Origin of the sequence: Streptomyces sp. NPDC058697, assembly GCF_042715345.1 — a bacterium.
GTDB lineage: Bacteria > Actinomycetota > Actinomycetes > Streptomycetales > Streptomycetaceae > Streptomyces > Streptomyces liliifuscus.
The window spans coordinates 1-56483 of record NZ_JBHXSU010000029.1 but is presented as its reverse complement, the minus strand read 5'-3'; the positions used below and the strand labels follow the sequence as shown (position 1 = coordinate 56483).

At 69.6% G+C, this 56483-nt stretch carries 53 protein-coding genes and 1 pseudogene (1 of these 54 running past the window's edge); 32 read left to right on the top strand and 22 right to left on the bottom strand.

Features of this window, described 5'->3' with window-relative positions; translation table 11 throughout:
* From ACFWXQ_RS40305 to ACFWXQ_RS40295, 3 genes are all read left to right on the top strand, one after another.
* A protein-coding gene (locus tag ACFWXQ_RS40305) for a hypothetical protein (protein ID WP_383935576.1) crosses the window boundary here: on the top strand, positions 1–201 show its final stretch. The gene continues 1854 nt to the left of window position 1, outside the view; only the last 201 of its 2055 coding nucleotides appear in the window; its start codon lies off the left edge, out of view; its stop codon occupies positions 199–201.
* Positions 198–2060: a glycosyltransferase family 39 protein gene (locus ACFWXQ_RS40300; RefSeq protein ID WP_383935574.1), complete on the top strand. Its 1863-nt coding sequence runs from the start codon at positions 198–200 to the stop codon at positions 2058–2060. Before ACFWXQ_RS40305 ends, ACFWXQ_RS40300 begins: the two co-directional genes overlap by 4 nt.
* A gap of 71 nt (positions 2061–2131) precedes the next feature.
* On the top strand, positions 2132–2884 hold the full coding sequence (locus ACFWXQ_RS40295) for a polyprenol monophosphomannose synthase (protein WP_200397761.1): 753 nt from the start codon (positions 2132–2134) through the stop codon (positions 2882–2884).
* A gap of 154 nt (positions 2885–3038) precedes the next feature.
* Here the strand turns inward: ACFWXQ_RS40295 and ACFWXQ_RS40290 are convergent, their stop codons facing one another.
* Complete coding sequence (locus ACFWXQ_RS40290) at positions 3039–3908, bottom strand: hypothetical protein (protein WP_383935572.1); 870 nt, start codon at positions 3906–3908, stop codon at positions 3039–3041.
* A 74-nt stretch (positions 3909–3982) separates the two neighbouring features.
* On the opposite strand from ACFWXQ_RS40290, the gene ACFWXQ_RS40285 reads away from it, so the two are divergent.
* The 4 genes from ACFWXQ_RS40285 (at position 3983) to glmM (ending at position 8071) form a co-directional block, all read left to right on the top strand.
* The gene (locus ACFWXQ_RS40285; RefSeq protein ID WP_383935570.1) at positions 3983–5224 is read left to right on the top strand and encodes a glycosyltransferase family 87 protein; all 1242 of its coding nucleotides are present in this window, start codon (positions 3983–3985) and stop codon (positions 5222–5224) included.
* Positions 5225–5432: 208 nt separating this feature from the next.
* Positions 5433–5876, top strand: coding sequence for a 50S ribosomal protein L13 (rplM, locus tag ACFWXQ_RS40280; protein ID WP_055614906.1), 444 nt, complete (start codon positions 5433–5435; stop codon positions 5874–5876).
* Between the two features lie 42 nt (positions 5877–5918).
* Complete coding sequence (rpsI, locus tag ACFWXQ_RS40275; protein ID WP_055614905.1) at positions 5919–6446, top strand: 30S ribosomal protein S9; 528 nt, start codon at positions 5919–5921, stop codon at positions 6444–6446.
* Between the two features lie 266 nt (positions 6447–6712).
* Positions 6713–8071 (top strand): phosphoglucosamine mutase, encoded by a 1359-nt coding sequence (gene glmM / locus ACFWXQ_RS40270; RefSeq protein ID WP_200397763.1) that lies wholly within the window; start codon positions 6713–6715, stop codon positions 8069–8071.
* Positions 8072–8254: 183 nt separating this feature from the next.
* On the opposite strand, the gene ACFWXQ_RS40265 is transcribed toward glmM, so the two are convergent.
* Positions 8255–9175 (bottom strand): DUF389 domain-containing protein, encoded by a 921-nt coding sequence (locus tag ACFWXQ_RS40265; RefSeq protein WP_383935568.1) that lies wholly within the window; start codon positions 9173–9175, stop codon positions 8255–8257.
* 78 nt (positions 9176–9253) lie between these two features.
* On the bottom strand, positions 9254–10243 hold the full coding sequence (gene coaA, locus ACFWXQ_RS40260) for a type I pantothenate kinase (RefSeq protein ID WP_200397765.1): 990 nt from the start codon (positions 10241–10243) through the stop codon (positions 9254–9256).
* 174 nt (positions 10244–10417) lie between these two features.
* On the opposite strand from coaA, the gene ACFWXQ_RS40255 reads away from it, so the two are divergent.
* Positions 10418–10666: a hypothetical protein gene (locus ACFWXQ_RS40255; protein ID WP_383935566.1), complete on the top strand. Its 249-nt coding sequence runs from the start codon at positions 10418–10420 to the stop codon at positions 10664–10666.
* Positions 10667–10805: 139 nt separating this feature from the next.
* A complete protein-coding gene (glmS, locus tag ACFWXQ_RS40250; RefSeq protein WP_383935564.1) occupies positions 10806–12653 on the top strand; it encodes a glutamine--fructose-6-phosphate transaminase (isomerizing) in 1848 nt (615 codons plus the stop codon).
* On the opposite strand, the gene ACFWXQ_RS40245 is transcribed toward glmS, so the two are convergent.
* Together ACFWXQ_RS40245 and ACFWXQ_RS40240 are read right to left on the bottom strand one after the other, a co-directional pair.
* Positions 12614–12826: a DUF397 domain-containing protein gene (locus ACFWXQ_RS40245; protein WP_383935562.1), complete on the bottom strand. Its 213-nt coding sequence runs from the start codon at positions 12824–12826 to the stop codon at positions 12614–12616. The two genes, glmS and ACFWXQ_RS40245, sit on opposite strands and share 40 nt — an antisense overlap.
* Positions 12827–12833: 7 nt before the next feature.
* Entirely contained in the window at positions 12834–13670 is an 837-nt protein-coding gene (locus ACFWXQ_RS40240; RefSeq protein WP_383935560.1) for a helix-turn-helix domain-containing protein, read from the bottom strand.
* 196 nt (positions 13671–13866) lie between these two features.
* Here ACFWXQ_RS40240 and ACFWXQ_RS40235 point away from each other — a divergent pair.
* The 8 genes and pseudogenes from ACFWXQ_RS40235 to tsaE all read left to right on the top strand — a co-directional run.
* Positions 13867–14058, top strand: a pseudogene (locus ACFWXQ_RS40235) (ATP-binding protein); the annotation flags it as partial.
* Between the two features lie 79 nt (positions 14059–14137).
* Entirely contained in the window at positions 14138–15055 is a 918-nt protein-coding gene (locus ACFWXQ_RS40230) for a hypothetical protein (RefSeq protein ID WP_383935558.1), read from the top strand.
* A gap of 117 nt (positions 15056–15172) precedes the next feature.
* Complete coding sequence (locus ACFWXQ_RS40225) at positions 15173–15544, top strand: holo-ACP synthase (RefSeq protein WP_383935556.1); 372 nt, start codon at positions 15173–15175, stop codon at positions 15542–15544.
* Positions 15545–16009: 465 nt separating this feature from the next.
* The gene (locus tag ACFWXQ_RS40220; protein WP_383935554.1) at positions 16010–17452 is read left to right on the top strand and encodes an NAD(P)H-hydrate dehydratase; all 1443 of its coding nucleotides are present in this window, start codon (positions 16010–16012) and stop codon (positions 17450–17452) included.
* Positions 17453–17613: 161 nt separating this feature from the next.
* Positions 17614–18525, top strand: a complete 912-nt coding sequence (locus ACFWXQ_RS40215; RefSeq protein ID WP_383935552.1) for a L,D-transpeptidase family protein — start codon at positions 17614–17616, stop codon at positions 18523–18525.
* 35 nt (positions 18526–18560) lie between these two features.
* Positions 18561–19712 (top strand): alanine racemase, encoded by a 1152-nt coding sequence (alr, locus tag ACFWXQ_RS40210; protein WP_383935550.1) that lies wholly within the window; start codon positions 18561–18563, stop codon positions 19710–19712.
* A gap of 180 nt (positions 19713–19892) precedes the next feature.
* Entirely contained in the window at positions 19893–21143 is a 1251-nt protein-coding gene (locus tag ACFWXQ_RS40205; RefSeq protein ID WP_383935546.1) for an alpha/beta fold hydrolase, read from the top strand.
* Positions 21109–21660: a tRNA (adenosine(37)-N6)-threonylcarbamoyltransferase complex ATPase subunit type 1 TsaE gene (gene tsaE, locus ACFWXQ_RS40200; RefSeq protein WP_189845053.1), complete on the top strand. Its 552-nt coding sequence runs from the start codon at positions 21109–21111 to the stop codon at positions 21658–21660. Before ACFWXQ_RS40205 ends, tsaE begins: the two co-directional genes overlap by 35 nt.
* A 146-nt stretch (positions 21661–21806) precedes the next feature.
* Here the strand turns inward: tsaE and ACFWXQ_RS40195 are convergent, their stop codons facing one another.
* Together ACFWXQ_RS40195 and ACFWXQ_RS40190 are read right to left on the bottom strand one after the other, a co-directional pair.
* Positions 21807–21944, bottom strand: a complete 138-nt coding sequence (locus ACFWXQ_RS40195) for a hypothetical protein (protein WP_383935544.1) — start codon at positions 21942–21944, stop codon at positions 21807–21809.
* 302 nt (positions 21945–22246) lie between these two features.
* A complete protein-coding gene (locus ACFWXQ_RS40190; protein ID WP_383935656.1) occupies positions 22247–22801 on the bottom strand; it encodes a hypothetical protein in 555 nt (184 codons plus the stop codon).
* 110 nt (positions 22802–22911) lie between these two features.
* Between ACFWXQ_RS40190 and tsaB the strand changes: the two genes are divergently transcribed.
* From tsaB to ACFWXQ_RS40170, 4 genes are read left to right on the top strand one after another with little or no spacing between them, the layout of a single operon-like run.
* A complete protein-coding gene (gene tsaB, locus ACFWXQ_RS40185; RefSeq protein ID WP_383935542.1) occupies positions 22912–23568 on the top strand; it encodes a tRNA (adenosine(37)-N6)-threonylcarbamoyltransferase complex dimerization subunit type 1 TsaB in 657 nt (218 codons plus the stop codon).
* A gap of 20 nt (positions 23569–23588) precedes the next feature.
* The gene (locus tag ACFWXQ_RS40180) at positions 23589–24110 is read left to right on the top strand and encodes a GNAT family N-acetyltransferase (protein WP_383935654.1); all 522 of its coding nucleotides are present in this window, start codon (positions 23589–23591) and stop codon (positions 24108–24110) included.
* Entirely contained in the window at positions 24103–25218 is a 1116-nt protein-coding gene (gene tsaD / locus ACFWXQ_RS40175; protein ID WP_383935540.1) for a tRNA (adenosine(37)-N6)-threonylcarbamoyltransferase complex transferase subunit TsaD, read from the top strand. The genes ACFWXQ_RS40180 and tsaD overlap by 8 nt, the downstream gene beginning before the upstream one ends.
* Entirely contained in the window at positions 25215–25469 is a 255-nt protein-coding gene (locus tag ACFWXQ_RS40170; RefSeq protein ID WP_383935538.1) for a hypothetical protein, read from the top strand. Before tsaD ends, ACFWXQ_RS40170 begins: the two co-directional genes overlap by 4 nt.
* A gap of 97 nt (positions 25470–25566) precedes the next feature.
* Here ACFWXQ_RS40170 and ACFWXQ_RS40165 read toward each other — a convergent pair whose 3' ends face one another.
* From ACFWXQ_RS40165 to ACFWXQ_RS40150, 4 genes are all read right to left on the bottom strand, one after another.
* Complete coding sequence (locus ACFWXQ_RS40165) at positions 25567–27876, bottom strand: glycoside hydrolase family 3 N-terminal domain-containing protein (protein ID WP_383935536.1); 2310 nt, start codon at positions 27874–27876, stop codon at positions 25567–25569.
* A gap of 249 nt (positions 27877–28125) precedes the next feature.
* A complete protein-coding gene (locus ACFWXQ_RS40160; protein WP_383935534.1) occupies positions 28126–29031 on the bottom strand; it encodes a carbohydrate ABC transporter permease in 906 nt (301 codons plus the stop codon).
* Positions 29032–29035: 4 nt separating this feature from the next.
* Positions 29036–29968: a carbohydrate ABC transporter permease gene (locus ACFWXQ_RS40155; protein ID WP_383935532.1), complete on the bottom strand. Its 933-nt coding sequence runs from the start codon at positions 29966–29968 to the stop codon at positions 29036–29038.
* Positions 29965–31293, bottom strand: a complete 1329-nt coding sequence (locus tag ACFWXQ_RS40150) for an ABC transporter substrate-binding protein (RefSeq protein WP_383935652.1) — start codon at positions 31291–31293, stop codon at positions 29965–29967. Before ACFWXQ_RS40150 ends, ACFWXQ_RS40155 begins: the two co-directional genes overlap by 4 nt.
* A gap of 212 nt (positions 31294–31505) precedes the next feature.
* Here ACFWXQ_RS40150 and ACFWXQ_RS40145 point away from each other — a divergent pair, with 212 nt between their 5' ends.
* The 5 genes from ACFWXQ_RS40145 (at position 31506) to ACFWXQ_RS40125 (ending at position 37088) form a co-directional block, all read left to right on the top strand.
* The gene (locus ACFWXQ_RS40145) at positions 31506–32561 is read left to right on the top strand and encodes a LacI family DNA-binding transcriptional regulator (protein ID WP_383935530.1); all 1056 of its coding nucleotides are present in this window, start codon (positions 31506–31508) and stop codon (positions 32559–32561) included.
* Between the two features lie 155 nt (positions 32562–32716).
* Positions 32717–33793: an LCP family protein gene (locus tag ACFWXQ_RS40140; protein WP_383935528.1), complete on the top strand. Its 1077-nt coding sequence runs from the start codon at positions 32717–32719 to the stop codon at positions 33791–33793.
* Between the two features lie 146 nt (positions 33794–33939).
* Entirely contained in the window at positions 33940–34296 is a 357-nt protein-coding gene (locus ACFWXQ_RS40135; RefSeq protein WP_055618818.1) for a YciI family protein, read from the top strand.
* Between the two features lie 40 nt (positions 34297–34336).
* Complete coding sequence (locus ACFWXQ_RS40130; RefSeq protein WP_383935526.1) at positions 34337–35656, top strand: RNA polymerase sigma factor; 1320 nt, start codon at positions 34337–34339, stop codon at positions 35654–35656.
* Between the two features lie 256 nt (positions 35657–35912).
* Positions 35913–37088, top strand: coding sequence for a dipeptidase (locus ACFWXQ_RS40125; protein ID WP_383935524.1), 1176 nt, complete (start codon positions 35913–35915; stop codon positions 37086–37088).
* A gap of 106 nt (positions 37089–37194) precedes the next feature.
* On the opposite strand, the gene ACFWXQ_RS40120 is transcribed toward ACFWXQ_RS40125, so the two are convergent.
* Positions 37195–37560: a VOC family protein gene (locus tag ACFWXQ_RS40120; RefSeq protein ID WP_383935522.1), complete on the bottom strand. Its 366-nt coding sequence runs from the start codon at positions 37558–37560 to the stop codon at positions 37195–37197.
* Between the two features lie 291 nt (positions 37561–37851).
* Here ACFWXQ_RS40120 and ACFWXQ_RS40115 point away from each other — a divergent pair, with 291 nt between their 5' ends.
* From ACFWXQ_RS40115 to ACFWXQ_RS40105, 3 genes are all read left to right on the top strand, one after another.
* Positions 37852–38277, top strand: a complete 426-nt coding sequence (locus ACFWXQ_RS40115) for a peptidase inhibitor family I36 protein (protein WP_383935519.1) — start codon at positions 37852–37854, stop codon at positions 38275–38277.
* Between the two features lie 7 nt (positions 38278–38284).
* Positions 38285–39265 carry a hypothetical protein gene (locus ACFWXQ_RS40110; protein WP_383935517.1) on the top strand — a complete coding sequence of 327 codons (981 nt, stop codon included), beginning with the start codon at positions 38285–38287 and terminating at the stop codon, positions 39263–39265.
* 86 nt (positions 39266–39351) lie between these two features.
* Complete coding sequence (locus tag ACFWXQ_RS40105) at positions 39352–39852, top strand: CGNR zinc finger domain-containing protein (RefSeq protein WP_383935515.1); 501 nt, start codon at positions 39352–39354, stop codon at positions 39850–39852.
* A 127-nt stretch (positions 39853–39979) separates the two neighbouring features.
* On the opposite strand, the gene ACFWXQ_RS40100 is transcribed toward ACFWXQ_RS40105, so the two are convergent.
* Entirely contained in the window at positions 39980–41323 is a 1344-nt protein-coding gene (locus ACFWXQ_RS40100; protein ID WP_383935513.1) for a UDP-glucose dehydrogenase family protein, read from the bottom strand.
* A gap of 225 nt (positions 41324–41548) precedes the next feature.
* On the opposite strand from ACFWXQ_RS40100, the gene ACFWXQ_RS40095 reads away from it, so the two are divergent.
* Entirely contained in the window at positions 41549–42721 is a 1173-nt protein-coding gene (locus tag ACFWXQ_RS40095) for an acyl-CoA dehydrogenase family protein (protein ID WP_383935510.1), read from the top strand.
* Positions 42722–42855: 134 nt separating this feature from the next.
* On the opposite strand, the gene ACFWXQ_RS40090 is transcribed toward ACFWXQ_RS40095, so the two are convergent.
* The 3 genes from ACFWXQ_RS40090 to ACFWXQ_RS40080 form a co-directional block, all read right to left on the bottom strand.
* On the bottom strand, positions 42856–43743 hold the full coding sequence (locus ACFWXQ_RS40090) for a hypothetical protein (RefSeq protein ID WP_383935508.1): 888 nt from the start codon (positions 43741–43743) through the stop codon (positions 42856–42858).
* A gap of 112 nt (positions 43744–43855) precedes the next feature.
* Positions 43856–44245 (bottom strand): peptidase inhibitor family I36 protein, encoded by a 390-nt coding sequence (locus ACFWXQ_RS40085; protein ID WP_383935506.1) that lies wholly within the window; start codon positions 44243–44245, stop codon positions 43856–43858.
* 276 nt (positions 44246–44521) lie between these two features.
* Complete coding sequence (locus ACFWXQ_RS40080; RefSeq protein WP_383935504.1) at positions 44522–45787, bottom strand: LCP family protein; 1266 nt, start codon at positions 45785–45787, stop codon at positions 44522–44524.
* Positions 45788–45906: 119 nt separating this feature from the next.
* Between ACFWXQ_RS40080 and ACFWXQ_RS40075 the strand changes: the two genes are divergently transcribed.
* The gene (locus ACFWXQ_RS40075) at positions 45907–46455 is read left to right on the top strand and encodes an acyl-CoA thioesterase (RefSeq protein WP_383935502.1); all 549 of its coding nucleotides are present in this window, start codon (positions 45907–45909) and stop codon (positions 46453–46455) included.
* Positions 46456–46568: 113 nt separating this feature from the next.
* Here the strand turns inward: ACFWXQ_RS40075 and ACFWXQ_RS40070 are convergent, their stop codons facing one another.
* Positions 46569–48017 (bottom strand): LCP family protein, encoded by a 1449-nt coding sequence (locus ACFWXQ_RS40070; RefSeq protein ID WP_383935500.1) that lies wholly within the window; start codon positions 48015–48017, stop codon positions 46569–46571.
* A gap of 126 nt (positions 48018–48143) precedes the next feature.
* On the opposite strand from ACFWXQ_RS40070, the gene ACFWXQ_RS40065 reads away from it, so the two are divergent.
* Positions 48144–49172, top strand: a complete 1029-nt coding sequence (locus ACFWXQ_RS40065) for a glycosyltransferase family 2 protein (RefSeq protein ID WP_383935498.1) — start codon at positions 48144–48146, stop codon at positions 49170–49172.
* 86 nt (positions 49173–49258) lie between these two features.
* Here ACFWXQ_RS40065 and ACFWXQ_RS40060 read toward each other — a convergent pair whose 3' ends face one another.
* The 5 genes from ACFWXQ_RS40060 to ACFWXQ_RS40040 all read right to left on the bottom strand — a co-directional run bounded on the left by ACFWXQ_RS40060 (position 49259) and on the right by ACFWXQ_RS40040 (position 56269).
* Complete coding sequence (locus tag ACFWXQ_RS40060; protein ID WP_383935496.1) at positions 49259–49681, bottom strand: spore-associated protein A; 423 nt, start codon at positions 49679–49681, stop codon at positions 49259–49261.
* A 60-nt stretch (positions 49682–49741) separates the two neighbouring features.
* Positions 49742–50188, bottom strand: a complete 447-nt coding sequence (locus ACFWXQ_RS40055) for a hypothetical protein (RefSeq protein ID WP_383935494.1) — start codon at positions 50186–50188, stop codon at positions 49742–49744.
* Positions 50189–50409: 221 nt separating this feature from the next.
* The gene (locus ACFWXQ_RS40050; protein ID WP_383935650.1) at positions 50410–52014 is read right to left on the bottom strand and encodes an LCP family protein; all 1605 of its coding nucleotides are present in this window, start codon (positions 52012–52014) and stop codon (positions 50410–50412) included.
* Between the two features lie 931 nt (positions 52015–52945).
* Positions 52946–54676 carry an LCP family protein gene (locus ACFWXQ_RS40045; RefSeq protein ID WP_383935492.1) on the bottom strand — a complete coding sequence of 577 codons (1731 nt, stop codon included), beginning with the start codon at positions 54674–54676 and terminating at the stop codon, positions 52946–52948.
* 258 nt (positions 54677–54934) lie between these two features.
* A complete protein-coding gene (locus ACFWXQ_RS40040; RefSeq protein ID WP_383935490.1) occupies positions 54935–56269 on the bottom strand; it encodes an LCP family protein in 1335 nt (444 codons plus the stop codon).
* Positions 56270–56483: the final 214 nt, after the last annotated feature.

Sequence of the window (56483 nt, the reverse complement as noted above, 5' to 3'; positions counted from 1 at the left end):
TACTCCGGCCCCGATGCCTACCGTGCCGCGGTCAAGGACGCCAAGTTCGACGTCATCGTGTTGCGCGGGACGGTCACGCCGGAGGTCGATACGGCCGTGACCGACGCGCTGCGCGGCAATTCCCACTACCGCCTGGCAGCCGTGTCGCGCTTCACCACCAGCAAGGGCGACGGCGCGTTCCGGATTTGGGTGAAGCGATGAGTGTCAATGCCTCTCCGCCGTACGGCGGCGGATATCCCGATGCCCAGGGAGGCCACGATCCGTACGCGGGTCAGGGCGCCTACGCCGGGCAGGGCGCGTACGCCGACGGTCAGGGCGGCGGCTACGCCGGTCCTGGTCAGGGCACCTATGCCGACCCGGCACAGGACGCGTACGCGGCCCCCGGCCAGTACGCCGACCCCGGTCAGTACACCGACCAGGGCGCCTACAGCGCGCCCGGGCAGCAGCAGGCGCAGGCCGCCGAGCCCGTCGCGCCGGCGCCGGTCGACCCGGAGCCGCCCGCGGACGAGCCCGGGGAGGAGGAGCCCGAGGAGTCGAAGGGCGGCCGGCTCGTCACTGCCGTGACGTTTCTGCTGCCCACGGCGCTCGCCCTCGCCATGATCTGGCGCGGCATCGGCGACCGGCAGCTGTGGCGGGACGAGCACGCCACCTGGTGGGCGGCCTCGCTGTCGTTCCACGACCTGAGCCTGCTGATCCGCTCGATCGACGTGGTGTTCACGCCGTACTACGTGCTCATGCACATGTGGCTCGCGGTGGCCGGGGACTCCCCGGTCGCGATGCGCATCCCGGGCGCGGTGGCCATGGCGGCCTCGGCCGGTCTGCTCGCCCTGCTCGGGCGGCGGCTGTTCACCACGCAGGCGGGCATCCTCGCGGGGCTGGCCTTCGCCGTGGTGCCGGTCACGACCCGGTTCGGGCAGGAGATCAGGCCGTACGCCTTCGCCGTGGCGGCGGTGCTGCTGTCGACGCTGCTGCTCGCGCGGGCGCTGGACAAGCCGTCGTTCAAGGTGTGGGTCGCCTACACGCTGTCGGTGCCGCTGATCGGCTGGAGCCATCTGGCCTCGATGGCGGTGCTCGGCGCACACCTCGTGATGATCGTGATCGCGCGCCGCTCGGGCGACAAGATCGTGGGCTGGGCGTACACGGCGGCCTTCACGCTGGGCATGTGCTTCGTCGTTCCGATGGCCGTCTCGGGTTCTGGCCAGAGCGGTCAGATCGCCTGGAACAACCCCGGTGTCGACGACCTGATGGACTTCCCCATGAACCTCTTCGGTTCCTGGGCGGTGGCCGTACCGGTGATGGTGCTCGGCACGGTCGGGCTGTTCTTCGCGGGCCGGATGGCCCTTCCGCTGGCCGCCTGGATCGTGCTGCCGCCGCTGGCGACCTATGTCACCGCCGCGCAGCTGCACCTCTTCCTGCCGCGCTATCTGCTGTTCACGGCGCCCGCGTGGGTGCTCCTCGCGGCCGTCGCCGTGGTCCGGATCGCCGGGCCGGTGGCCGGTGCGAAGGCCGGTACGGGGGCGGCGGCCCGGCGCGGCCTCGGCTGGGTGCTCGTGGCGGCCACGGTCGCCGGGATCGCCTTCCAGTCGCTGCCCGGCATCCGCGAGACCCGGCAGAACGCGCTGGGCGAGCCGGACTACCGGGGCGCAGCCCAGCTCATCGAGGCCGGGCAGAAGAAGGGCGACGGCATCGTCTTCAGCGGTGTGCAGACCGAGCGCCGGGCCATGGCCTACGAGCTGCGCGACGACGCGGGCCGTCCCAAGGACTGGCTGATGTACCGCACACCGCAGGAGCGGGGCTCGTTCGACGCGGCCGAGTGCCCGCATCCCGCCAAGTGCCTGGCCAAGGCCGACCGGCTCTGGCTCGTGTCGACCACGCTCGACGGGAAGCCGTTCAGCGGCATGCCGAAGACGTCGGCGACCGTGATCCAGCGGAGCTTCAAGGTCGTGAAGACCAAGAAGCTCAAATACCTCCAGCTCGTGCTCCTCGAAAGGACACGCGCGGCGACGGACGACTCGTCCGAGGAAAAGGACGACGCCGCCAAGCGCAAGGTGCATACCTGAGTTGGGTTGCCGGACGCGGGCCCAGTCCCGCGTCCGGTGGGGGGCGAACAGAGAAATGGGGAGGGAAAGAGATGTCGTACGACGTGGGGGCGGACGTGGCTGTCACCGTGGTGATGCCTACGTACAACGAAGCCGCCAATCTGCCGAGAATGGCCGAGGCTGTGCTTCAACTGCCGCTGAACGGGCTCCACTTGAAGATAGTGGACGACTCTAGTCCGGATGGTACAGGACGCATCGCCGAGGAGCTGGCGGAGAAGTACAACTGGGACGGGCAGCGCCGGATGAGCGTGCTGCACCGCACCGAGAAGGACGGCCTGGGGCGGGCGTACGTCGCCGGCATGAGCGCCGCCGTCGACGAGGGCGCGCAGTACGTCGTCCAGATGGACGCCGACGGCAGCCACCCCGTGGAAGCGGTCCCACGCATGCTCGGCACCGCCGTGGCCTCGGGCGTCGGCCTGGTCATCGGCAGCCGGTACGTCGAGGGGGGCCAGCTCGACGACGACTGGGGCGCGCACCGGGTGCTGCTGTCCCGCTTCGCCAACCGCTACGCGCGTACGGTGCTCGGCACGAAGATCCGCGACATCACCGCGGGCTTCAACCTGTGGTCGGCCCAGACCCTGCGCGACGTCGACCTGCACTCCCTGGACAGCGCCGGCTACAGCTTCCAGGTCGAGCTCAAGTTCAAGGCCGTACGGGCCGGTCACGCGGCCGTGGAGATCCCGATCCGCTTCGAGGAGCGGACCGAGGGCGTCTCGAAGATGACCCTGCGGACGCAGCTGGAGTCGGCCGTGGTGCCGGTGAAGCTGCGGCTCAAGCACAAGTAGGCATGCGCGACGCGACCAGGCATGCGCAAGTGCGAGCAGTAGTGGGCGAGTAGATACGGGACGGCGGCCTGCCGGGGGGCGGGCCGCCGTTCTGTTCTCCGGCGGCCGTTCCGTCGGTCGAACGAGGTCTGCCGGCGCGGTCTGCCGGCGAGGTCTACTGGTTCGCGGCCGCCGACGCCTGGGCCTCGCCGCGGCGGTGGATCTGCCGGAAGGTGAACTCGGCCAGGTCGTCGCCGGTGGTGAAGACCTTGGAGTCCTTCTGGGTCACGTCCTTGCCGTTGGTGAAACCGGCGACCGTGAAGTACGTGTAGCGGCCGTACGAGTTGGTGGTCGAGCGGCAGATCGCCGAGCGGCAGAAGGTGGGGACGCCCTCGCCGGACAGGGACTGGACGACGCTCTTGGCGTCGGCGTCGTTCTTCGCCTTGAGGGCCTGGCCCTCGGCGTCGAAGACGGCCACGCCCACCGTCACGGCGATCCCGTCCTTCGTGTACGTGACGCGCATGAACCGGGTGCAGTCGCTCTTGGTGAGAACCGGGCCGAGCGTGCCCTGGGCGGCCGACGCGCAGTTCTTCGTGGACGCCATTGCGCCCTTCTTGTAGACGGTCTCGCCCATCGTCAGCTGCGTACCCGGGAAGAGAAGGTCCGGGGCGAGCGGCGCGGTGTCCTTCTTCACGTTGCCTATGAAGTCCTTCGGATCCAGCGGCGGCGGCGCCGAGGTCTCCGCGAAGGACGGGCCGGTGCCCGTGGTGTCCGACGGGATGGCCGCGGACGTGGGCAGCTCGGAGGCAGGCCTGTTGGAGGCCTGTTCGTTGCCGTCCGCCGAGACCACGGCCATGGCGACGGCCGTGCCGACCGCGACCGTGGCGAGCGCGCCTCCGCCGATCAGCAGCCATCTGCGGCGCCGGTTGCGCGTTTCGGACGCCTCGGCCAGCGCCGCCCAGTCGGGTGACTGACCGCCCCACTGCGGCGGTTGAGAACCTGATCCCCCGGAACCCCACGAGGGTCCCCCCTGCCCAAAGCTCATGGGGCGCATCTTAGACGGGACATGGGGTGTGCTGGTCCGTCTCCGGCACCACCGGAACCCCTAGCGTGTCAAGCGTGAATGAGGCCAAAGGGGGCATCTCAGGGTGGTTGGTACGAGCCGCGTCCTGGCACGCGTGGGCCGTTCTGGGGGTCGCGCTCTGTGCGGGCGCGGCCGAGACGTCCCTGCGTACACGGGACGGGGGTATGGACAACGCCATCGTCGTACGGGCCGCGAAGGCCTGGCTCGACGGTGGATCCCCGTATGACGATCCGCACTTTCTTTATTTGCCGGGAGCCGTGCTCGCCGCCGTCCCGCAGGCCCTTTTGCCCTGGGGTGTACTGCGGCTCCTCGTCCCGCTCGCCGTCACCGGCGGGCTCGTCGCCGGCTGGGCGTGCGCGCTGCGGCTGTACGGGATCCCGTGGCGCAGCCGGTTCGCCGTGCTCGGCCTGACCGGGCTCGCCCTCGGATTCGCGCCCTTCGGGCATCTCGTACGGCTCGGGAACTGGACCGTCGTCGCGGTCGTGGCCCTGCCGTTCGCCCTGCTCCTCGCGAGCCGTGGGAGATGGGGTGCGGCGGGGGTCGTGATCGGTGCCGCGATCGCCGTGAAGCCGCTGCTGGTGCCTCTGGTGCTGCTCTTCGTCTTCGCGCGGCGGTGGCGGGGGCTGGGGGCGGTGGTTCTCGTGCCCGCGGTGGTGTCCGGGGGTGCGGCGCTCTTGATGCCGGATCCCGCGGGGTTCCTCACGCGGACCCTGCCGTTTCTGCTGCGGGGGGACGACACGTTCGTACGGCTCTATGAGGCGTCGCCCGCGGCTGTGCTGCCGCGGGTGGGGGTGCCGGAGGGGGGTGCGGTGCTGTTGGCCTTCGGGGGCGCCGGGGTCGGGGTGTGGTGTGCGTATCGGTGTTGGCGGCGGGAGGGGGCGGTCGTGGACACGGGGGTGATGCTGATGCTGTCGGCGTTTCTGGTGTCCCGGCCCTCGTACGACCACTATCTGCTGGTGGTGCTGCCGTTGCTGCTGGCCGGGGTGCTGGAGGTGGGGAGTGTGGCTCGGGGGGCGTGGTTCTGGGTGGCACTGGTGCCGCAGGTTCCGGGGCTTGCCCTGCCGTACCTGGAGCCTGTGACCCGGCGGGCTTTTCGGGACTCGCTCACTCTGTGTCTGCTCGCGGGTGCGGTTGCCCTTCGGTTGCTTTCACGGGCGCCCGGGGCCTGGGGCTGTGCCCACCCGTCCCGCCCTGCGGGACGCCTGCCCACAGCCAAAGGGGCGGGGCGTGGGCGCCGGGCCGGGCGTGTGGAGGACGGGCGGAGTCACTCGTTTTGACCCTTCCGGGGCGGCGCGAGTACTCTTGCGGTTTGTTATGCGTATCGGCTTGGTCGTTCTCACGCGAGAGGCCCTTACGTAGGTTCCCTGGAGCAGTTACCAGTGGGCGGCATACGGGCATCGGTCCCGGCACTGTCGTCCCCAGCTGCACGATCGCTTCAGTGATGCCATGTGTCAGCACCCATCCACTGAAGAAGAAGGCTGCGAAGTGCGTACGTTCAGCCCCAAGCCCGGCGACATCACTCGCCAGTGGTATGTCATCGACGCCCAGGATGTCGTCCTGGGTCGTCTGGCCACCACCGCCGCGAACATCCTCCGGGGCAAGCACAAGCCGATTTACGCCCCCCACGTCGACGCCGGTGACTTCGTCATCATCATCAACGCCGACAAGGTGCACCTCTCCGGCAACAAGAAGACCCAGAAGCTGGCGTACCGCCACTCCGGTTACCCGGGTGGTCTGCGCTCCGTCCGTTACGACGAGCTGCTGGCGAAGAACCCCGAGAAGGCCGTCGAGAAGGCCATCAAGGGCATGATCCCCAAGAACACCCTGGGCCGTCAGGTGCTCTCGAAGCTGAAGGTCTACTCGGGCGACCAGCACCCGCACGCTGCACAGCAGCCGGTGCCGTTCGAGATCACCCAGGTCGCGCAGTAGTTCCGGCCACCCCCTAAGACGAAAAGAAATCTGAGGAGAATCGTGGCCGAGACCACCGTTGAGCAGCCGGTCGAAGAGACTGAGACCGAGCTCGTCGACGTCGAGCAGTACACCACCGAGTCCGAGGTGCCCGTCGAGGGCGAGTACACCTCGGAGTCCCTCGCCGGCCGCTTCGGCGACCCGCAGCCGGCCGCCGGCCTGGGCCGTCGCAAGAACGCCATCGCCCGCGTCCGGATCGTCCCGGGCTCCGGCAAGTGGAAGATCAACGGTCGCACCCTTGAGGACTACTTCCCCAACAAGGTGCACCAGCAGGAAGTCAACGAGCCCTTCAAGGTGCTCGAGCTCGACGACCGCTACGACGTTGTCGCCCGCATCTCGGGTGGCGGCGTGTCCGGTCAGGCCGGTGCCCTGCGCCTCGGCGTGGCCCGCGCGCTGAACGAGGCGGACGTGGACAACAACCGCGGCGCCCTGAAGAAGGCCGGATTCCTCAAGCGTGACGACCGTGCGGTCGAGCGCAAGAAGGCCGGTCTCAAGAAGGCCCGTAAGGCCCCGCAGTACAGCAAGCGCTAAATCTCGCTCAGCTGTTTGCACGAAACGCCCCGGCGGCACGTTCTGTGCCGCCGGGGCGTTCGTTTACCACAACCTTGGACCAGGTCCGGAAGTCTGCCTTGAGACAGGCCTGCAAGGCGGCAGCCTTGCGACGCACCTGGGAGATATACAGGTCCGGGGGATATACCTGACAGGGGTCGTAGCCGGACCCTGACAAGGGCCGCAGCCGGACCCCTGGCCTGAGCCGCACGTTTCTGAGTAAGCCTGAGCAAGTTCGGAGGACACCAGTGGGACGACTCTTCGGGACGGACGGCGTACGCGGTGTCGCCAACGCGGATCTGACGGCCGAGCTCACGCTCGGCCTCTCCGTGGCGGCGGCGCACGTACTGGCCGAAGCGGGAACCTTCGAAGGCCACCGGCCGACGGCGGTGGTCGGACGGGACCCGCGCGCGTCCGGGGAGTTCCTGGAGGCCGCCGTGGTCGCCGGCCTCGCCAGCGCGGGCGTGGACGTCCTGCGCGTCGGCGTCCTGCCGACCCCCGCGGTGGCGTATCTCACCGGTGCGCTCGGCGCGGACCTCGGTGTGATGCTCTCCGCCAGCCACAACGCCATGCCGGACAACGGCATCAAGTTCTTCGCCCGCGGCGGACACAAGCTCGCCGACGAGCTGGAGGACCGGATCGAGGCCGTCTACGAGGAGCACCGCACCGGCGCTCCCTGGGACCGGCCCACCGGCTCGGGCGTCGGCCGCGTCCGCTCGTACGAGGAGGGCTTCGACCAGTACGTCGCCCATCTCCTCACGGCCGTTCCGAACCGTCTGGACGGTCTGAAGGTCGTCCTCGACGAGGCGCACGGCGCGGCCGCCCGTGTCTCGCCCGAGGCCTTCACCCGCGCGGGCGCCGAGATCGTCACGATCGGCGCCGAGCCGGACGGGCTCAACATCAACGACGGGTGCGGCTCGACCCACCTCGGTCTGCTGAAGGCCGCCGTCATCGAGCACGGTGCCGCTCTCGGCATCGCGCACGACGGTGACGCCGACCGGTGCCTGGCCGTGGACCACACGGGTGCCGAGGTCGACGGCGACCAGATCCTCGCCGTGCTCGCGCTCGCGATGCGGGAACGTTCCGAGCTGCGGTCCGACACCGTGGTCGCGACGGTCATGTCGAACCTCGGGTTCAAGCTGGCCATGGAGCGGGAGGGGCTGTCCCTCGTGCAGACCGCGGTCGGGGACCGGTATGTGCTGGAGGAGATGAAGGAGCACGGGTTCGCGCTCGGCGGCGAGCAGTCCGGGCACGTGATCATTCTTGACCACGCGACGACGGGCGACGGGACGCTGACCGGGCTGCTGCTCGCGGCGCGGGTCGCTCAGACCGGTCGTACGCTTCGGGAACTCGCGTCCGTGATGGAGCGGTTGCCGCAGGTTCTCATCAATGTGCCTGATGTCGACCGGTCGCGGGTGGGGACGTCCGCGGAGCTGGCTGCGGCGGTGGGTGAGGCCGAGCGGGAACTCGGGGCCACCGGGCGGGTGTTGTTGCGGCCTTCCGGGACCGAGCCGTTGGTTCGGGTGATGGTCGAGGCGGCGGATATTGATCAGGCTCGGTCTGTGGCGGGGCGGTTGGCTGATGCGGTGAAGTCTGCGCTTGGCTGATTCTTGGGCCGGGTTGGGGGTGGGGGGTGCGGGTTCGTTGCGGGGTGCGGGTTCGTTGTGGCTGGTCGCGCAGTTCCCCGCGCCCCTAAAAGATTGCGCAGTTCCCCGCGCCCCTAAAGGCCAAAGACTGCGCCGTTCCCCGCGCCCCTGAAAGCCAAAAGATTGCGCCGTTCCCCGCGCCCCTTAGCGGTGCCTTGACCAGAGCCATTTCTGGACCAGGAGGGTCAGTGTTCCCGCCAGGACGATGCCCAGGAGGTTCAGTAGGAGTTGGTTGGTGGAGCCGATGGTCTGGTTCGTGTCGCCGTAGCTGAGGGCGACGGCTGCGTTGGCGGCGGCCGGGACCGTGGTGACGGAGATGGCGACGCCGACCAGGAGGCCCGACTTGGCGGAGGTCAGGGAGAGGGTGCCGGCGATGCCCGCGAGGACCGCCACGACGAACGAGAAGGCGTCGGGGGCGTAGACGAAGGCCGTGTTCGGGCGGTCGGCCGCCAACTGGGCCTTGCTGAACAGGCCGAGGGCGTCCATGAAGAGGCTGAAGCCGACCGTCACCGCCATGGCCACCGCGAAGCCCACCAGCAGCGCGACCAGGGAGCGCAGGGCCAGGCGCGGCTGACGCCGGACCACCGCCGTGCTGAAGCCGGCCAGCGGGCCGAACTCCGGGCCCACCGCCATCGCGCCCACGATCAGGATCGCGTTGTCGAGGACGACACCGCAGGCCGCGATCATCGTGGCGAGCGTGATGAAGGCGATGTACGTGACCGAGAGCGTCGACTCCTCGTGCGTCGCGTCCGCCAGGTGCTCCCACAGGACCGCGTCCGCGCCCTCGCCGGGCGCGTCGTCCGCCGCCTTGTCGGCGCGCTCCGACAGCGACAGGTCGATGTTCTCGACGGCGATCGAGCCGTGCGTGTCGATCTCCAACTCGCGCAGCCCGCCGATGAGTTCGTCGCCGGCCTCGCGCGCCACGTCGACCATCACGATGTCGCCGGCGGGGTTGCGGGCGGCACCCGGCACGACCGCCAGGTGGGTGGTGCCGACCGTGTTCTCGATCAGGTCGACCACGGCGTCGGTTCTGTCGGCCGGGGTGATCAGGCGGAGATGCAGCATGCCCCGCAGAGTAGCCGCGGGGGGTGACGGCCCGGGGCATCGCCCTCGCAGCTCGTCCGCGGCTGGTCCAGAGCTCGTCTACAGCTTGCGCAGGCTCAGCTTCTGCACCTTGTGGTCGGGGCCCTTGCGGATGATCAGGGTGGCGCGGCCGCGGGTGGGGGCCACGTTCTCCAGGAGGTTGACCTTGTTGATGGTCCGCCAGGTCGTCCGGGCGTAGTCGAGGGCCTCGTCCTCGGAGACCTGCGTGTACTTGCGGAAGTACGAGGACGGGTTCTGGAAGGCGGTGGCGCGCAGCTTGCGGAAGCGGTTGAGGTACCAGGCCTCGATGTCCTCGGCGCGGGCGTCCACGTACACGCTGAAGTCGAAGTAGTCGGCGAGGCCGACGCGGGTGCGGCCGTCCTTGCCGGGCAGGGCGGGCTGCAGGACGTTCAGGCCCTCGACGATCAGGATGTCGGGGCGGCGGACGGTGAGCCGCCTGCCGGGGACGATGTCGTAGATGAGGTGCGAGTAGACGGGGGCCGTCACCTCGTCCTTGCCCGCCTTGATGTCCGCGACGAAACGGGTGAGCGCCCGGCGGTCGTACGACTCCGGGAAGCCCTTCCTCGACATCAGGCCGCGGGCCTGGAGCTCCTTGGTGGGCAGCAGGAAGCCGTCCGTGGTGACCAGCTCCACGCGCGGGTGCTCCGGCCAGCGGGACAGCAGGGCCTGGAGCAGGCGCGCGACGGTGGACTTTCCGACGGCGACCGAGCCCGCGACGCCTATCACGAACGGCGTACCGGACTGGGAGCCCTTCTCGCCGAGGAACGTGTTCAGGGCGCCGCGCAGGCCGTCGGTGGCGCCCACGTAGAGGTTGAGGAGCCGGGAGAGCGGCAGATAGATGTCCCGCACCTCGTCGAGGTCGATGACATCGCCCAGGCCGCGCAGCTTCTCCACCTCCTCGGCGGTCAGCGGCAGCGGCGTCTTCTCACGCAGCGCGCTCCACTCCGAGCGGGTGAGGTCGAGATAGGGAGTCGCCTCCGGCCTGGGCCGGTGGGCGCTCCGCGGCAACGAGGAGACCGGTGAGATCACAGTTCATTGTTACGGGAGTTTGAACAGGGTGGCGGGTGGAGTCCGTCACGTCGGTGCGTTCTACACGCGTCCAGGAGCGTCCGGAGGTATGGACCGCCGGGTCGTACGGGGATAGCGTCCGCCCATCCGGGAGCGAGCCGCCTTCCGGTGTTCTGGGGGGTTGGGGTGGTCGTCATGGCCGTGCGTTTCCGTGTGCGTGGATTCGGCAGACGCAGACCGGGGCCGGTCACCGGGGTTCCGCCGGTGGAGCTGGAGGGCCGGGTCCGCAGCGAACTGGCCGTCGACCTGCCGGACGAGGACCTTGGGGAGTACCTCTACGACTGCATCGACCTGTACGAGATGGGCAGCAAGCCGCGCTGCGAGGAGGTCGAGTACCTGGGGATGGTCCAGGAGGCGATCGACCGGATCGAGCGGGGCGAGTAGGGAAGCGGGGGCGCAGGGGGTTCCGGGGGTTCCGGGGTCCCGGAGGCTCTGGGGGCTCTGGGGGCTCCGGGGGCTGCAATTTCCGATATCGGGCACGCGGTGCCGGGGCGGGGCGGGCGTCGGCATCTAGGCTGCCGCCATGTGCGGAATCGTGGGATACGTGGGGTCGCAGTCGGCACTTGATGTGGTGGTGGCCGGGCTGAAGCGGCTGGAGTACCGGGGTTACGACTCGGCGGGCATCGCGGTGCTCGCGGACGGCGGGATGGCCGCCGCGAAGAAGGCCGGGAAGCTCGCCAACCTGGAGAAGGAGCTGGTCGAGCGGCCGCTGCCGACCGGGTCGACGGGCATCGGACACACGAGGTGGGCCACTCATGGAGGGCCGACCGACGCGAACGCGCACCCGCATCTCGACAACGCGGGACGGGTCGCCGTCGTCCACAACGGCATCATCGAGAACTTCGCCGCCCTGCGCGCCGAGTTGGCGGAGCGGGGGCACGAGCTGACCTCCGAGACCGACACCGAGGTCGTCGCGCATCTGCTCGCCGAGGAGTTCTCCGCGTGCGCCGACCTCGCCGAGGCCATGCGGCTGGTGTGCCGGCGGCTGGAGGGCGCCTTCACGCTGGTCGCCGCGCACGCCGACGAGCCGGACGTGGTCGTGGGGGCGCGGCGCAACTCGCCGCTCGTGGTCGGGGTCGGGGAGGGCGAGGCCTTCCTCGCCTCCGATGTCGCGGCGTTCATCGCGCACACTCGGTCCGCCATCGAACTCGGACAGGACCAGGTGGTCGAGCTGCGGCGGGACGCGGTGAGTGTCACCGGATTCGACGGACGGCCCGCCGAGGTGCGCCCGTACCACGTCGACTGGGACGTGTCCGCCGCCGAGAAGGGCGGCTACGACTACTTCATGCTCAAGGAGATCGCCGAGCAGCCGAAGGCCGTCGCCGACACGCTGCTCGGGCGCATCGACGCGAGCGGGTCGCTCTCGCTCGACGAGGTCCGGATCTCCCCGAGCGAGCTGCGGGAGGTCGACAAGGTCGTGGTGGTGGCGTGCGGAACCGCCTTCCACGCCGGGCTGATCGCCAAGTACGCCATCGAGCACTGGACGCGGATCCCGTGCGAGGTCGAACTCGCGAGCGAGTTCCGCTACCGGGATCCGATCCTGGACGCGCGGACGCTGGTGATCGCCATCTCGCAGTCCGGCGAGACCATGGACACGCTGATGGCGCTGCGGCACGCCCGGGAGCAGGGGGCCAGGGTGCTGGCCGTCTGCAACACGAACGGGTCGACGATTCCGCGGGAGTCGGACGCGGTGCTCTACACACACGCGGGCCCTGAGGTCGCGGTCGCCTCGACCAAGGCGTTCCTGACCCAGCTCGTGGCCTGCTATCTGGTGGCCCTGTACCTGGGCCAGGTGCGCGGGACCAAGTGGGGCGACGAGATCCAGGCCGTGGTGCGTGACCTGTCCCGGATCTCGTGCGAGGTCGAGCGGGTGCTGGAGACGATGGAGCCGGTGCGGGAGCTTGCGCGGTCCCTCGCCGGGAAGAACACCGTGCTGTTCCTGGGCCGGCACGTGGGCTATCCGGTCGCTCTGGAGGGCGCGCTCAAGCTCAAGGAACTCGCCTACATGCACGCCGAGGGCTTTGCGGCGGGGGAGCTGAAGCACGGGCCGATCGCTCTGATCGAGGAGGATCTGCCGGTGGTTGTTGTCGTACCGTCGCCTCGGGGGCGGTCCGTGTTGCACGACAAGATCGTGTCGAACATCCAGGAGATCCGGGCCCGGGGAGCACGGACGATCGTGATCGCGGAGGAGGGGGACGAGGCGGTCGTCCCGTACGCGGATCACCTGATCCGCATCCCTGCGACACCGACGTTGCTTCAGCCGCTGGTGGCGACTGTGCCGTTGCAGGTGTTCGCTTGCGAGCTGGCCACTGCCCGGGGCAACGAGGTGGATCAGCCGCGGAATCTGGCGAAGTCGGTGACGGTGGAGTAGGGCGACTTCAGCGCCTCTACGAAGGGGGTGAAGGCTCCGGCCGGGAAGGTGAGGGTTGCCCTGGCCGGGGTCTTTGAGTCGCGGACGGCGACCTGGGTGGGGGAGTTTGCTATTTCTACGCAGGCGTTCCCGTCGCCTTCGCCCGAGTGGGACGACTTCCGCCAGTTGTCCACAGGTGCCTCACAGCTCTCTCGCCAGCTCGTGGATAAAGTCGCGCGATCGTACGGGGTCGATTGATACGGCTTCCACCATACGGAAGCGCGTTCGATAGATGTTGAGCTGGGCTTCGGCATCGAGAAGGATTGAGCCATGGGGTGCGTCCCGCACCACTGTGTCCAGCTTGGGCAAGGGGCCGCCCGCGTACGTCATCGTGCTCGACGCCCTGGCGAAGTCGTCCAGGTCGAATGGAATGACCCGCACGGTGATGTGGTCCGCTTCGGAGAGTTCGAGGAGCCGGGCGAGTTGGGACTTCGAGGTGGCACGGTCGCTGACCCTGATCCGAAGCGCCGCCTCATGGATGACCGCTTCGTAGGGGATCGTGTTCTCCTGGCGTGCCTTTCGGTGCCGGATGCGCAACTCAAGCTCTTGGCGGGTGAGTTCGGGCAGCCTGGCCGAGAAGAGGGCACGTGCGTAGTCCTCCGTCTGAAGCAGGCCCGGTACGAACAGCATGTCCACGCTGCGTAGAAAACGGGCGTGGTGCTCCAGCTCGGACAGGTCCAGGAAAGGCTTGGGCAACAGGTCCTGGTACTCCTCCCACCAGCCACGGGTTCGGTCGGTGGCCATCGCGGCCAAGGCGTCGACGAACTCCTTGTCCGTGCAGGCGTAGTGGGATGCGAAGCGGAGTACTCGCTCCTTGCTCACGCCCACGAGTCCGGATTCGATCTGGCTCATCTGGACGCGATTCACCCCGAGTAGTGCTGCTGCTTCGGTGGTGGTGAGTCCTGCCGTCTGGCGGAGCCTGCGCAGTTCGATCGCCAGGCGCATCTGACGTGCGGTTGGTTCGCGCCTCTGGGGCATCAACGGCTCCTCGTTCGGGGTCGAATCAGGCGATCGGCTTGCTCGGCGTTACATGTTACGCCTACCTTCAGTGACGCGACGCGCACTCTGCGGAACACCGGGACCCCGGAAGCGCACCGCCCCGTCCTGCCATGACGGCTGCGGCATGCCACTGCCCGTTTCTCCGTAGCCCCCCACCACTCGAACGGAGTTCACGCGGATCGGGGCGTGGGACGCCGATCCGGAGCCGCCCGAACCGCCGGGGAAGCTGGAGCGGCTCGGTGACGCGGAGGATGGGCGAGGGCTCGCGTTGGTCCGGGCGTGCTCGGACTTGTGGGGCTGGCAGCCGCTGTCCAGATTCGGCAACCGCGGCAAGTACGTGTGGTGCGAGCTGAGTTCGACGGCGTGAACGTTTCCCCGCCGCTCGAATGGGTGAACGCATCCCGATCGCCCGGACACCCATCCCTTGATCTTCTTAGGTTGCGCACATGGTCACATCTGCTCACGAGGGCATGCACCGGATCTTCCAGGAGCGGCCCGAGATCCTGACTCCCGTGTTCGGGGTGCTGGACGTTCCGTTACCCGCCAAGGTGACGGTGGACGCTGTCACGACTGACGTGACGGAGACCCGGCCGCTGGAGCGACGCGTGGACACGGTGCTGCGCGTTGGTCCGTCCGACGGCGAGGACTTCCTGCTCGCCATCGAGGCGCAGTCGAAGAAGGTCCCGGGCAAGGAGGCCAGTTGGGGGTACTACATCGCGTACCTCCAGGCGAAGTACGGCCTGCCTGTGCTGCTTCTGGTGGTGTGTCAGGACAGGGCCACGGCCAAGTGGGCCGCCGGTCCCTTCGACTGCGGTGCGCGTGGCTGGACTGCTCAGCGGACCTATCCGCTGGTCGCCGGGCCTGACAACCTGCCAGTGATCACCGACGTCAGGACCGTGGCGAAGAACCTCGCACTGGCCGCGCTGTCGGCCCTGGCGCACGCCCGCAGCGCACAGTGCGGCGCCATACTGGAGGCAATCGGCAGCGCCCTCCAAGAACTCCAGGAAACGGACCCGGAGACCGCCGGGTACTTCTTCGATTTCCTGGAAATCAATCTGGGGAACACCCCAGCCGGAGAGAAATGGAAGGGAATCATGTCGTTCGTCAGCTACTTCCCCGGTCGGGGGACGGTCCGTGAGACGGCCTACCTGGAAGGCAAAGCCGAAGAGCGTGGCTCGATGGTCCTGAGCGTCCTGGAGAAGCGAGGCATCCTCGTTCCCGAGGACGCACGGGAGCGCATTACGTCGTGCACTGATCTCGACACCCTCGCCCTCTGGGCCGACCGCTCCTGGACAGCCACCGCGGCCGAGGACCTGTTCGCCGAGGACCCGGAGGTTCCGGGGGCCAGTCCTGGGCGGACCTGAGCGTTGACAGACCTGCAAGACAGAATGGCCTTTGGGCTCCAGCCCCCCGGAACGGTCGAGCGAGCGGAGGACCTGTTCCGGGCGGGTGCGGAGCTTGACCCGGAATAGGGTGCCCTGATGAGCATCATCGGGGTCGGAATCGACGTAGCTGAGATCGACCGGTTCGCGGCGTCGCTGAAGCGGACGCCTGGGATGGCCGAACGGCTGTTTGTGGAGAGCGAGTTGCTGCTTCGCAGCGGGGAGCGGCGGGGTGTTGCCTCCCTTGCCGCCCGCTTCGCGGCGAAGGAGGCGCTGGCCAAGGCGTTGGGTGCGCCTGGGGGGCTGCGCTGGACCGATGCCGAGGTTTACGTCGAGGACAGCGGGCAGCCGCGGCTGCGGGTTACGGGGACCGTTGCCGCGCGGGCGGCTGAGCTGGGGGTTCGGTCGTGGCATGTGTCGTTGAGCCATGACGCGGGGGTGGCTTCTGCGGTGGTGATTGCGGAGGGGTAGGGGTGGCTGGGGTGAGTGTTTGTCTGCGGGCTCGTTGTGGCTGGTCGCGCAGTTCCCCGCGCCCCTAAAAGATTGCGCAGTTCCCCGCGCCCCTAAAGAAACCGGTGGCCGAGGTCTGTTCAGTACGTGCCGGACCGTCTGCGTTGATCGCGCCGTTCCCCGCGCCCCTTGCGGGGCACGGGCCGGAGGGGACGTGGCGGGATGTGTGGCCGCAGCTTACGAGGACAGCAGGTTGCGGTCACCGTGTCGCAACTGTGGTTCACGGCGGCCGCTGCGGGCGGACATTCCGACGCGGCCCCGCACCCAGGAGACGAGCCGAAACCCCCACCCACCCAGGGGCGCGGGGAACTGCGCGAGCAACCACGACGGTCCGCGGCCGACGAATCACCCCGACCGCCGCCCACCCGCACCCGCACTCGACATACCGGCTCGGCGCGCCGCCGCCGAATGCGGGAAACTCGGGGCATGCGTACTGCGTACAGCGTGGAGACGGTCAGGGCCGCCGAGCGGGAGTTGATGGCGCGGCTGCCGGACGGGGCCCTGATGCAGCGGGCGGCGGCCGGACTGGCCGCGGCCTGCGCCGAGTTGCTGGGGCGGGTGTACGGCAGCCGCGTCGTCCTGCTGGTCGGCAGCGGCGACAACGGCGGCGACGCCCTGTACGCCGGGGCCCGGCTGAGCCGGCGTGGCGCGGGTGTCACGGCCGTGCTGCTCGCACCCGACCGTACCCACACCGGCGGACTCGACGCCCTCCGACGGGCGGGCGGCACGATCGTGCGAGGGGCGGACGCGGACGCCGCGGCGGAGCCGATCCGTCGTGCCGACCTCGTCGTCGACGGGATCGTGGGCATCGGAGGGAAGGGCGGCCTGCGGCCCGACGCCGCACCCCTCGCGGACCTGGCCCGCGCATCCCGCGCCGCCGTCGTGGCCGTGGACCTGCCCAGCGGCGTCGAGGCCGACAGCGGGGAAGTGCGGGGCGCCGCCGTGCGGGCCGATCTGACCGTGACCTTCGGGACGCACAAGCCCGGGCTCCTCGTCGACCCCGCGAAGGAGTACGCCGGGTCCGTGCGGCTCGTCGACATCGGGCTCTCGTTGCCCGGTGAGGCCGAGCTGGAGGCCCTGCAGCACGCCGACGTGGCCGCGCTGCTGCCCGTGCCCGGGGCCGAGAGCGACAAGTACCGGCGCGGGGTCGTGGGCATCGTGGCCGGATCCGCCCGGTATCCCGGCGCCGCCGTACTGGCCGTCGCCGGGGCCCTGCGGGGCGGGGCCGGAGCCGTACGGTACGTCGGGCCCGCGGGGGACGCGGTGATCGCACGGTTCCCGGAGACGTTGGTGTCGGACGGTTCGCCCGAACGGGCCGGGCGGGTGCAGGCCTGGGTCGTCGGGCCCGGGGTCGGCGAGGACGGCGACGCCGTGGCGGCCGTGCTCAAGAGCGGTGTGCCGGTTCTTGTGGATGCGGACGGGCTTCGGCTCGCGGAACGCGGCGTCGTACGGGCCCGGACCGCTCCCACCTTGCTGACGCCGCACGCCGGTGAGGCCGCCGCGCTGCTCGGTGTCTCGCGGGACGAGGTCGAGGGGGCCCGGCTGGCCTCCGTACGGGAACTGGCGGCCGCGTACGGGGCGACCGTGCTGCTCAAGGGGTCCACCACCTTGGTTGCGGAGCCCGGTGGTGGGGCTGTGCGGGTGAATTCCACCGGTACCGCCTGGCTCGCCACCGCCGGGAGCGGGGACGTGCTGTCGGGGCTGACCGGGTCGCTGCTCGCCGCCGGGCTCGGGGCGCGGGACGCCGGCAGCGTGGGGGCGTATCTCCACGGGCTGGCGGGGCGGTTCGCGGCGGACGGGGCGCCCGTGGGGGCGTACGAGGTGGCCGACGCGGTACGGGAGGCCTGGCGGGACGTCATGGAGGGCTGAGCCGCTCCCGCCCTCATCTGTCCCACAGGACCGCTCTCCTGCCGCACGCCACCCCCTGCCCCGCCGCCCGGCACCCGTCGTACCCCGTCCGCGTGCGCACAACGGGCGACCCTTCCGCGCGGCTGAACCCCGTACGCCGTCCCGGGGGTTTCGCTGGGGGCATGGTCCGTCAGAGAACCGTTGCCGTGTTGGTCGCCGTCATCACGGCGCTGTCCGTGCCGGGGGCCGTCGCGGAGCCTCCGCCCGCCCCCGGCGTCCTCGGCGCCCCCGGGGTTCCCGCGCCGCTGAGCGAGCTGGTGCCCGGGGTGCCTCCGGGGCCGTCCCAGCCCTGGCACTTGGACACTCCCGACCAGACGCTGACCCCGAAGGTCTACACGCCGAGCGCCGAGGAGGACGCCTCCGAGCCGGCCGACGCCGACGCGGAGAGCGACGAGCTGATCGAGTACGTACCGCTGAGTGACGCCGTGGAGCGGCAGTCGGGGGTCGTGGCATGCAGCAAGCAGACCGGGCCGTACCAGCGGCAGGTCGAGCGGTGGCTGCGGCTCAGGGTGGACGGGAAGCAGTCGGCGAACGACTGCCGGGCCATCCGGGCCTTTCAGATCAGATACGGGATTCGGCCCGACAGCGGCTTCGCCGGGCCCGTGACCTGGGCGAAGATGCAGTTCCTGTCGGCCGCGAAGAACCCGAACGCGGCCGGGAAATGTCCCGTACGGACCTACCGGGTCGCCTGTGTCGACCTCACCCGGCAGTTGACCTGGGTGCAGAAGGGCACGAAGGTGCTGTTCGGGCCGGTGCCGATCCGCAGCGGGAAGGCCGGTTACCGGACCAGGTCCGGCTGGCACCGCGTCTACTGGAAGCACAAGAACCACTGGTCGACGCTCTACAACACCCCCATGCCGTACAGCCAGTTCTTCAGCGGCGGGCAGGCCTTCCACGGCATCTACGGCAGCGTCTACAACCCGCCCGGCTCGATGGGCTGCGTGAACATGCGGATCGCCGACGCCCGCACGCTGTGGGGCGTGCTCCACAAGGGCGACAGCGTGTACGTGTGGGGCCGCAGGCCCGGTACCTGAGGGCTGTGTCCGACCCCTCTGAGACACTGGGCGCGATGACTGAAACTGCACCCGCGCGGGCCCGCGCCGAGATCGACCTGGCCGCACTGCAGGCCAATGTGCGGGCTCTGCGTGCCCAGGCGCCGACCGCCGCCCTCATGGCGGTGGTCAAGTCCGACGCGTACGGACACGGGGCGCTCCCGTGCGCCCGCGCGGCCCTGGACGCGGGCGCGACCTGGCTGGGCACCGCCACGCCCGAGGAGGCCCTGGCCCTGCGCGCGGCCGGACTGCCTGGCCGGATCATGTGCTGGCTGTGGACCCCGGGCGGGCCCTGGCGGGCGGCCGTCGAGGCCGATCTGGACCTGGGGATCAGCGGGGTGTGGTCGCTGCGGGAGGCCGCGGAGGCTGCGCGGGCGTCCGGGCTAACCGCCCGCGTCCAGCTCAAGGCCGACACCGGGCTCGGGCGGAACGGCTGCCAGCCCGCCGACTGGCCCGAGCTCGTCGGCGAGGCCCTGCGCGCCGAGGCCGAGGGGCTCGTCCGGGTCACCGGTCTGTGGTCCCACTTCGCCTGCGCCGACGAGCCCGGCCATCCCTCCATCCAGGCCCAGCTCGGCTGCTTCCGCGAGATGCTGGCGTACGCGGAGGGGCAGGGCGTCCGCCCCGAGGTCCGGCACATCGCCAACTCGCCCGCCACGCTCACGCTCCCCGAGAGCCACTTCGACCTCGTACGGACGGGGATCGCGGTGTACGGCGTCTCGCCCGGCCCCGAGCTGGGCACCCCGGCCGACCTCGGGCTGCGCCCGGTGATGACCCTGTCGGCGTCGCTCGCGCTGGTGAAGCACGTACCGGCGGGGCACGGCGTCAGTTACGGACACCACTACGTGACGGCGGGCGACACGACCCTCGGCCTGGTGCCCGTCGGGTACGCGGACGGCATCCCGCGCCACGCCTCCGGCACCGGGCCCGTCCTGGTCGCCGGCAAGTGGCGGACGGTCGCGGGACGGGTCGCGATGGACCAGTTCGCGGTCGACCTCGGCGGGGACGAGCCACCGGTCGGCGAGAGAGTCGTCCTCTTCGGCCCCGGCGACCACGGTGAGCCCACCGCCGAGGACTGGGCCCAGGCGGCCGGCACGATCGCGTACGAAATCGTCACCCGGATCGGAACCCGGGTGCCGCGCGTTTACGTGAATACCGAACAAGCGGGGTAACCGCATAGATGCCGGGCACGGCACAGCGGGAACCGGCGGCAACAGCATGACCAGCAGTATCAGCACGACCAGTACGAACAGCAGTAACAGCACGACCGGCAGCAACGGCACGACCGGTAGTAACGGCAACAGCGACAGCGACAGCGGACATGGGCAGCAGCCCGGCGAAGAGGAGCGGTAGTGAGCGAGAGCAGTGCGGAGGCCGCCGTGGAAGCGGCCACGGCCGCAGCCTCGGCCGTCTCCGCAGCGGGGGGCGCGACCTGGCGCCGGGCCGGGATCGCCGGCGCCGCGATAGGCGTGGTCGCCGCGGGCGCCGCCGCCGGAGTCGCCATAGAGCGGCTCACGGTCGGCCGGGGCATGCGCAGGAAGGCCCGGCTCGCCCTCGACTCGGCCGGTCCGTACGGGTCGTTGCGCGGCATGCCGGGCAAGGCCGTCGCGGACGACGGCACGGAGCTGTACTACGAGGTCGACGAGGTGGAGCCCGACTCCACCCTCGCCCCGCGCCGCCGCCGGCTCTTCGGCCGCAAGGCCCCCGCCCCCGTCACCGTCGTCTTCAGCCACGGCTACTGCCTCAGCCAGGACTCCTGGCACTTCCAGCGGGCCGCGCTGCGCGGTGTCGTGCGCACCGTCCACTGGGACCAGCGCAGCCACGGCCGCTCCGCGCGGGGCGTGGCCCAGGTCCAGGACGACATGCCGGTCACCATCGACCAGCTCGGCCGCGACCTGAAGGCCGTCATCGACGCGGCCGCGCCCGAGGGACCGATCGTCCTCGTCGGCCACTCGATGGGCGGCATGACGGTGATGGCCCTGGCCGACCAGTACCCCTCCCTGATCCGCGAGCGGGTCGTCGGTGTCGCCTTCGTCGGTACGTCGTCGGGGAAGCTCGGCGAGGTCAACTTCGGGCTGCCCGTCGCGGGCGTCAACGCGGTGCGGCGGGTGCTGCCCGGAGTGCTGAAGGCCCTGGGGCAGCAGGCCGCGCTGGTGGAGCGCGGGCGGCGGGCCACGGCCGACCTGTTCGCCGGGATCATCAAGCGGTACTCGTTCGCGTCCAGGGACGTCGACCCGGCGGTCGCGCGGTTCGCGGAGCGGCTGATCGAGGGCACGCCCATCGACGTGGTCGCGGAGTTCTATCCGGCCTTCACCGACCACGACAAGACGGAGGCGCTCGTGCATTTCGCCGAGATGCCCGTGCTCGTGCTGGCCGGGGTCAAGGATCTGGTCACGCCGAGCGAGCACAGCGAGGCCATCGCCGACCTGCTGCCGGACGCCGAGCTGGTGCTCGTGCCGGACGCCGGGCACCTGGTGATCCTGGAGCACCCCGAGGTCGTCATAGACCGGCTCGCCGACCTCCTCACCCGCGCGGGAGCCGTCCCGGCAGGGGCTACCGTGGGTGGTTATGGAAGCACCAGCAGCACCGCGCAACCCGGCTGAGTCCTCGGGACCCTCGGAGCCTTCCGTGGCCGGCGTCACCACTGAGATCACCGTCAACTCACCCGAACAGATGCGGGAGTTGGGCCGTCGGCTCGCCAAGCTGTTGCGCGCCGGGGACCTAGTGATGCTCACGGGTGAACTCGGCGCGGGCAAGACGACGATGACCCGCGGGCTCGGTGAGGGCCTTGGAGTTCGGGGTGCGGTCACCTCGCCGACCTTCGTGATCGCACGCGTGCACCCGCCCCTCGGGGACGGTCCGCCGCTGGTCCACGTGGACGCGTACCGCCTGGGCGGCGGGCTCGACGAGATGGAGGACCTCGACCTCGACGTCTCGCTGTCCGACTCCGTGATCGTCGTGGAGTGGGGCGAGGGCAAGGTCGAGGAGCTGGCCGACGACCGGCTGCACGTCCTCATCCACCGGGCCGTCGGAGACACCACCGACGAGGTGCGGCACGTCACGCTGACCGGGGTCGGGGAGCGGTGGGCGACGGTCGGGCTCGGCGTGCTCTCCGCCTGATCCGGACCGGTCCGCCCTGGTCCTCGTAGGTTCGCCTCAACATTCCGACAAGGCGTCGGGAAGATGTTGCGTCGGGCGGCTTCGGCGTGTTCACATGGACAGAGGAGTTGGTTAGGTCTACCTAACCACGTCTGCTCCCGGAGAGCCTAGGAGGCCGCGATGGCGACGTCTGAACGTGATGTGACGCGTCCGTCGGTGCCGGTGGAGTCGACTTCGTCGGGGGTGGCTGGGGTGTCCATGCGGGAGTTGCTTTTGGCGGGGGTGTTGGCGCGGGTCGTTTCCACGCCGCCGGCTCCACCGGCTGCGCCGGTTCGTGAGTCGCGGCCTCGGGCCGCCTGAGCGTTCCGCTGGGTGCGCCGTTTGGGTCTGCGGGTGCGTTGTGGCTGGTCGCGCAGTTCCCCGCGCCCCTAAAAGATTGCGCAGTTCCCCGCGCCCCTGAAAGTAAAAGACTGCGCCGTTCCCCGCGCCCCTGAAGACGAAAGACTGCGCTGTTCCCCGCGCCCCTAAGAAGCGCGCCGTTCCTCGTGCCCCTGAAGGCAAAAGATTGCGCCGTTCCCCGCGCCCCTTTTGGGGTGCTGGTGTTCGTCTACTTGATCACTGTGACCCTTGTGCCGATTGTGGCGAATTCCCACATGGCTGTGCCGTCTTCGCGGGATTCTCGGATGCCGCCCAGCTTCTTTGAGGAGGCGGGGGCGGTGGTTGTGCCGTTGAGGGCGGCGCTGAAGCCGATTGGTACGCCGGAGACGTTCGTGAAGCGGACCACGTGTTCCACGGCGATGCCGTCCGAGCCGGTGATCTTGCCGGAGCGGGAGGTGACGGCGTAGGCGGCGGGCGTGGGATCCACCGTTCCGGGGGTCACCTTGAACGTGCGCTTGACCCGGTCACCCGCCCTGACGAGCCATACGCGGTCGTCGTCCACCGAGTAGACGACCCGTCGTCCCGTGCCCGACGCGGAGGGCAGTGCCGTCGGGTGCTGCTTGTCCCGGGGGGCCTTGGCGGCCGCCGTCTTCGCGGAGTCGCCGGGCCGGGAGGAGCCCAGGCCGCCCGGCACGTCCGCCGACGCCTGGTAGGCGAGGAAGCCGATCGCGGCGAGCGCCGCCGCGGTGAGCCCGGCCACGATTCCCGAGCTGCTCCGAACCACCTTGGGTGCCCACCTCTCGTACGGCATTTGTGATTTCTGTGACGTTAGCAGCAGGTCTGGGAGGGATTGGGGCGGCCATGCTCCGAGCCCGGGCGCCGTAGGCTGTTCGCGTGCTCTTGCTCGCTCTGGATACCGCCACCCCCGCCGTCACCGTCGCGCTGCACGACGGGACGTCCGTCATCGCCGCCTCCAGTCAGGTGGACGCGCGCCGGCACGGGGAGTTGCTCCTGCCGGCCGTCGACCGGGTGCTCGCCGAGGCCGGGCTGCGGCTCGACGCGGTCACCGGCATCGTTGTCGGCGTGGGCCCCGGCCCGTACACCGGGCTGCGCGTCGGCCTGATGACCGCCGACACCTTCGGGCTCGCGCTCGGCATCCCCGTACACGGACTGTGCACGCTCGACGGTCTCGCGTACGCGGCCGACGGCTCCATCGCCGACGGACCCTTCGTCGTGGCCACCGACGCCCGGCGCAAAGAGGTCTACTGGGCTCGGTACGACGATTCGCGCACCCGGGTCACCGAGCCCGCCGTCGACCGGCCGGGTGACCTGGACATCGGCGGTCTGCCCGCCGTCGGCGCGGGTGCGCTGCTCTACCCCGACACGTTCCCGGACGCGCGCGAACCCGAGCACGTATCGGCTGCCGCGCTCGCGTCCCTCGCGGCGGAACGGCTGGCCGCGGGCGAGGAACTGGAGGCGCCCAGGCCCCTCTATCTGCGCCGGCCGGACGCCCAGGTGCCCAAGAACTACAAGGTGGTCACCCCCAAGTGACGACCGCGGTGCTGCGCGAGATGCGCTGGTGGGACATCGAGCCCGTGCTGGAGCTGGAGAAGGACCTCTTCCCCGAGGACGCCTGGTCGCGGGGCATGTTCTGGTCGGACCTGGCCCATGCGCGGGGGCCCGGGGCGACTCGTCGGTACGTCGTGGCCGAGATCCCGTCCGAGATCCCGTCCGGGGCCGGGTCTGAGTCCGGAGGCCGTGCGCGGATCGTCGGATACGGCGGGCTCGCCGCCGCCGGGGACGTCGGGGATGTGCAGACCATCGCCGTCGCCCGCGAGCACTGGGGTACCGGCCTCGGCGCGCAGATACTGACCGAGCTGCTGCGGGCCGCGACCGCGTTCGAGTGCGGCGAGGTGATGCTCGAATGCCGCGTCGACAACATCCGCGCCCAGAAGCTGTACGAGCGCTTCGGCTTCGAGGCGATCGGTTTCCGGCGTGGCTACTACCAGCCGGGGAACGTGGACGCGCTCGTCATGCGACTCAACGACCCTTCGACATCCGTATCCGTACAAGGAACCGAGATCAATGGCTGACGAACCGCTCGTCCTCGGCATCGAGACCTCCTGCGACGAGACCGGCGTCGGCATCGTCTGCGGCACGACCCTGCTCGCGGACGCGATCGCGTCCAGCGTCGACGAGCACGCGCGCTTCGGGGGCGTGGTGCCCGAAGTCGCCTCCCGTGCGCACCTGGAGGCGATGGTGCCCACCATCGAGCGGGCGCTGAAGGAGGCGGGCGTCAGCGCGAGGGACCTGGACGGGATCGCCGTCACCGCGGGTCCGGGGCTCGCGGGCGCGCTGCTCGTCGGGGTGTCGGCGGCGAAGGCGTACGCGTACGCGCTGGGCAAGCCGTTGTACGGGGTCAACCATCTCGCCTCGCATATTTGCGTGGATCAGCTCGAACATGGGGCTCTGCCCGAGCCGACGATGGCTCTGCTCGTCTCCGGGGGGCACTCGTCACTGCTGCTGTCCTCCGACATCACCAGTGATGTGCGGCCGATGGGCGCGACCATCGACGACGCGGCCGGTGAGGCCTTCGACAAGATCGCGCGGGTGCTGAACCTCGGCTTCCCCGGCGGGCCGGTCATCGACCGGTACGCGAAGGAGGGGGACCCGGGTGCGATCGCGTTCCCGCGCGGGCTCACCGGGCCGCGGGATGCTGCGTACGACTTCTCGTTCTCCGGGCTGAAGACCGCCGTGGCGCGGTGGATCGAGGCCAAGCGGGCGGCCGGGGAGGATGTGCCGGTGCGGGATGTGGCCGCGTCCTTCCAGGAGGCCGTCGTCGACGTGCTGACGCGCAAGGCCGTACGGGCCTGTCGTGACGAGGGTGTCGACCACCTGATGATCGGTGGGGGAGTCGCCGCGAATTCGCGGCTGCGGGTGCTTGCGCGGGAGCGGTGTGAGGCCGCGGGGATTCGGTTGCGGGTGCCGCGGCCGAAGTTGTGTACGGACAATGGGGCGATGGTTGCCGCGTTGGGGGCGGAGATGGTTGCGCGGGGGCGGGCCGCGTCCGATTGGGATCTGTCCGCGGATTCTTCTTTGCCGGTTACTGACACGCATGTGCCGGGGCAGTCGCATTCACATTCGCATTCCCATGGTCATGATCATGTGCATGAGGTCAATAAGGGCAATCTGTACTCATGACTGTTGCGTTGATGTGGGAGGCGCGGGCCGTTGAGGGGCGGGGGGAGGAACTGCTCGCCTGGGTGAGGGGGCAGGACCTCCCGGCGCGGCCCCTGCGTCGGGAGGTCCTGCGGGCTCCGGGGGATCGGGTGCTCGTCATTACGTGGTGGGATGCCGCGTATGAGTCTGAGCTGCCTGAATTTCCGGAGCCGGCTGGGGAGTTGGTTGCGCGGGCGGTTCATCGGTGGCGGTTCGAGGTTGTGGAGGGGTAGGGGGTGGGGGTTGTTTGTCCGGTGCGGGTCGGCTGTGGCTGGTCGCGCAGTTCCCCGCGCCCCTGAAAGACAAAAGATTGCGCAGTTCCCCGCGCCCCTAAATTGCCTCCGTCTGCCTTGATTCGCACCGCAGTTGGCGGTCCGGGCCCAAATGGCGTTCCGGGCCCGTCAAGGTGATGTGGGTCGTGTGGCGTGTGTCTGTGCTGGATTTGGACAGGCGGAGTTCCAAAGCGCCTGGTTCCACGATGCGTTGGCCTCTTCCGTCCGTGAAGGACGACAGGTCCGGGTGGAAGGTGAAAGTGACGCGGCGGGCCTTGCCTGGGGGCAGGGTGAGGCGGTGGTAGGCGATCAGGCGGATGTCGGGGCGGGTTACGCGGGCCACCGGGTCGTGGAGGTAGAGCTGGACGACCTCCGTGCCCTCTCGGGGGCCCGTGTTGCGGATCGTGACCGAGACCTCGTACGAGTCGTCCGTGCCGATCTCCGTCCCCTCCCGGTCCTCCATGTCCTCCCAGGTGAAATCCGTGTAGCCGAGGCCGTGGCCGAAGGGGTGTAGGGGGGTCGGGTCCAGGTTGCTCACCGTGCCGGCCAGGCCCAGTGGGGGCTGGAGGTAGGTCCACGGCTGGCCGCCAGGTTCCTGCGGGACGCTCACGGGGAGCCTGCCCGAGGGGTTCACGCGGCCCGACAGCACTCCTGCAACTGCCGGGCCGCCCTCCTCCCCCGGGAAGAACGCCTGGACGGAGGCGGCCAGTTGGCCGTGCCAGCGGCCGAGCGCGTACGGGCGGCCGGTGAGCAGGACCAGGACGACCGGGGTGCCGGTGGCCGTCAGGGTGTCCAGCAACTTGGCCTGTACGCCCGGGAGTTGCAGGTCCCCCACGTCGCAGCCCTCGCCCGATGTGCCCCTGCCGAACAGGCCCGCCCGGTCGCCCAGTACCGCCACGCAGACGTCCGCCTCGGCGGAGCGTGCCACCGCCTCCGCGAAGCCCGAGGTGTCCGGGTCCGTGGTGTCGCAGCCCTCGGTGAACGTGACCTTGGCGTCGGGGAGTTCCGTGCGCAGGGACTCCAGGAGCGTGGGGATCTCGATGCCCATCGGCCGGTCGGGGTGGTTGACGCCCACGTGCGAGGGGAACGAGTAGCAGCCCAGCATGGCCAGGGCGTCGGCCGCCCGCGGGCCGACCACCGCGATCCGGGTGTCGGGGGCGAGCGGGAGCAGGCCGTCCGGGTTGGAGAGCAGGACGACGGACTCCTCGGCGAGGCGGCGGGCCAGCACCCGGTTCGCGGTCGAGTCCAGGTCGATCGGGCCCGTCGGCTCGGGGGTCCAGTCCTCGTCCAGCAGGCCCAGTTCGCACTTCTGGCGCAGGACCCGGGCCGCCGCCCGGTCCACCAGGGACTCCCGGATCGCGCCCGTCCTCACCGCCTCGGTCAGCGGGTCGCCGTAGCAGCGGAGCGTGGGGAGTTCGACGTCGATACCGGCCGCCAGGGCCGCGTGGGCGGCCTCCGCCTTCGTGCCCGCGACCCGGTGCAGGGTCTCCAGGAAGCCGACGCCGAAGTAGTCGGACACGACCGTGCCCGTGAACTGCCATTGATCTCGGAGGAGTTCGGACAGAAGGTACGGGTCCGAGGACGCCGGGACGCCGTCCGTGTCCGTGTACGCGGCCATCACCGAGCGGGCCCCGCCCTCGCGCAGCGCGAACTCGAACGGCGGCAGGGTGATGTCGGCGAACTCGCGCACACCCGCGCGTACGGGCGCGAGGTTGCGGGCGCCCGCGGAGGACGCGTACCCCGCGAAGTGCTTGAGTGTGGCGACGACTCCGGCGGACTCCAGGCCGCGGACGTAGGCCGCGCCGATCGTGCCGACCAGGTAGGGGTCCTCGCCGATGGTCTCCTCGACGCGGCCCCAGCGCGGGTCCCGTACGACGTCCAGGACGGGGGCCAGGCCCTGGTGGACGCCGACCGAGGCGAGGTCCTGGCCGATCCGGTGGGCCATCTCCTCGACGAGGTCCGGGTCGAACGTGGCGCCCCAGGCCAGGGGGACCGGGTAGGCGGTGGCGCCCCAGGCCGTGAAGCCCGCCAGGCACTCCTCGTGGGCTACGGCCGGGATGCCGAAGCGGCCGGCCTCGGCGATGCGGCGCTGGGCGCGGGCCAGTGCCTGTGCGCCGAGTGCCGGGTCCACCGGGGCCGAGCCGAAGGAGCGGGTCAGCTGGCCGAGGCCGTGGGTGATCAGCTCGTCCCAGTCGTAGTCCGAGGTCATCTCCAGCTGGTTCGGGGCGACTCCGTCGCCGTCCGTGACGGCTCCCACCCACACGCCGTACAGCTGGGCGGTCTTCTCCTCCAGAGTCATCCGGGCGAGCAGGTCGTCGACCCGGGCCTCGGCGGGCAGGGCGGGATCACGCCAGGGGGCGGTGGTCATGAAACTCCTGTCGGGGTCGAGGGCCTGTCCGGCGGATCATGCCGGAGGGAGGCTGCGGTGCCTGATAAGCACGGGTGAGCGGGGTCTGGTGCGTGCAGCTGCAAGGCGGAGGAGGGAGGCGACGCGATGGGGGTCCCCCCGCGCGAGCGAAGCCGAGCGTGGGGGAGTCGTCGACTGACGACAACGCTGCAGATGTGCGTGCCAGACCCCGCGTCTCCGGCATGATCCGCCGGACAGGCCCTCGGGGGTTCATTTGCCGCCGACTCCCATCAGGCCGCCCACCAGGGCTCGGCGGGCCACCAGGTACACGGCGAAGATGGGGATGCCGGAGAGGACTACCGAGGCGAGCAGGGCGGGGATGTTCACGCCGAACTGGCTGACGTAGTTGAAGAGTCCGAGGGTCAGGACGCGCGGGCCGTCGGACTGGGTGAAGATCAGCGGGAAGAGGAAGCCGTTCCAGGCCTGGAGCGCCGCGAAGATGACGACCGTGCTGATGCCGCCCTTGGCCAGCGGGATGGCCAGTTGGAACAGCATGCGTTGAGGGGATGCTCCGTCCAGGGCCATCGCCTCGTACAGGTCCTCCGAGACGTCACGCAGGGTGCCGACGAGGACCAGTACCGAGACCGGCATCGCGAAGGCCGCCGTCGGCAGGATGACCGCCAACAGGCTGTCGTACAGATTGAGTTGGGCTATGAGGAGGTAGAGGGGGACCACTACCGCCTGGGCCGGGATCGCCACGCCGAGGAGGAACAGCCGGAAGGCGAGGCCCGACCAGCGGTCGCGGGTGCGGACGGCGACGTACGCGATCGGGACGGACAGGCCGAGGACGATGGCCACGACCGCGACGGCCACGATCGCGGTGTTGCTGAGCAGATGACCGAAGCCGCTGTTCAGCACGGTGTTGTAGTTGTCGAGCGTCGGACTCGTGGGCGGGTTCAGCGGGTTGCCGGTGAGTGCCTTGTCCTGGCTGGTGAGCGAGGCCGACAGCATCGCGTAGATCGGGACGACGACGATCGCGAGCCAGATGACCGAGCCGAGGCCCGAGACGGGGTTGCCGCGCTTCGTCCAGTGCTTGCGGCGGCGTTGCGGGGGCGGTGGCGTGGGACGCTCCTCGGTCTTCGCGGGACGCGGGCGCGGCAACGTATCGTGTGACACTCCGTCACATCCCTTCGCGGGTGCTGCGCATGCTGCCGAAGCCGGTCAGCCGCACGAGGATCAGGGACAGCCCCGTGGCGGCCACCACCAGGAAGGACGCGATGGCGCTCGCGTAGCCGAAGTCGTAGCTCTTGAAGCCCGCCTCGTACATCAGGTACGGCAGGATCGCCGTGTCGGTGCCCGGGCCGCCCTTGGTGAGGATCAGCACGGTCTCGAAGTACGTGAGCGAGCCGACGACCAGCAGCACGGTGGACGTCGTGACGGTGTGGCGCAGCTGAGGAAGCGTGATCGAGAAGAACTGGCGGTAGCGGCCCGCCCCGTCGATCGCCGCCGCCTGGTAGAGCACCTCGGGTATCTGACGGGCCCCGCCCTGGTAGATCAGGGTGTGGAAGGGGATGAACTGCCAGCCGCCGACGAAGACGATCGCCAGGAACGCGCCGCTGGAGGAGCCCAGGATGTTCTCCTGGATGATGCCGAAGTTCGGGTCGAGCAGGGCGTAGAAGAGCAGCGCGATCGCCGTCGAGGAGAGCAGGAACGGGACGAAGAAGATCGCGGAGAGGAGCGCCCGGTTGCGCTGGCGGCCCGCCGCCCAGACGCCGAGCAGCAGCGCGACCACCGTCTGGAAGACCCAGCTCGCCGCCGTCAGCAGGACCGTGAGCCACAGGGACTGGACCATCCGGTCGTCGTCGATCAGCTTCCGCCAGTTGTCCAGGCCGACCGGCTGCGGGTCGCCCAGGCCGTCCCAGCTGGTGAAGGAGAGATAGAAGGCCAGGACCATCGGGACCACGGCGAAGAACGCGAAGAACAGGACGCCTGGCAGGGCCCACGCGGCATGCGGGCGGCCGACGGCGGAGGACTTGGACGACTTCGTGGGCGGGGTGGACGTGGTGGCTGTCGGTTCCGTGGGGCGGGCCTTCGGCGGGCTCGGTGCGCTCACTTCAGCTCCTTGAGCGCCGACACGAACTGGCTCGGCGAGGACTTCCCGACGAACAGCTTGTTGATCTCGGTGAGCATCGGGGTCGCGATGTCCGCGCCCAGCGCCTGGTCCCAGGAGAGCGTGAAGGCGGGCGCCTTCTCGACCATCTCGTACTGGAAGGTGGCGAACTCCGGATTGGGCGAGGCCTCCAGCAGCTTGGCCGCGTTGGCCGTCGTAGGGATGTCGCCGTTGGCCACCAGCGCCTTCGCGTACGCCTCCGAGGCGCAGTCCTTCAGGAAGGCGATCGCGGCGTCCTTGTTCTGCGTACGGGTGTTGACGGACCAGTAGTTGGTGGGGTTGCCGACGACGTTGCGGATGTCGCCCGTGCCGCCCTCGACCGTGGGGAACGCGCACCAGCCCAGGTTGTTCTTCGCGAAGGACGGGAACTTGCCGAGCTGCGTCGAGTACTCCCACGAACCCATCAGGTGCATCGCCGCCTTGCCCTTGGCGAAGACGGCCGGGGCGCCGCCGTTGACGTACGACACCGAGCTGAACTTCGAGCCGAACGCGCCGTCGTCGATGAGTTCCTTGACGGTCTCGGCGGCCTTGAGGACGGCCGGGTCGCCCCAGGCGGACGCGTCGCCGCCCTGGATCTTTGCGAAGACCTCGGGGCCGCCGATGCGGTCGACGAGGTACTCCAGCCACATCAGTTCGGTCCAGGTGTCGGCGCCGCCGAGCGCGAACGGGGTGATCTTCGCGGCCTTCAGCTTGGCGTTGATGTCCTGCAACTCGGCCCAGGTGGTGGGTGGTTGGAGCTTGTGCTCGGCGAAGACGGTCTTGTTGTAGAAGAGGATGACCGGCTGCATGCCGCGCATCGGTATGCCGTAGTTGCGGCCGCCGAGTCCGCCGGCCGCGAGCACGGAGGGCAGGAAGCCCGACTTCAGGACCGGGTCGCCCTCGATGGTGTCGGTCAGGTCGACGAGCTGATTCGCCTCCTGGTACGCCTTGATGGAGCCGCCGCCCCAGTTGAAGAAGACGTCCGGGGCGCTCGGGGAGCCCATCGCCGTGCGCAGCTTGGCCGAGTAGTCCGAGCCCGGGACCTTCTCCAGTTTCACCTTGCCCTTGGCCGACTTGCTGGCGGCGGACCTGTTGAAACGGTCGACGGCCGCCGTCTGGACCTTCACCGCGTCGTCCCCGTACACCATGGCGGTGATCGTGTTGCCGCCCCCGCCGGAACCGTCGCCGGAGCCGCAGGCGGTCAGACCAGTGGTGAGCAGGGTGGTGGCACCGGCGCCGAGGACCCAGCGCCTGCTGAACGTCCTGCTGCCGAACGTCCCGCTGCCCAGGCTCCCGGGGTTGCCGGGGCTGTCCGGGCTCGCGCCCGTGGGCTGCCCGCCCGTGGGCCGTCCGCCGTTGGACCGCCCGCTGATCGACTCCATGACAGCACCTCTTTTTGGACTCGCGACACGAATGTTTCGGTATGCACTTCGAATGTTCCGGGAACGTATGGCTGCCGAAGGGCTTCGTCAAGAGGTTGCGCAGGGATACGATCCGGTCCATGACTCGCCCGAATCCCGCTGTAGCCCAGTCGGCGACACTCGCCGAGATCGCCCGCGAGGCGGGAGTCTCCGCTCCGACTGTTTCGAAGGTGCTCAACGGCCGTGCCGATGTGGCCCCCTCGACCCGCACCAGGGTCGAGGAACTGCTGCGCAACCACGGCTATCGGCGCCGCCGGGCCGAGGCGTCCCGGTCGCCGCTGATCGACCTCGTCTTCCACGAACTGGAGAGCGCGTGGGCGATGGAGGTCATCCGGGGCGTGGAGAACGTGGCGCGGGACGAGGGGCTGAGCGTGGTCCTCTCCGAGAGCGCGGGCCGCCTCACGCCCGGGCGCACCTGGGCCGACCAGGTCGCCGCCCGCCGCCCGCACGGCGTCGTCCTCGTCCTGAACGGGCTCGACGAGTCCCAGCGGGCGCTGCTCACCAGCCGCTCGATCCCGTTCGTGGTGGTCGACCCGGCGGGCGACCCGGGCGACGACGTGCCGTCCGTGGGCGCCACCAACTGGCAGGGCGGCCTCGCGGCCACCCGTCATCTCGCCGACCTCGGCCACCGCCGCATCGGCGTGATCAGCGGACCCTCGCGGATGATGTGCAGCCGGGCCCGGCTCGACGGCTACCGCGCGGCGCTCGACACGGCCGGGCTGCCGGCCGACCCGGCGCTCGTGCGCACCGGCGACTTCCACCACGAGAGCGGCTACCGGGAGGGCCTTGCGCTGCTGAAGCTCCCCGACCGCCCGACCGCCGTCTTCGCCGGCAACGACCTCCAGGCGCTCGGCCTGTACGAGGCCGCCCGCGAACTGGGTCTGCGCGTACCGGAGGACCTCAGCATCGTCGGCTTCGACGATCTGCCGGTGGCCCGCTGGGTCGGCCCGCCGCTGACCACGGTCCGTCAGCCGCTCACCGAGATGGCCGAGGCCGCGGCCCGGCTCGTCCTCGACCTGGGCCGCGGCGAGCGCCCCTCGGCGGCGACCCGGGTGGAGCTCGCCACGAGCCTGGTGGTGCGCAGCAGCACTGCGGCGCCGGCGGGGGAGGGGCGGGCGGCGTACTTCGGGGCGTAGTGATCGAAGCGGGACGTCGAAACTTTCGAATGCTTTCGTCGGGTGCCGGCCATCCCTGGTTCCCGGCTGAGAAGACTCAACGAAATATGAGAGTTTGACTAGGAAAACCGGGAAGTGGTTCCTCCTTGTAATAATTCGGACTTACGTTCCTGTCTGTGAGCGGAGAAGACGAACACGGGGGCGGGGGCGCCGAGACACCCGGCGCGGGGCGGCAACGATCCAGACGGGCACGGCTGTTGAGGGCCGCGGGAATCGCGCTCGGCTGCGCCCTGGTCGTCTCGCTGGCCGGCGCGGCATGGGCGTACTGGCATCTGAACCAGAACATCAAGAGCGTCGACATCGACAGCGCGCTGGGCGACGACCGCCCGGCGAGGGCGATGTCGACGCCGAGTCCCTACGGCGCGGCCTCCCCCTCACCGCTCCCGAGCGGCGCGCTCAACATCCTGGTCCTCGGCTCCGATTCGCGGGACGGCGAGCGGAACAAGGAACTTGGCGGCGGCAGCAGCGGCGGGGCCCGTTCCGACACCGCGATGGTCATCCACCTCGACGAGGGCCGGACGAAGGCGACCGTCGTGAGCATCCCGCGCGACACCCTCGTCACGCGCCCCTCCTGCCCGCGGGAGTCCGGCGGTTCGACATCGGTGTCGTACGGCGCGATGTTCAACACCGCGTACTCGGTCGGCGGGCCCGTCTGCGCGGTCAAGACCGTGGAGTCCATGACCAACGTCCGCATGGACCACTACATCGAGATCGACTTCGCGGGTTTCGCCGATCTGGTGGACGCGCTGGGCGGGGTCACGGTGACGACGGACGAGGACATCTCCGACGAGGACAGCCACCTCGAACTGGAGGCGGGCACCCACCATCTCGACGGTACGAAGGCCCTGGCCCTCGCGCGCACCCGGCACGGCATAGGCGACCAGAGCGACCTCGGCCGCATCGGCCTTCAGCAGCAACTGGTGAAGGCCCTCCTCGACCAGGTCGACTCCACGAACCTCCTCACCAGCCCCACCCGCCTCTACCGCGTCGCCGACGCCCTCACCGACAGCCTCACCACGGACACCGGCCTCAACTCCCTCACCGAGCTGATGAGTCTCGGCCAGAGCCTGAACTCCCTCTCCTCCGCCACGACGGAGACGGTGATGATGCCGGTGGTCCCGGCCCCGTCCGACCGCAACCGGGTGGTCGCGAACGAGCCGGAGGCGAGCGAGCTGTGGGAGTCGCTGCGGTGAGGATCGGCGTCTGCCGAAGGAATCTCGAAGGAATCTCGAAGAAATCCGGCTGAGCGTGTCGATCCGGGCCTGCCCCGATCGACGCACGGGTGAGAGGGAAGGTGGGACAAGCCCCGCCCCCGTACCGAGAGATTCAGGGAGTCACCATGCCCCGCTACCTGTCGATGATCCGGATCGATGAGCAGAACGCGCCCGCCGAGGGGCCGAGCGACGAGCTCATGGCGCGGATGGGGGAGCTGATCGAGGAGATGACGAAGGCCGGGGTGCTGCTGGACACCTCCGGGCTGAAGCCGACCGCGGAGGGGACGCGGGTGCGGTGGGAGGGCGGCGAGATGTCCGTCACCGACGGGCCGTTCACCGAGGCCAAGGAGGTCGTCGGCGGCTACGCGATGCTGCAGGCCAAGGACAAGGCCGAGGCCGTCGAGTGGACCAAGCGGTTCCTCCAGATCCACGAGGCCCACTGGACGGTGACCTGCGAGGTACGGGAAATCGTCGAAGGCTGATCCTTGGCCGTACGGGGCCGGGGGTGTCTGATGGTGGAGCGTGACACCAGAGTCAGAGCCAGAGGCAGAGCTTGAGACCGGGGCGGCAGGCAGTCCCGCCTCGGCAGGCACCCCCGCCCACGCCATCGAGACCGTCTTCCGTATCGAGTCGCCCCGCATCATCGCCGGGGTCGCGCGCATCGTGCGGGACGTCGGGATCGCGGAGGAGCTGGCGCAGGACGCGCTGGTCGCCGCGTTGGAGCAGTGGCCCCGGGAAGGGGTGCCCGGCAATCCCGGGGCCTGGCTCATGGCCACGGCCAAGCACCGGGCCATCGATCTCGTACGGCGGCGCGAGCGGTACGCGCGCAAGCTCGTGGAGATGGGGCGCGACCTGGAGGCGTCCGCGCCGCACGGGCACGTCGACGAACCGGCCGATCCCGACGACATCGACGACGACCTGCTGCGGCTCGTCTTCACCGCGTGCCATCCCGTGCTGTCCGCCGAGGCCCGTATCGCCCTCACCCTGCGGCTGCTCGGCGGGCTGACCACCGTCGAGATCGCCCGCGCCTACCTCGTCCCGGAGGCGACCGTCGCCCAGCGCATCGTGCGCGCCAAGCGGACGCTCGCCGCGAAGGCCGTCGCCTTCGAGGTGCCGTACGGGCCCGAGCGCGAGGCCCGGCTCGGGTCCGTGCTCGAAGTCATCTACCTGATCTTCAACGAGGGGTACGCGGCCACCGCGGGCGACGACCTGCTGCGCCCCGCGCTCTGCGAGGACGCCCTCCGACTCGCGCGTGTGCTGGCCGAGTTGATGCCCAAGGAACCCGAAGTACACGGGCTGGCCGCCCTGTTGGAGATCCAGACATCCCGGTCGGCCGCGCGCACCGGGCCGTCGGGCGAGCCCGTACTCCTCAAGGACCAGCAGCGCTCCCGGTGGAACCGGCTCCTCATCCGCCGTGGGTTCGCCGCCCTCGCCCGTGCGGAGGCCGTGTCCACGGGGGGTGGGCCCGGGCCGTATGTGCTGCAGGCCGCCATCGCCGCGTGCCACGCCCACGCCTATTCGTACGAGGAGACCGACTGGGGGCGGATCGCCACGCTGTACGGGCTGCTCGCGGCCCGGGCTCCTTCTCCGGTGGTCGAGCTGAACCGGGCCGTTGCCGTGTCCATGGCCGAGGGGGCAGAGGCCGGGCTCGTCATCGTGGACGCGCTCGTCGACGAACCGGCGTTGCGGGGCTATTACTTGCTGCCCAGTGTGCGGGGGGATCTGCTGGTGCGGCTCGGGAGGGTGCGGGAGGCGCGGGGGGAGTTCGAGAGGGCGGCTTCCTTGACGCGGAACGAGCGGGAGCGGGGGCTTTTGTTGGGGCGGGCGGAGGAGTGTGGGTAGCTCCGCCGGATGGCTCCGCCGGTTCGCTTTGAGGGCGGGTGGTTTGGAGTCTGCGGGTGGGTGGGGGCTGGGCGCGCAGTTCCCCGCGCCCCTTGCGGGGCGATGGTTGCCGGAGCCAGTCAGGGGACTCACGGTGCCGCGCCCCTTTCGGGGCGCCCCGGGGTGTCGCTCGAACGGCTCATCCACCGCGAGGCTCTCCGGCTGTCGTGGCACGGTGGGGATACCAGTCGCCACCACCGGACCCGGGAGCGTCGTCATGGCAGATCTGCAGGACGAACTGCACGCAACCACCGAGGTCGGCGAGCTGGATCGCCCCGATGTCGAGGGGGAGTTCGAGCCGGATGTTCTTGAGCTCCAGGACGAGCGGGGGCTCGCAGGCGATGCCGGACCCGAGGGACCCGAGGGACCCGAGGAGGTCGCGGCCGACGATCCCCTCGTGCGCGCGCACGCCCTGCTCGCCGCCCACCCCGTCGCCGACGGCTACAGCGGTCTGCCGTGGGCGCTGCGGCACCTGCCCTGGTACGACCTGGAGCTCGGCGAGAGCACGATAGACACGGACGTGCCCAGGCTGAGGGAAGGGCACGTGGCGGCGTTGTTCTGGTCGCTGCATCTGTCCGAGGGCCTCGTCGGCGAGCGGGCGGTCGGGGCCACGCTGGAGCAGCTCGACCTGGTGAGGACCGTGGTGGAGGCCCATCCCGAGGGCCTGCGGATGGCCCACAGCGCGGCGCAGGTCACGGACGCCAGGAACTGCGGGCGGGTCGCCGTGCTGCTCGGTCCCGCGGCCGCCGCCGCGCTGGACGACTCGCTGGGCATCCTGCGCGCGCTGCACGCCCTCGGCCTGCGCGTCCTCACCCTCTCCGGCGCGTCCTGGGCCGGCAAGAACGGGCTGACCAGGTTCGGCGAGGAGGTCGTACGCGAGACGAACCGCATCGGCGTGCTCGTCGACCTGTCCGGCGCCTCCGAAGCGACCGTCCACCGCGCCCTCACCATCTCCAAGTCCCCGGTCGTCTTCACCCGTTCCGCCGCCCGCGCCCTGCGCCCCCACCCGGCGAACCTCCCCGACGACGTGCTCGTCGAGCTCGGCATCACCAAGGGCCTGTGCCTGGTGCCGCTGACCGCCGAGCAGACGGGCCCGTCGGTACGGGACGTCGCGGACCACCTCGACCACGTACGCGCGCTCGCGGGACCGGAGTGCGTGGGCCTGTCGGGGACGTACGACTCCGGGGCCGCGCATCCCCAGGACCTGTCCGACGCCTCGGGGTATCCGCGCCTCGTCGCCGAACTCCTCGGCCGCGGCTGGTCCGAGTCCGACCTGGCGCTGCTCACCTGGGGCAACGTCCAACGCGTCCTGCGCAGCGCGGACTTCACGGCTCGCGCCGCGCGCAGCCGGCGGGAGCCGTCGACGGCGAAGATCGCCGAGTTGGACGGGTAGCCCGGCCCAGCCCCCCGGGGGTTGTTCTTCGGCTGCGGGTGGGTGGGGGCTGGGTGCGCAGTTCCCCGCGCCCCTTAAAAGCACCGGCCTCAGCCCCCGTTCTGCCTCAGCAGGCGCAGAGGCAGAACGGGTGGCCGGCCGGGTCCGCGTACACCCGCCAGCCCCGCTCCCGGTCCTCCGCCTCAAGGACCTTCGCGCCCAGCGCCAGGACCTCCTTCTCCGCCGCGTCCAGGTCCTCGACCGTCAGGTCCAGATGGAACTGCTGGGAGCCGTCGGGCGCGGGCCACCTCGGCGGTACGTGGCCGGGGGCGGCCTGGAACGCCAGGGTCTGTCCGCCGGGCAGCCGCACGTCGACCCAGTCGGCCTCCCCCTCGGTCTCGACGGTGCCACCCAGCACCTCGGCGTAGAACGAAGCGAGCGCGCGGGGGTCGGGACAGTCCAGAACGACGGTGCCCAGTTCGGCGACAGCCATGACTTCCTCCTCGGTCGTTGCCTCTTGTTGCCTGTTGCTACCTGTGCGACCTGTTGTTACCTCTGGATCCGGTCAACCAGTAACCGTTACCGCATGCTGCCCCAATGAAGGTAACGGCGCAAGGGGGTGGGAGTGGGGCGGAAGCGCGGTGAGTGTTTCGAACGTGACAATCTCGATGGACGTGACATGTACCCCTCGGGTAACTTTCCGGCGGGGGTTTGATCACTGATGCCCCCTCAGCTTTCACTGATCCTTCGTTTTCCTTCGTATCTCGTCTCAGGGGGACTGTTCATGATGAAGTCGCGGCTCGGCGCGCTGGCGATGACGGGTGCTGCCACCGTCGCCATGATGGGGCTCTCCACCGGTACGGCCCAGGCGGGCATCGCGGGGTACAACCTCTGCGCCCAGGCCACGGGTTCCGTCTACAACTCGCTGTGCCTGTACTACAACTCCAACCAGGAGGGCTCGTTCGCCGCGTTCACGCGCAACGTCGCCGACCTGGAGCCGTGGATCTTCGGCCACATCGGTACGCCCAACAGCGCCGGCCAGGGCCAGGGCGTCAAGAACAACGCGGCCAGCGCCGCCAACCCGGGCAGCAACTGCTGGCGCGTGTACTTCAACAGCAACTACGCCGGTGCCAGCGACTACATCGGCGACAGCGGATACCGGCAGCTCACCTCCACGTACAACGAGAACGCCTCCGTGAAGGCGTGCTGACGACCCGATGAGACGACCACTCCCGCGGGCCACGTACTCCGTGGTGCTGATCTCCGCCCTCGCCGCGGGACTGCTCAGCGGCTGCTCGAACAGCTCGAACAGTGGGACGCCGGGCGACTCGGAGCCCTCCGGCTCCGCCGAGGCGCGGGCCCAGGCCCCGGCCTCGGCCGAGTCGCTCGGCTTCACCCCGCGACGCCTCGATCTCCCCGTGTACGACTACCAGTTGAGCCCGTCGCAGTACGCGAAGGTCGCCGAGGCGAAGCAGGTCCTCGTCACCGCGTGCATGAAGCGGTACGGATTCTCCTGGAGCACCCCGGCCCCCACGATTCCCCGCCAGGACCGCAGGTACGGGGTCATCGATCTCCGCGCCGCGCAGCGGTACGGCTATCACCTGCTCCCCACGGACAGCTCGGCGGCGGCGCCCGGAGCCCCCACCCCCTCCAAGGAGGAGATGGCGGCCCTCACCGCGGGACAGCTGCTCGACGGCGACACCGGTGCGTCCCGCCTCGCCGCCGGGTACGACGCCCCGGTGAAGCGGGTCCGCGGCAAGGCGGTGCCGCCGGGCGGCTGCGCGCAGGAGGCCGAGCGGAAACTGCTGGGCCGGGACGACCTGCGGTCCGAGGCCGGGGTCGTGAGCCGGATCAACACCGAGTCGTTCAGCTCGTCCATGAGGACCCCGGCCGTGAAGGCGGTCTTCGCCAAGTGGTCCTCGTGCATGAAGAAGGCGGGGTACGACTTCACCGACCCGCTCAAGAGCATCGGGTCCGCCGATCTGAACGTACCCGCCGCGCCCAGGGCCGAGACCGAGCTCGCGACCGCGGACGTGAAGTGCAAGGAGTCGGTGGACCTCGTCGCCGTCTGGAGTCGCGCGGAGACCTCCATCCAGCGCACGATGATCAAGAAGAAGGCGTCGGCGACGGCGGCCCAGCGCGCCGACAACGCGACGCGACTGCGCAACGCGGCGGAGGTCGTCGAGAAGTCCGGGTGACGGCAGACGCTGCCGGCGGCTGTACGTGGGGCGGTCCGGGGCGGCGGCGGTTACCGCATGGCCGCCGCCGGAGGTAACGTCGCGGTATGAATGACCGCGCGCCCGCACCCGATGGGCTGGCCCTGCTCCAGTCCCTGGTGAACACCCTGGACATCGAGTCGGGTGCCGACTCCCTGGACACGGTGGAGGGGCGCGCGGGGCTGGGCCTGGCGGAGGCCGACGTGGAAGCCGCGCGGGAACTGCGTGAGTCGCTGCGGGCCGTCTGTCTCGCGCACGCCGGCCATCCGGCGCACCGGGAGGTACGCCCCCTCGACGAGCTGCTCGCTTCCGCCTCGCTCGTCGTCACGGTCTCCGCCGCGGACGGCTCGGCGGCCCTCCGCCCGGCGGACCCGGCCGCCCTCACCTCCCGGGTCGCCGCGGCCGTCGCCGAGTCCCTCACCGCCGGCACCTGGCTCCGCCTCAAGGCCTGCGAGGCGCCGGACTGCCACTGGGCGTACTACGACCGCAGTCCGGCGGGGCGGGGCCGCTGGTGCTCGATGTCCGTCTGCGGGGCACGGGCGAAGATGCGCCGCTACCGAGCGAAGTAGCCTCCGGCTACGGAGTGGCCCGGCCCTTCCTCGCCGCCGAGCGCGAACCCACCAGCAGCAGGCACAGGAGTGCAGGGCTGTGCCCGGCGAACAGCAAGCCGTCAAGCCGTCAGGCCGTTGTGGCGGCTCAGGCGGACGGTCGGCCCATCGCCCGGTACGTCCAGCCCGCGGCCCGCCACACGGCGGGGTCGAGCGCGTTGCGGCCGTCGAGCACGACGCGGTCCGTCACGGTCTCGCCGAGCGCGGCCGGGTCCAGCTCACGGAACTCGCGCCACTCGGTGAGGTGCAGGACGGCATGGGCGCCGCGTACGGCCTCCGCGGCCGTCTCCGCGTACGCCAGCGTCGGAAAGAGGCGCCGGGCGTTGTTCATGCCCTTGGGGTCGTAGACCGTGACCTGGCCGCCCTGCAGATGGATCTGCCCGGCGACATTCAGCGCGGGCGAATCCCGGACGTCGTCCGAATCCGGCTTGAAGGTCGCGCCGAGCACCGCGATCCGCTTCCCGAGGAACGATCCGCCGCCCAGGGCCTCACGGGTCATTTCCACCATCTGACCGCGGCGCCGCATATTGATGGAGTCGATCTCGCGCAGGAAGGTGAGCGCCTGGTCGGCGCCCAGTTCACCGGCGCGTGCCATGAACGCGCGAATGTCCTTGGGGAGGCATCCGCCGCCGAAGCCGATGCCCGCGCGCAGGAACTTCTTGCCGATCCGGTCGTCGTGGCCGATCGCCTCGGCGAGCTTCACGACGTCGCCGCCGCCGGCCTCGCAGACCTCGGCCATCGCGTTGATGAACGAGATCTTGGTGGCGAGGAAGGAGTTCGCGGCGGTCTTCACCAGCTCGGCGGTCGGGAAGTCGGTCACCACGAAGGGCGTGCCCTCGGCCAGCGGCGTCGCGTACACCTCGCGCAGCAGCTTCTCGGCGCGCTCACTGCGGACCCCGGCCACGATGCGGTCGGGGTGCAGCGTGTCCTGGACGGCGAGGCCCTCGCGCAGGAACTCGGGGTTCCAGGCCAGCTCCACCTCCTCGCCGGCGGGGGCGAGCTCGACGAGCGTGCGGCCCAGCCGCTCGGCCGACCCCACGGGCACGGTGGACTTGCCGACGACGAGGGCGGGGCCCGTCAGATGGGGCGCGAGCGAGGCGAAGGCGGCGTCGACGTACGACATGTCGCACGCGTACTCACCGTGCTTCTGCGGGGTGTTCACGCACACGAAGTGGATGTCGCCGAACTCCGCGACCTCGGCCCAGTCCATGGTGAACCGCAGCCGCCCGCTGGACCCCTCGATACCGGCGACGTGCTTGGCCAGCAGCTCTTCGAGACCCGGCTCGTACATCGGGACCTCGCCCCGCTGGAGCATCTCGATCTTCTCGGGTACGACGTCGAGTCCCAGCACCTCGAACCCGAGCTCGGCCATGGCCGCGGCGTGCGTGGCGCCGAGGTAGCCGGTGCCGATCACGGTGATCTTGAGGGCCATGGATGCTCCAGGTAGGTGTCCGTCAGGTATCCGTCAGGGGTGCGCCTGCAGTGCGCCTTCGAGTGCGCTGACCGAGCATAGTCGGGGCTTGTTCGAGTGCTTCACCGGGCAGTTTCCCCCTTGTCGCCAAGCTCACGTATCACTCCCGTGGGCGGGCCCCTAAAATTTGAGTTACTTAACGGTAATTAGCGTCAGCATCACAGCGTCTTTGGAGCGTGAGAGACCTTGGCCGGATCGGCTGATTTCGACCTGTACCGCCCGTCCGAGGAGCACGACATGCTCCGCGACGCGATCCGCTCACTGGCCGAGGCGAAGATCGCGCCGTACGCCGCGGTGGTGGACGAGGAAGCCCGTTTCCCCCAGGAGGCCCTGGATGCCCTGGTCTCCTCCGACCTGCACGCCGTGCACGTGCCGGAGTCGTACGGCGGTGCGGGCGCGGACGCGCTGGCCACGGTCATCGTGATCGAGGAGGTGGCGCGGGTCTGTGCCAGCTCCTCCCTGATCCCCGCGGTGAACAAGCTGGGCTCGCTCCCGGTGATCCTCGCCGGCTCCGAGGACCTGAAGAAGAAGTACCTGGGCCCGCTGGCCAAGGGCGACGCGATGTTCTCGTACGCCCTCTCCGAGCCGGACGCGGGCTCGGACGCGGCGGGCATGAAGACGAAGGCGGTCCGCGACGGCGACTTCTACGTCCTGAACGGCGTGAAGCGCTGGATCACCAACGCGGGCGAGTCGGAGTACTACACGGTGATGGCCGTGACCGACCCCACGAAGCGCTCCAAGGGCATCTCGGCCTTCGTCGTCGAGAAGTCGGACGAGGGGGTCTCCTTCGGCGCCCCGGAGAAGAAGCTCGGCATCAAGGGCAGCCCGACCCGCGAGGTCTACCTCGACAACGTTCGCATCCCGGCCGACCGCATGATCGGCGAGGAGGGCACGGGCTTCGCCACCGCGATGAAGACCCTGGACCACACCCGCATCACGATCGCCGCCCAGGCCCTCGGCATCGCCCAGGGCGCCCTCGACTACGCCAAGGGCTACGTCCAGGAGCGCAAGCAGTTCGGCAAGGCGATCGCCGACTTCCAGGGCATCCAGTTCATGCTCGCCGACATGGCCATGAAGATCGAGGCCGCCCGCGCCCTCACTTACCAGGCCGCGGCGAAGTCGGAGCGCGTCTCCGCCGGAGGCGGCGAAGGGGACCTCACCTTCCAGGGCGCCGCCGCCAAGTGCTTCGCCTCCGACGTCGCCATGGAGGTCACCACGGACGCGGTCCAGCTCCTCGGCGGCTACGGCTACACCCGCGACTACCCGGTCGAGCGCATGATGCGCGACGCCAAGATCACCCAGATCTACGAGGGCACGAACCAGGTCCAGCGCATCGTGATGGCACGAAACCTGCCGTAGGGCCCGCCGGCGGCCCGCATTCCGTAGCCCTGCGCCCCTCGGCGGAGGGCTACGGCCGTGTCCGGCCCCTCGGAAGCGGTGCCCTCGGAAGCGGTAGGCGCCGGCGCGCGGCCCGCCGGTCGCTCATCGGCCGCTCATCCGCCCCGGGCGACGATCTTGTCTGCCTTCGCCAGGATCCGGGCCTTCTGCGCGTTCGCCTTCTCCAGGGCCGACAGCTGCTTGGCTATTTCCTTGTCCTGGATCCTGGTCTCGGCTTCCTGCCAAGTACGGATCAGACGGGTGGATTCCTTGCAGGCGTAGTCGGCGGCCGCGGTGCGCAGTTCCTTCGCGCTGGGCTTCGCAGAACTCAGATCGGCCTTCGAGAGCGCCTGCAGAGGGTCCGTGAACGAATAGCCCTTCTTGGCCATGCACTCCGACCAGTCCGCGGTGACCGCCTTCACCTTGGGATCCTTCAGGGACTCCGCGAAGCTTTTGCCGCTGATCTGCCGGGCGGCGGGGGAATCCATGGAGTGGTCGCCGGTGAGTTCTTTCTGGGATTCGGCCAGGCAGCCCGACGGACCACTCATGGCGGCCTCCTGCCGGGCCGAAGTCTTCGGAGGCGCGGTGGTGTCACCTAGCCAGGTGGGAGCGAGGTGATAGCCGTAGGTCAGGACGTCGGCCTTTACGATCGGCCCATAGCGTCGCGCGACCTGATAGGGGTCGGGATCGCTTCGACGACCTGCCTTGCCCGTCGTCTCCTTTATCGGCGGTACGTTCCGCTTCTGCAGGCACGTATTGAGCAGAATGATGGTGGCGGGCTTGATCGCCGATATCTCGGCCGGCACCAGAAGATACTTCTGCACGGGCAGTGGGAGCGGATTGGCGTCGACGTCGGGGGACGGCTCCGCGCGCTGCGTGGTCCCGGTGGGCGCCGACGCCCGGGAGGCCCGGTCGGGGCGGTCCCCGGCAGCGGAACAGGAGGAGAGCCCCAGCAGGGTGGCTGCGGCGCAGGCCGCGGTGACGATGTTCCTGACGTGTCTCATGATCTATCGATTCTTCGATCGCTCGACAGTCCGTAGCGAACCGCGGGCTGCTCTACAAGGCATCCCGGCCCTGACCGCGGAATCGGTCAGGGCCGGATCATGGCTTACCGGATTACGGGCAACCGGCCTTCAGAGAAGCGTTCTCGTTGTACGTGTACCAGAGCTGCCCGTAGGAGTTTCCGGCCAGCCAGTCGACATTTCCGCCGTAGTTGCTGCTGTAGTAGACCCACATGGAACAGTTGAGGCCGTTGATCTCCGCCGACGCCGCGTTGTTCTTCACCGACTGTCCCGCACCGGAACCAGAAGAGTCGAAGTAGTAGTTGGCGAGATTCGGTATCGCGGCCGTCACGTTGGCGTTGTTCTTGTCATAGGCGACGCTGAACTTCGCCCCGGTCTGGCCGGAGTTGAAGTAGAGGCATACGTGACTCGAGGCGCACCGGCCGGTGCTCCCCTTCGTGTCGGACGAGTTGTGCGTGTCGGCGAACGCAGTACCCTGCGCCACCCCCAGGAGAGTCGCCAGAAGTGCAGCGCTTCCGACGAATGCTCTCTTTGCCTTCACTGCAGACCTCCGTTGTCATGTACGCGCAAATGCGCTCACAAGATCGTAAACTATCGATTGTGATGATCGACGTCAACGGATTAGAAGTGTGCTGACGCATTTCTGGCCGATCTTGACCGAGTCCGGCCGCCGCAGCTCTGGCCCGTGGACCCGGGGCATGACTGAGGGCACCCCCTCGGGGGTGCCCTCAGTTCTGGATCGGTGCCCGGTCGCGCGGGGTCAGTTCCCCGACACCGTCACCTTCTCGTCGTTCTTCAGCTCGTTCACCAGGGTCTTGACCTTGGCGGTGTCCCACTGGAGGTTGCCGTTGGCCGAGTTGCCGGAGATGGGCATGTTCATCGACTTGCCGTCGCCGCCGGTGATGCCCTTCATGGCCCAGAACATCGAGGCGAGGTCCCAGAGGGACATGTCCTTGTCGACGGTGAGGGTGTCGAGGCCGGCGCCCATGGTCGGGTAGAGCTTGAAGGGGTTGAGGACCGTGGACGGTGTCGCCGTCTGGCTGGCCAGGGCCGCGAGGAACTTCTGCTGGTTCTTCGTGCGGTCCAGGTCGCTGTTGGCGAACGCGTACCGCGTACGGACGAAGGCGAGCGCCTCCTCGCCGTTCAGGGTCTGCTTGCCCGCCTGGAAGTCGGCGCCGGACTTCTTGTCCTTGAACGCCTTGGGGATGTCCAGCTCCACACCGCCCACCGCGTCGACGATCTTGGCGAAGCCGGCGAAGCCGATCTCCGCGTAGTGGTCGATCCGCAGTCCGGTGTTGGCCTCGACGGTCCGCACGAGCAGCTCGGGCCCGTCCTCCGCGTACGCCGCGTTGAGCTTCACCTGACGGCCGGTGCCCGGGAAGGTCTTGCCGGACTCGGAGCCCACGAACGTGGGGATCGTCACGTTCGAGTCGCGCGGCAGCGAGATCATCGTGTTCCCGTTGTCGCCGACGTGCAGGATCATCATCGAGTCCGTGCGCTTGCCCTCGGCGGAGCCCGTGCGGAGCTTCTTCTTCTCCTCGGCGGACAGGCCCTCGCGGCTGTCGGAGCCGACGATCAGGTAGTTCGTGCCCTCGCCCGCGTCGGGCCGGTCGATCACCTTCGACAGGTCGACCTCGCGCTTGAGCTTCGAGTCGGCCCAGAAGTACGTACCCACGGAGACCACGACCAGCACGGTGACCACCGTGATCGCGGTCCACTTGATCCGCTTGCGCCAGTTCGGCGCGGGCCGCGGACCCCGTCCACGGCCTCCGGGCGGCTCATGCGGGCCGCCTCCGCCCGGCGAGCCGTACACCTGTCCGGTGTTGTAGCCGTCGTAGGCGTCCTCGCCGTAGCCGTCCGTGTACGTCGGCTGGGGCGGGATTCCGCGCGACGGCGCCGAGGGGCGTGGACCGGCCCCCGAGCCGCGCTGCACCTGCCGCATCACACGGGCGCCCTCGGGCTCGGCGCCTGTGCTGCCGCGGCCGTGCCGGTCGCCGCCGTTGTATCCCTGGGGCCAATCGCTCATGGGCCCAGTGTGCAGGTTCCCACTGTGTGCCATACAAGAGTCTTCGGAAAATCGCACCAGGGCTGTTGCAGAGCTGATGCAAAGCAACCCTTGCGAGTGCCCGGCATAAGGTGGGCGGCATGACAGACCAGGCCCGTACCCCGGAATCCGATATTCCGGGCAAGCCGACTTCGGCGTCCCGAACCACCCTCAGTCACATCATGAGCCACAACGACACCAACCTCCTGGGCACGGTGCACGGTGGTGTGATCATGAAACTGGTCGACGACGCGGCCGGCGCGGTGGCCGGGCGGCACTCCGGCGGGCCCGCCGTGACCGCCTCCATGGACGAGATGGCGTTCCTGGAACCCGTACGCGTAGGCGACCTCGTGCATGTGAAGGCACAGGTCAACTGGACGGGTCGTACGTCGATGGAGGTCGGCGTCCGCGTTCTCGCCGAGCGTTGGAACGAGTCGACGCCGCCTCAGCAGGTCGGCTCGGCCTACCTGGTCTTCGCCGCGGTGGATGCCGATGGGAAGCCTCGGCGGGTACCTCCGGTGGTGCCGGAGAGTGAGCGGGACCGGCGCCGGCATCAGGAGGCGCAGATTCGTCGTACGCATCGGCTTGCGCGGCGGCGGGCGATCATGGAGTTGCGGGAGAAGCGGGCGTCTGAGGGGCTTGACGACTAGGGCGGTTTGTTGTCTGCGGGTTCGTTGTGGCTGGTCGCGCAGTTCCCCGCGCCCCTGACGGGGCGCGGCCCGACACCAAGTATTCGGCGCGAGCCCCTCTTTGGATTGGGTGGTTACGGGCAGACCACCTGGTCGCCCGTTACCGTTTTGAATTCGCCCTGGGTGGGGTCCTCCGCGCGGACCGTGTGGACCTGCTTGAAGTCCGGGCCGGCGATGACCTTCATGAGGGGGCCCTGGCCGTTCACGGGGCGTAGTTCGCTGCCGGGCAGGGCTGTGGCGAGGGACTTCGCGGAGCGGTCCCAGCGGGGGTCGTACTGGACGATCGTGCGCGGGACCGAGCGGTCGGGGGCGTTCACGGGGGCCCGGGTCGTGCGGAAACCGGTGGCCGCCAGGCCGCTGTCGACGCGGCGGCCGAGGCCGGCGGTCATGGTGCCGTTCTCGACCTGGACCCGGATCTGCTGCGGGGCGACATCGACGCGCAGGGCCTTGGAGCGGACCCGGTGCGGGGTGAGCGGCTTGTCGTCGCGCAGGGTGCGGAAGAGCCGGTCCGCCTTCTGCTCGTCCCACTTCAGGGTCGAGCCGATGCCCTTCACGGCGTACCCCATCTTGCCGATCGGGACCGTCGTGAACTCCGAGGAGGACGGCGAGAAGGTCCGCATCGCCCGCCCCAGGTCGACGAGTTCGTCGGATCCCAGGCCCTTGTCGGCGCGCACCGAGCCGAGCACGGCCCCGGTCACGTCCCGGAACCTGATCGGGTTGAGCAGCACCCCCGACGAGGTGGCCCGCTCGATCAGCGCGGCCAGGAAGCGCTGCTGGCGCTGCATCCGGCCGAGGTCCGAGGCCCCGTCGATGTGCCGCGAGCGCACGTACTGCAGCGCCTGCCCGCCGTTCAGATCGTGCACTCCGGTCGGCAGATCGAGCCCGGTGTAGGTGTCCTTGAGCGGCTTCACCGTGCAGATCCGGACCCCGCCGAGAACGTCCACGGTCTTGATGAAGCTGGTGAAGTCGACCTCCAGATAGTGGTCGATCTTGACGCGGGTCATGTTCTCGACGGTCCGCACGGTCAGCTGCGGCCCGCCCTCCGCGTACGCGGCGTTCAGCTTGACCGGGTGCGGCTGGTGCCGTCGGCCGGTGGTGCGGTCGATGTGGGCGGGCGTCTCGGCGTACGAGTCGCGCGGCAGGCTCACGATGCTGGCCCGCCTCCGGTCCTCGGAGAGGTGCACGATCATGATCGTGTCGGTGCAGTGGCAGGGGGCGCCGCCGAGCCGGTACTTCTCCTTCTCCTCCGGGGTGATCCGGTCGCGGCCGTCGGTGCCGACGAGCAGGACGTTCATGCCGTGGCCGTGCGCGGGCCGGTTCTTCATGTCCTTGAAGGGGTCGATCCGGTCGATGTCGGAGCCGAGACCGGTGAGCAGCGCGTGCCCGATGCCGGCCGCCGCGAGGACCGTCACGGACACCGAGGTCGTCACCCTCATGGCCCAGCGCGGCCGCCTGCGCCGTACGGGCGGCCGCGCGGGGCGCTGCCGCTGCGGGCGGGCGGGGGAGCGGGGCGGCGTGGGCAAGGCGGACACCTCCGCGTCGGCCGGGTGTGGGGGTCCGTGAGCACCGTAGGCCCATACGATCTGCGGCCCGCGCAGGGACCGGGCGGCGCGCGTCCGTGTCCCCCATTCGCGGTAACGTAATCCGCGATGAACGCCAAGCCCGACGTGCAGCTCCCCGCCGTCTCCGTGATCATGCCCGTCCTCAACGAGGAACGGCACCTGCGCGGAGCCGTCCAAGCGATCCTCGCCCAGGAGTACGGGGGCGAGATGGAGGTCGTGATCGCCATCGGTCCCTCGACGGACCGTACGGACGAGATCGCCGCCGAGCTCGTACGAGAAGACTCCCGTGTGCACACGGTGCCGAACCCGACCGGCCGTACCCCCGCCGCGCTGAACGCCGCGATCAAGGCCTCGCGCCACCCGATCGTGGTACGCGTCGACGGGCACGGCATGCTCTCGCCGAACTACATCGCGACCGCCGTGCGCCTCCTGGAGGAGACCGGCGCGCAGAACGTCGGCGGCATCATGCACGCCGAGGGCGAGAACGACTGGGAGCACGCGGTCGCCGCGGCGATGACGTCGAAGATCGGCGTGGGCAACGCGGCCTTCCACACGGGCGGCGAGGCCGCGCCGGCCGAGACCGTGTACCTCGGTGTCTTCCGCCGTGAGGCACTGGAGCAACAGGGCGGATACAACGAGGAGTTCATCCGCGCCCAGGACTGGGAACTGAACTTCCGGATCCGTGAGGCGGGCGGCCTGATCTGGTTCTCGCCCGAGCTGCGGGTCTCGTACCGCCCGCGTCCCTCGGGGCTGGCCCTGGCCAGGCAGTACAAGGACTACGGGCGTTGGCGTCATGTCGTCGCCCGCTACCACTCGGGTTCGATCAACCTGCGCTACCTGGCCCCGCCGGCCGCGGTCTGCGCGATCGTCCTCGGGCTCGTGGTGGGTGCGGCGGTGACCCCCTGGGGCTTCGTGGTCCCGGGCGCCTACCTCGCGGCGATCGCCCTCGGCTCCCTCCCCGCGGGCAGGGGGCTGCCGCCGAAGGCACGGCTGTGGATTCCCGTCGCCCTCGCCACCATGCACATGTCGTGGGGCATCGGCTTTCTGACCAGCCCGAAGTCGCTGGCGAAGAGGGTCATCGCGTCGCGCCGGCCCGCGGTGCCGAGCGAGAACTGACTGCCTCCGCGGCAGACACGGCTGCTGCGGCAGACATGACGAAGGCCCCTTCCGGACAGGGAAAGGGGCCTTCGCCGTTCGCGGGATCAGCCGCAGTGGACCTTGTAGTTGACCTGGATGTAGCTCGCGTTGCCCGCGGTGCCGCCGTAGTCGATGCAGGTGTCCACGGCCTTCACGTAGACGGGCCCCGCGTAGTAGCTGAAGTTGCCCGAGTCCACCTCGCTGGCCTTCCACACGGTGTCGGTCCGGTGGATGCGCAGCCGGGCGTCCAGGTACATCGACGAGCCCGGGGTGTCGCTGACGGTGACGACGCAGTTGTAGCCGTTGGAGCTGTTGTACGTGATAAAGGCGTTGCCGTCGCCGACGTCCTTGGAGCCGATCACGCTGTAGCCGGACCCGCAGCCGCCGTTGTAGGAGGCGGCCGAGGCGGTGCCGGTGGCGGCGACCGTGCCGGCGACGGTCAGGCCGAGGACGGCTGCCACCGAACCAAGTCGCTTGGTGTTGAACATGCTTGAGTTCCCATCAGGTCGGTTCACAACGGAACGCGCGTGTTTCGCGGGCGGCGGAGGTCAGCCGCAGTGGAAGTAGCCGCTCGGCGGGACGTGGTCCTGGATGATGTTGTTGCCGCTGAGGTTCCACATGTCGGTCTCGACCGCGATACAGCGGTCCTTCCCGTAGAACTTGAAGCTCGCGTAGTAGAGGTACTGGCCGTCGTCCCCCGGCGAGACGTAGCCGTCCTTGTTCGTCCAGGCGTCCACCGCGATACGGGACTTGACGCCGTAGTACGAACCGCGCTTCACGGCCGCGACGCAGTTGTAGGTGCCGTCCCAGAACAGGTAGGTCGTGGCGTACGTGGTGCCGTTGTACGTGTTGTTCCAGCTGTCGATCTGGGAACCGTTGCAGCCGTACGTGGCGGCGCTGGCGGCGGGCGCGGTGACGAGCGAGTAGCCGGCGATGCCCGACAGCATGAGGGCCATGGAGGTGGCGTAGCGGGCGACTTTGCTCCTGGACTTCACGTTGCTCTCCTGAGAGGTTCGACGGGGAAGGAAGATCATCGAGGGTGATCTCATCATCGAACTGCTCTTCGACAGCTGGCGTGATGTGTACATGTCCATTTATTGCCATGGAATGACTGATTCCGTGCGCTTGGAGTCCGCTCGACCCCGCGCGTCCGGAGCCCGCCCGATTCCGCTGTACCTACGGCGGGGCAGCCGCCAGAGACTGCCCCACCGGACGGCTACCAGCGGTAGGGCTCGTACACGGTCATGCACTGACTCTTGTCCGACCCGTTGATGGCGTCGGCGTTGCCGGGGATGTCCCCGGCCTTCGGGGCCGACTTCTTCGGGTAGGCCGTGCCCGTACGCCAGTCGGCGCCCACGATGAGGGTGACCCCGGAGACGTCGGTGCTCCGCTTCACCGAACTCGTCGGAATCCCCAGTGACTTGGCGACTTGCTGGGCGTCGCCCTCCAGGTCCGCACTCGGGTAGCGGACGACCGTCTTTTCCTCGCTGAGCGCCGACGAGCGGTCCGCCACCGCCTGGGTGAAACCCTTGCCGACGAGCTGGTCCGCGATCGCGCTCGCCCGCAGGGGCGCCGCCGCCTCCGTGCTCGTCCGCGTGCCGTTCTGTACCTGTACGGCGATCTGGCCGTCGGCCGCGGCCGGGTCCTTGGAGGTCTTCTCGGCCTTCTCGGCGGCCTTCTTCTTCGCGTCCGTGTCCGAGCCGTTCTTGTCGAAGGGCACGTCGTCGCGGAGCATCGACCACAGCTTCTCGGCGTCGGCACCGGCCGGCACCACGTGGTTGGCGTCCAGCGGGTCCGGGACGTTCGGCATCGTCGTCATGGTGATCCGGTTCGTCGGCACCGTCTTGAGCTGCATGCCCAGGTCGTACAGCTTCTTGACCGTGCCGATCTCCTCGGAGACCTTCAGCGACTTCGTGGCCGATTCGGCCAGGCCCATCAGCCGGCCCGTGTCGGTGAAGACGTTCTGGTCCTTCATCCCGCGGATCATCGAGTTCATGTACATGTGCTGGGCCCTGGCCCGCATGAGGTCACTGCCCCAGGCGTGGCGCGTGCGCAGCCACTGGAGCGCCTGCTTGCCCTGGACCTTCTTCGTACCGGCCTTCATCTTCAGGCCGGAGCCGCCGGGCACACCGGGCAGCGGGCCGTCCTTCACGTTCTGTCTCACACAGACCTCGACCCCGCCGATCGCGTCCGCCATGCTCACGACGCCCGCGAAGTCGATCGTCATCCAGTGGTCGATGTAGACGCCGGTGAGGTTCTGCCAGGTGGCCAGCGTGCAGCCGGCTCCGCCGCGGGACAGCGACGTGTTGATGATGTCGTTGGTCGCCTGATAGGTCTTGCCGTCCTCCGGGTCCGTGCACTTGGGGATGTCGACCCGGGTGTCACGCGGGATGGTCACCACCGCGGCACTCTTGCGGTCTGCGGACAGGTGGATGAGCATCTGCACGTCGCCCAGCGGCGGGTTGCCGCGGTTGTCCCTGCTGCCGCCCAGGGCCACGTTCGCGTCGGAGGCACGACTGTCGGAGCCGACCAGCAGGATGTTCAGCGGAGTCTGCCCGGCGGCGTTGGGCGCCGTCTTCGGCGCCTTCGAGTCGCCGCTGCTGCGCTCGCCCTTCTCGATGTTGCCGTTCAGGTGCCGGTAGTACAGGTATCCCGTACCGGCGGTCCCGAGTATCACCACCGACAGGACCGTCGCCGACCAGCGGAGCACCCGCCGTCTGCGACGGGACCGGTCGGTTCCCTGACCTCCTGGCCGCCGCTTGTTCCCGCCGTGCCTGCCCGGTCCGGCCGCCGTGTCCTTGCCCTGCGGTGCGAGGGACATCGTGTCCTCGACCGCGGGCACCTCCCCCTGCACACTGCTCCGACTCAACTCCCTGCCCCTTCCCCACCCCTGTTGCCCGACAACGCCGCGCCCGCGTCCGGCCCTCCCTGGCCGGTGCGGAGCGAACCCTGTCAGGCCACCCTGTCCGACACTGGTCCGCCACCTGTCAGACCCCTGTGGGCCCGAACGCGGTTGGCTACGCATCGGCAAAATCAGCGACTGGCACGGCCGCGTGCTGTCGGCCCGACGTGCGGCCGACGTCGGACAGACGTGCATTCGACACAGCGGTGCCCCACGTCAGACCAACGTGGACCCCACACGGTTGTGTTCCAAGCCGGACAACTCCGAGCCGGATACCGACCGACCTGCACCTGGCACCGGCCGACCTGCACCTGGCACGGCCAACTCCGCACCTGGCACCGACCGGCCTGCACCTGACGCGGGCCGGCCTGCGCCTGACGCGGGCCAACCCCACACTTGGCACCGGCCGACCAGCACCTTACGAGGGCCGACCCCGCACTTGGCACCGGCCGAACCCGCCCCGGCACCAGGCAGATCCGCCCCGGTATCGAGCAAGCCCGTCCCCGGCGCCAGGCAGACCCGCCTCCGGCACCGAGCAGATCCGCCCCGGCACTGAGCAAGCCCGCCCTGGCACCAGGCAGACCCGGCCCCGGAACCAAGCAAATCCGCCCCCAGCATCGGCCGAACCCGGCCCCGGAACCAAGCAAATCTGCCCCCGGCACCAGGCAGACCCGCCCCTGGCACCGAGCAAGTCCGCCCCGGTGCCGAGCAAATCCGCCCCCGGCATCGAGCAAGCCCGCCCCGGTACCAAGCAGATCGGCCCCCGGACCTCAACTCCATATCCGGCAAGGGCCCGCCGCTCGCCCCGTAAGACGTGCGACAGGCCCGTCAGGGCGCCCGGGTCAGCGCATCAGCTGGCGCACTGGACCTTGTCCGCCGTGGACTTCTCCACATCCGGAGTGGCGGCCGAAGCGGAGTTCAGCTTCACCCCGGCGCCCTTGAAGTCCTCTCCCAGCGTGAGTGTCATCGTCGGCAGTCCCTGGGAGTTGGTGACGCTCTTGCCCGGCGTCATCGCCGAGCCGCTCAGACCCATGATGTCGGCCAGCCTGCGGGCCTGGTCCGCCTGATCGGGCGCGTACTCGAGCGTCGTCTTGGCCAGTGTCTTGCCCGAGTTGCCCGCGTTCTCGGACTTGGACACGCCCGCTTCGAGCTGCAGCCAGTTGAGCTGAGCCTGGGCGCTGCCGTCCGGGGCACCGCCGTTGAGGATCTGCACGCGCACCTCGGAGGCGTCGGACTTCTCGCCCTTGAGACGGGCGGCGACCGCCGCCTTCTCCTTCGCCTCCTTCTGCTTCACCGCGGTGAAGGAGGTGTCGCTCTTGATCATCTGGAAGACCTGGGGCGCGCGCGAGTCGTCGACGACGACTGTCGCCTTGACCGTCTCGGCCGGGTTGTCGCGCACCGGCACCGTGGTGAAGGTGATGTTCTTCGGCGGCACCTTTTTCAGCTCCAGCGCCACGTCCTTGAGCGTGCTGACCTTTCCGATGCCGGTGTCCACCGTCAGTGCCTTGGTGGCGGCCTCGGCGAGCTTCAGCAGCTTGCTGGGGTTGGTGAGGGTGTCGCTGGACGCCATCTTGCGCATCAGCGATCCGAGGAACTGCTGCTGCACCTTGATGCGGTCGAGGTCGCCCTGGTTGCCGAAGCTGTGCCGGGTCCGCACGAAGGCCAGCGCCTGCTCGCCCTCGACCTTGGACGTACCGGCCGGCAGCTTGAGCTTCGACTCCTTGTCGTTGACGGCCTTCTCCACACAGACCTCGACCCCGTCCACCGCAGTGGTCAGGGTCTTGACGGCGTTGAAGTCGGCCATCATGAAGTGGTCCACCGAGATGCCGGTGACCGCCTTGACCGTGCGCATGGTGCAGCCCGGGTCCCGGCCGCCCTGACCCAGGCTCGTGTTGAAGCGCTGGTTGAGCGTCCCCGAAACGATCTTCTCCGTGCCGTCCTCCTGCTTGGTCGGACAGTCCGGGATGTCGACCATCAGGTCACGCGGAATGCTCATCGCGGTCGCGTTCGTACGGTCCTTGGAGACGTGCAGCAGGATGTTCGTGTCGGCGTGCCCGACGCTGCCCGCGTCCCCGTAGCCCTCGTTGCCCGCACCGGTGCGCTTGTCCGTACCGATGATCAGGATGTTGAAGGCCTCGTCCTTGCTGAAGCCGCTGGAACCCGCGCTGCCGACGTCCGTCGTGGCGACGTTGCCCTCGAGGTGCTTGATGTAGGCGTACGCCGCCGCCGAGACACCGACGAGCACAAAGGCCATGCCGCCGCCGGTCCACAGCAGTATCTTCTTCGCCCGCGATTTCTTGGGTTTCGTCCGGCGGCGGCCCGGAGGCGGCTCGTCCGGCGCGCCACGGCGCCTGCGCGGTCCCGGCACATCGGTGTCCGGAACCTCACGGTCACGGCCCGGCGCGGTACGCGGGCGTGTTGCCGCCCCTCCGGCACGGGTGGCGGTTCTCCGGGGACCGGGAACCGTCGACTGCGGTGCGGAACTCTGCAGTCGCAGTTCGTAGTCACCGGTATTCGGGTTGAGTACCCACTGGTCTGCGGGATCGATATCGTCCGCCCGCCCACGGCCTTGCGCGTCCACGGTTGCTTGAGTCCTCCGTCGGGGCCACGCGGCGTCTTTCCCCCTCAAAAGACGCTCGGTCAGTCGGTCCAACCAGTGCGCGACCTCAGGACAGACCTCAGGACCGGGTGCACCGGATCGCTCACACTATCCGCCCAGTTCGGCGCCGAGCGACGACGGTGAGAAATTCCACTTCCCTACAACCGGGCAATCCACCCAATTCTTTGAACGTACGTTCCCCGTCTTGGTGTGCTCTTTACCCAGAGGCCTGTTCGGGCGTTAACCGCAGGCGTCCTCGGCGGCCGTGTTCCCGCGGAAAGTCGGCGCGGGACTCGGAGCCGGCGAGGGGTCTTCGGGCCGCTTTGCGCCCGATTTGCCATCTTCCCGGCCGAATCCCTGACCGTAGTCCCCTTCCCTCTCTCCGTAACTCCCGTCATCGGGCTCGTAGTTGTACGAATCGCCGTATGTGTCCCCGTCGCCGACCGGCTCCGAGCCGCTCCTCCTTGTGGCGGAATCCTCCGGAAGTTCCTTCGAGACCTCCAACGGGGCGTCCATGCGCAGCCGTTCGAAGAGTTTCTCCGCCTCGGGTTCCACGAGCTGGTCGCGATTGGCGTTGTAGGCGTACGACTCCCGCGGCACCGTAAGGAATTGCACACGTTCGGTGGGGATGTTGCGCATGCCGCGGACCAGGTCGTACAGGCCCCGCAGGCTCGCGAGGCCCGGGTCGGTGGTGAGCGACGAGGTCGCCGCGTCCAGCACCGGATAGAGCTTCACCGGATTCAGCAGTACGTCATTGCTGCGCACCTTGTTGACGAGGGCGCCCAGGAAGCGCTGCTGGCGGTCCATCCGGTCGGTGTCGCTGCCGTCGCCGATGGTCTTGCGGGCGCGTACGTACCCGAGGGCCTGCTCGCCGTTGAGCTTCACCTTGCCCGCGGGCAGCCGGAGCTTGGCGGCGGGATCGTCGATCGGCTCCTTCAGGCACACCACGACCCCGTCGACGGCGTCGACCATGTCCTTGAAGCCGTGGAAGTCCACGACCATGTGGTGGTCGATCCGAATGTCGGTCAGCTTCTCGACCGTCCGGATCGTGCACGCCGAACCGCCGCTCTGGAAGGCGTGGTTGAACATCGCGAACGTCGGCGAGGTGCGGCTGCCGTCGGGCCGGCGGCAGCTCGGCACGTCCACCATCAGATCCCGGGGGAGGGAGACCGCGGTCGCGCTGTGCCGGTCCGCCGGGAGGTGGAGCAGGATCGTGGTGTCGGACCGCTCGGTGCCGGAGTCCCGCCCGTACTTCCCGTTTCCGCTCCCCGACCGTGAGTCCGACCCGATCAGCAGGATGTTCTGCGCGTCGCGCACCAGCGAGGTCGGCCGCTCCTTGTCGTACCGGGCGAGTTCGGCGGCGGTGTCGTCGTCCGACGTGATGTTGCCGTTCAGCTTCTCGTACAGCGCCCAGCCGGTTCCCGCGGCGCCCACCACGACCACGACGACGCCGATCGCCGTGTACCGCAGCCACCGCCGTCGGCGCCGCCTGACCCCGGCCCCGGTGGGAGACGCCCCGACCCCGGGCCCGACCGGCCCCGGCGCCGCGCCCCGCGTCCCTCCGGTGTCGCTCACGTCTGAGTCCACCCCTCATGGCGTACGGACCTGCTCCTACGACCATGGCCCGCGCGGAGGCGGAGGGCTCCGGGGACTGGGCTGAACGGGGGACGAGGGTTTGTCGGGTGCGGACCGGTGGGGGCTTGTCGCGCAGTTCCCCGCGCCCCTGAAGACCTCTAGGGGCGCGGGGAACTGCGCAGTCTTTTGGGGGTTCGGGGGCGGAGCCCCTGAG

Bases quoted from the DNA above. Each gene is read 5' to 3' on its own strand.
- ACFWXQ_RS40220 (WP_383935554.1), top strand. From the start codon at position 16,010: ATGCGTACTGCGTACAGCGTGGAGACGGTCAGGGCCGCCGAGCGGGAG.
- ACFWXQ_RS40080 (WP_383935504.1), bottom strand. From the start codon at position 45,787: ATGAGCGATTGGCCCCAGGGATACAACGGCGGCGACCGGCACGGCCGC.
- ACFWXQ_RS40165 (WP_383935536.1), bottom strand. From the start codon at position 27,876: ATGACCACCGCCCCCTGGCGTGATCCCGCCCTGCCCGCCGAGGCCCGG.
- ACFWXQ_RS40265 (WP_383935568.1), bottom strand. From the start codon at position 9,175: ATGCTGCATCTCCGCCTGATCACCCCGGCCGACAGAACCGACGCCGTG.
- ACFWXQ_RS40170 (WP_383935538.1), top strand. From the start codon at position 25,215: ATGACTGTTGCGTTGATGTGGGAGGCGCGGGCCGTTGAGGGGCGGGGG.
- ACFWXQ_RS40230 (WP_383935558.1), top strand. From the start codon at position 14,138: ATGGTCACATCTGCTCACGAGGGCATGCACCGGATCTTCCAGGAGCGG.
- ACFWXQ_RS40240 (WP_383935560.1), bottom strand. From the start codon at position 13,670: ATGCCCCAGAGGCGCGAACCAACCGCACGTCAGATGCGCCTGGCGATC.
- ACFWXQ_RS40145 (WP_383935530.1), top strand. From the start codon at position 31,506: ATGACTCGCCCGAATCCCGCTGTAGCCCAGTCGGCGACACTCGCCGAG.
- ACFWXQ_RS40290 (WP_383935572.1), bottom strand. From the start codon at position 3,908: ATGAGCTTTGGGCAGGGGGGACCCTCGTGGGGTTCCGGGGGATCAGGT.
- ACFWXQ_RS40180 (WP_383935654.1), top strand. From the start codon at position 23,589: ATGCGCTGGTGGGACATCGAGCCCGTGCTGGAGCTGGAGAAGGACCTC.
- ACFWXQ_RS40125 (WP_383935524.1), top strand. From the start codon at position 35,913: ATGGCAGATCTGCAGGACGAACTGCACGCAACCACCGAGGTCGGCGAG.
- ACFWXQ_RS40060 (WP_383935496.1), bottom strand. From the start codon at position 49,681: ATGTTCAACACCAAGCGACTTGGTTCGGTGGCAGCCGTCCTCGGCCTG.
- ACFWXQ_RS40225 (WP_383935556.1), top strand. From the start codon at position 15,173: ATGAGCATCATCGGGGTCGGAATCGACGTAGCTGAGATCGACCGGTTC.
- ACFWXQ_RS40295 (WP_200397761.1), top strand. From the start codon at position 2,132: ATGTCGTACGACGTGGGGGCGGACGTGGCTGTCACCGTGGTGATGCCT.
- glmS (WP_383935564.1), top strand. From the start codon at position 10,806: ATGTGCGGAATCGTGGGATACGTGGGGTCGCAGTCGGCACTTGATGTG.
- ACFWXQ_RS40065 (WP_383935498.1), top strand. From the start codon at position 48,144: ATGAACGCCAAGCCCGACGTGCAGCTCCCCGCCGTCTCCGTGATCATG.
- ACFWXQ_RS40300 (WP_383935574.1), top strand. From the start codon at position 198: ATGAGTGTCAATGCCTCTCCGCCGTACGGCGGCGGATATCCCGATGCC.
- ACFWXQ_RS40115 (WP_383935519.1), top strand. From the start codon at position 37,852: ATGATGAAGTCGCGGCTCGGCGCGCTGGCGATGACGGGTGCTGCCACC.
- ACFWXQ_RS40215 (WP_383935552.1), top strand. From the start codon at position 17,614: ATGGTCCGTCAGAGAACCGTTGCCGTGTTGGTCGCCGTCATCACGGCG.
- tsaD (WP_383935540.1), top strand. From the start codon at position 24,103: ATGGCTGACGAACCGCTCGTCCTCGGCATCGAGACCTCCTGCGACGAG.
- ACFWXQ_RS40075 (WP_383935502.1), top strand. From the start codon at position 45,907: ATGACAGACCAGGCCCGTACCCCGGAATCCGATATTCCGGGCAAGCCG.
- ACFWXQ_RS40110 (WP_383935517.1), top strand. From the start codon at position 38,285: ATGAGACGACCACTCCCGCGGGCCACGTACTCCGTGGTGCTGATCTCC.
- ACFWXQ_RS40050 (WP_383935650.1), bottom strand. From the start codon at position 52,014: ATGTCCCTCGCACCGCAGGGCAAGGACACGGCGGCCGGACCGGGCAGG.
- alr (WP_383935550.1), top strand. From the start codon at position 18,561: ATGACTGAAACTGCACCCGCGCGGGCCCGCGCCGAGATCGACCTGGCC.
- ACFWXQ_RS40135 (WP_055618818.1), top strand. From the start codon at position 33,940: ATGCCCCGCTACCTGTCGATGATCCGGATCGATGAGCAGAACGCGCCC.
- ACFWXQ_RS40255 (WP_383935566.1), top strand. From the start codon at position 10,418: ATGGCCGTGCGTTTCCGTGTGCGTGGATTCGGCAGACGCAGACCGGGG.
- ACFWXQ_RS40105 (WP_383935515.1), top strand. From the start codon at position 39,352: ATGAATGACCGCGCGCCCGCACCCGATGGGCTGGCCCTGCTCCAGTCC.
- ACFWXQ_RS40120 (WP_383935522.1), bottom strand. From the start codon at position 37,560: ATGGCTGTCGCCGAACTGGGCACCGTCGTTCTGGACTGTCCCGACCCC.
- ACFWXQ_RS40100 (WP_383935513.1), bottom strand. From the start codon at position 41,323: ATGGCCCTCAAGATCACCGTGATCGGCACCGGCTACCTCGGCGCCACG.
- tsaE (WP_189845053.1), top strand. From the start codon at position 21,109: ATGGAAGCACCAGCAGCACCGCGCAACCCGGCTGAGTCCTCGGGACCC.
- ACFWXQ_RS40090 (WP_383935508.1), bottom strand. From the start codon at position 43,743: ATGAGACACGTCAGGAACATCGTCACCGCGGCCTGCGCCGCAGCCACC.